The 53,604-nt window shown below is 61.1% G+C and carries 60 protein-coding genes (2 of these 60 cut by a window edge); 26 read left to right on the top strand and 34 right to left on the bottom strand.

What is annotated here, in order from left to right:
• From ACQ4WZ_RS21045 to ACQ4WZ_RS20955, 19 genes are all read right to left on the bottom strand, one after another.
• A protein-coding gene (locus tag ACQ4WZ_RS21045) for a WD40 repeat domain-containing protein (protein ID WP_436574445.1) crosses the window boundary here: on the bottom strand, positions 1-1,166 show its 5' portion. 865 nt of this gene lie to the left of the window's left edge; 1,166 of the gene's 2,031 nt are visible here — the first part of the coding sequence; its start codon is at positions 1,164-1,166; its stop codon lies beyond the left edge, outside the window.
• Complete coding sequence (locus tag ACQ4WZ_RS21040) at positions 1,167-2,309, bottom strand: hypothetical protein (protein ID WP_436574444.1); 1,143 nt, start codon at positions 2,307-2,309, stop codon at positions 1,167-1,169. It lies immediately after the preceding gene.
• Positions 2,306-2,935 carry a DUF4214 domain-containing protein gene (locus tag ACQ4WZ_RS21035; protein WP_436574443.1) on the bottom strand — a complete coding sequence of 210 codons (630 nt, stop codon included), beginning with the start codon at positions 2,933-2,935 and terminating at the stop codon, positions 2,306-2,308. The genes ACQ4WZ_RS21040 and ACQ4WZ_RS21035 overlap by 4 nt, the downstream gene beginning before the upstream one ends.
• A gap of 17 nt (positions 2,936-2,952) precedes the next feature.
• Positions 2,953-4,080, bottom strand: a complete 1,128-nt coding sequence (locus ACQ4WZ_RS21030; protein WP_436574442.1) for a hypothetical protein — start codon at positions 4,078-4,080, stop codon at positions 2,953-2,955.
• Between the two features lie 29 nt (positions 4,081-4,109).
• Positions 4,110-5,009 carry a hypothetical protein gene (locus ACQ4WZ_RS21025; protein ID WP_436574441.1) on the bottom strand — a complete coding sequence of 300 codons (900 nt, stop codon included), beginning with the start codon at positions 5,007-5,009 and terminating at the stop codon, positions 4,110-4,112.
• Between the two features lie 33 nt (positions 5,010-5,042).
• On the bottom strand, positions 5,043-5,246 hold the full coding sequence (locus ACQ4WZ_RS21020) for a DUF1799 domain-containing protein (protein WP_436574440.1): 204 nt from the start codon (positions 5,244-5,246) through the stop codon (positions 5,043-5,045).
• A gap of 79 nt (positions 5,247-5,325) precedes the next feature.
• Positions 5,326-5,838, bottom strand: coding sequence for a BRO family protein (locus ACQ4WZ_RS21015; protein WP_436574439.1), 513 nt, complete (start codon positions 5,836-5,838; stop codon positions 5,326-5,328).
• A 93-nt stretch (positions 5,839-5,931) separates the two neighbouring features.
• Complete coding sequence (locus ACQ4WZ_RS21010; RefSeq protein ID WP_436574438.1) at positions 5,932-6,573, bottom strand: phage tail tube protein; 642 nt, start codon at positions 6,571-6,573, stop codon at positions 5,932-5,934.
• 135 nt (positions 6,574-6,708) lie between these two features.
• Complete coding sequence (locus ACQ4WZ_RS21005; protein ID WP_436574437.1) at positions 6,709-7,143, bottom strand: hypothetical protein; 435 nt, start codon at positions 7,141-7,143, stop codon at positions 6,709-6,711.
• A 4-nt stretch (positions 7,144-7,147) separates the two neighbouring features.
• Positions 7,148-7,867, bottom strand: a complete 720-nt coding sequence (locus tag ACQ4WZ_RS21000; RefSeq protein ID WP_436574436.1) for a DUF3168 domain-containing protein — start codon at positions 7,865-7,867, stop codon at positions 7,148-7,150.
• The gene (locus ACQ4WZ_RS20995) at positions 7,864-8,067 is read right to left on the bottom strand and encodes a hypothetical protein (protein ID WP_436574435.1); all 204 of its coding nucleotides are present in this window, start codon (positions 8,065-8,067) and stop codon (positions 7,864-7,866) included. Before ACQ4WZ_RS20995 ends, ACQ4WZ_RS21000 begins: the two co-directional genes overlap by 4 nt.
• A 184-nt stretch (positions 8,068-8,251) precedes the next feature.
• Positions 8,252-8,806, bottom strand: coding sequence for a hypothetical protein (locus ACQ4WZ_RS20990; protein WP_436574434.1), 555 nt, complete (start codon positions 8,804-8,806; stop codon positions 8,252-8,254).
• A gap of 57 nt (positions 8,807-8,863) precedes the next feature.
• Positions 8,864-9,115, bottom strand: coding sequence for a DUF7220 family protein (locus ACQ4WZ_RS20985; RefSeq protein WP_314607347.1), 252 nt, complete (start codon positions 9,113-9,115; stop codon positions 8,864-8,866).
• Entirely contained in the window at positions 9,112-9,723 is a 612-nt protein-coding gene (locus ACQ4WZ_RS20980) for a dATP/dGTP diphosphohydrolase domain-containing protein (protein WP_436574433.1), read from the bottom strand. Before ACQ4WZ_RS20980 ends, ACQ4WZ_RS20985 begins: the two co-directional genes overlap by 4 nt.
• Complete coding sequence (locus ACQ4WZ_RS20975) at positions 9,720-9,962, bottom strand: hypothetical protein (protein WP_436574432.1); 243 nt, start codon at positions 9,960-9,962, stop codon at positions 9,720-9,722. Before ACQ4WZ_RS20975 ends, ACQ4WZ_RS20980 begins: the two co-directional genes overlap by 4 nt.
• A complete protein-coding gene (locus ACQ4WZ_RS20970; protein ID WP_436574431.1) occupies positions 9,959-10,342 on the bottom strand; it encodes a hypothetical protein in 384 nt (127 codons plus the stop codon). The genes ACQ4WZ_RS20975 and ACQ4WZ_RS20970 overlap by 4 nt, the downstream gene beginning before the upstream one ends.
• Positions 10,343-10,381: 39 nt before the next feature.
• Positions 10,382-11,539: a tyrosine-type recombinase/integrase gene (locus ACQ4WZ_RS20965; protein ID WP_436574430.1), complete on the bottom strand. Its 1,158-nt coding sequence runs from the start codon at positions 11,537-11,539 to the stop codon at positions 10,382-10,384.
• Positions 11,540-11,548: 9 nt separating this feature from the next.
• The gene (locus ACQ4WZ_RS20960; protein ID WP_436574429.1) at positions 11,549-12,316 is read right to left on the bottom strand and encodes a replication protein P; all 768 of its coding nucleotides are present in this window, start codon (positions 12,314-12,316) and stop codon (positions 11,549-11,551) included.
• Positions 12,313-13,227 (bottom strand): hypothetical protein, encoded by a 915-nt coding sequence (locus tag ACQ4WZ_RS20955; RefSeq protein ID WP_436574428.1) that lies wholly within the window; start codon positions 13,225-13,227, stop codon positions 12,313-12,315. Before ACQ4WZ_RS20955 ends, ACQ4WZ_RS20960 begins: the two co-directional genes overlap by 4 nt.
• Positions 13,228-13,431: 204 nt before the next feature.
• Here ACQ4WZ_RS20955 and ACQ4WZ_RS20950 point away from each other — a divergent pair, with 204 nt between their 5' ends.
• A complete protein-coding gene (locus tag ACQ4WZ_RS20950) occupies positions 13,432-13,665 on the top strand; it encodes a hypothetical protein (RefSeq protein WP_436574427.1) in 234 nt (77 codons plus the stop codon).
• On the opposite strand, the gene ACQ4WZ_RS20945 is transcribed toward ACQ4WZ_RS20950, so the two are convergent.
• From ACQ4WZ_RS20945 to ACQ4WZ_RS20935, 3 genes are all read right to left on the bottom strand, one after another.
• On the bottom strand, positions 13,643-14,005 hold the full coding sequence (locus ACQ4WZ_RS20945; protein ID WP_436574426.1) for a hypothetical protein: 363 nt from the start codon (positions 14,003-14,005) through the stop codon (positions 13,643-13,645). The genes ACQ4WZ_RS20950 and ACQ4WZ_RS20945 overlap by 23 nt on opposite strands.
• A 103-nt stretch (positions 14,006-14,108) precedes the next feature.
• Positions 14,109-14,315 (bottom strand): hypothetical protein, encoded by a 207-nt coding sequence (locus ACQ4WZ_RS20940; RefSeq protein ID WP_436574425.1) that lies wholly within the window; start codon positions 14,313-14,315, stop codon positions 14,109-14,111.
• Between the two features lie 389 nt (positions 14,316-14,704).
• The gene (locus tag ACQ4WZ_RS20935; protein ID WP_436574424.1) at positions 14,705-15,070 is read right to left on the bottom strand and encodes a YdaS family helix-turn-helix protein; all 366 of its coding nucleotides are present in this window, start codon (positions 15,068-15,070) and stop codon (positions 14,705-14,707) included.
• A gap of 80 nt (positions 15,071-15,150) precedes the next feature.
• Here ACQ4WZ_RS20935 and ACQ4WZ_RS20930 point away from each other — a divergent pair, with 80 nt between their 5' ends.
• The 11 genes from ACQ4WZ_RS20930 (at position 15,151) to xth (ending at position 22,267) form a co-directional block, all read left to right on the top strand.
• The gene (locus ACQ4WZ_RS20930; protein ID WP_436574423.1) at positions 15,151-15,861 is read left to right on the top strand and encodes a LexA family protein; all 711 of its coding nucleotides are present in this window, start codon (positions 15,151-15,153) and stop codon (positions 15,859-15,861) included.
• A gap of 88 nt (positions 15,862-15,949) precedes the next feature.
• A complete protein-coding gene (locus tag ACQ4WZ_RS20925; RefSeq protein WP_436574422.1) occupies positions 15,950-16,270 on the top strand; it encodes a toprim domain-containing protein in 321 nt (106 codons plus the stop codon).
• 594 nt (positions 16,271-16,864) lie between these two features.
• Positions 16,865-17,212 carry a hypothetical protein gene (locus ACQ4WZ_RS20920; RefSeq protein ID WP_436574421.1) on the top strand — a complete coding sequence of 116 codons (348 nt, stop codon included), beginning with the start codon at positions 16,865-16,867 and terminating at the stop codon, positions 17,210-17,212.
• Positions 17,209-17,499, top strand: a complete 291-nt coding sequence (locus tag ACQ4WZ_RS20915) for a hypothetical protein (RefSeq protein WP_436574420.1) — start codon at positions 17,209-17,211, stop codon at positions 17,497-17,499. The genes ACQ4WZ_RS20920 and ACQ4WZ_RS20915 overlap by 4 nt, the downstream gene beginning before the upstream one ends.
• Complete coding sequence (locus ACQ4WZ_RS20910) at positions 17,496-18,005, top strand: hypothetical protein (protein WP_436574419.1); 510 nt, start codon at positions 17,496-17,498, stop codon at positions 18,003-18,005. Before ACQ4WZ_RS20915 ends, ACQ4WZ_RS20910 begins: the two co-directional genes overlap by 4 nt.
• Positions 18,002-20,011, top strand: coding sequence for a DNA cytosine methyltransferase (locus ACQ4WZ_RS20905; RefSeq protein WP_436574418.1), 2,010 nt, complete (start codon positions 18,002-18,004; stop codon positions 20,009-20,011). Before ACQ4WZ_RS20910 ends, ACQ4WZ_RS20905 begins: the two co-directional genes overlap by 4 nt.
• Before the next feature lie 323 nt (positions 20,012-20,334).
• Complete coding sequence (locus tag ACQ4WZ_RS20900; protein WP_436574417.1) at positions 20,335-20,568, top strand: hypothetical protein; 234 nt, start codon at positions 20,335-20,337, stop codon at positions 20,566-20,568.
• Positions 20,565-20,885, top strand: a complete 321-nt coding sequence (locus ACQ4WZ_RS20895; protein WP_436574416.1) for a hypothetical protein — start codon at positions 20,565-20,567, stop codon at positions 20,883-20,885. The genes ACQ4WZ_RS20900 and ACQ4WZ_RS20895 overlap by 4 nt, the downstream gene beginning before the upstream one ends.
• Entirely contained in the window at positions 20,882-21,172 is a 291-nt protein-coding gene (locus tag ACQ4WZ_RS20890) for a hypothetical protein (RefSeq protein ID WP_436574415.1), read from the top strand. The genes ACQ4WZ_RS20895 and ACQ4WZ_RS20890 overlap by 4 nt, the downstream gene beginning before the upstream one ends.
• A complete protein-coding gene (locus ACQ4WZ_RS20885) occupies positions 21,169-21,369 on the top strand; it encodes a MerR family transcriptional regulator (RefSeq protein ID WP_151093320.1) in 201 nt (66 codons plus the stop codon). Before ACQ4WZ_RS20890 ends, ACQ4WZ_RS20885 begins: the two co-directional genes overlap by 4 nt.
• A 133-nt stretch (positions 21,370-21,502) precedes the next feature.
• The gene (gene xth / locus ACQ4WZ_RS20880; protein ID WP_101484382.1) at positions 21,503-22,267 is read left to right on the top strand and encodes an exodeoxyribonuclease III; all 765 of its coding nucleotides are present in this window, start codon (positions 21,503-21,505) and stop codon (positions 22,265-22,267) included.
• Positions 22,268-22,466: 199 nt separating this feature from the next.
• Here the strand turns inward: xth and ACQ4WZ_RS20875 are convergent, their stop codons facing one another.
• Complete coding sequence (locus tag ACQ4WZ_RS20875; protein WP_436574414.1) at positions 22,467-26,123, bottom strand: sensor domain-containing protein; 3,657 nt, start codon at positions 26,121-26,123, stop codon at positions 22,467-22,469.
• Positions 26,124-26,334: 211 nt separating this feature from the next.
• On the opposite strand from ACQ4WZ_RS20875, the gene prpR reads away from it, so the two are divergent.
• The 5 genes from prpR to ACQ4WZ_RS20850 all read left to right on the top strand — a co-directional run bounded on the left by prpR (position 26,335) and on the right by ACQ4WZ_RS20850 (position 31,653).
• Positions 26,335-27,960 carry a propionate catabolism operon regulatory protein PrpR gene (gene prpR / locus ACQ4WZ_RS20870; protein WP_436574413.1) on the top strand — a complete coding sequence of 542 codons (1,626 nt, stop codon included), beginning with the start codon at positions 26,335-26,337 and terminating at the stop codon, positions 27,958-27,960.
• 25 nt (positions 27,961-27,985) lie between these two features.
• Complete coding sequence (locus tag ACQ4WZ_RS20865; protein ID WP_436574412.1) at positions 27,986-28,912, top strand: phytanoyl-CoA dioxygenase family protein; 927 nt, start codon at positions 27,986-27,988, stop codon at positions 28,910-28,912.
• A 90-nt stretch (positions 28,913-29,002) separates the two neighbouring features.
• Entirely contained in the window at positions 29,003-29,875 is an 873-nt protein-coding gene (locus ACQ4WZ_RS20860; protein ID WP_436574411.1) for an alpha/beta fold hydrolase, read from the top strand.
• Positions 29,876-29,878: 3 nt separating this feature from the next.
• The gene (locus ACQ4WZ_RS20855) at positions 29,879-30,937 is read left to right on the top strand and encodes a sensor histidine kinase (RefSeq protein WP_436574410.1); all 1,059 of its coding nucleotides are present in this window, start codon (positions 29,879-29,881) and stop codon (positions 30,935-30,937) included.
• A complete protein-coding gene (locus tag ACQ4WZ_RS20850; protein ID WP_436574409.1) occupies positions 30,934-31,653 on the top strand; it encodes a LytR/AlgR family response regulator transcription factor in 720 nt (239 codons plus the stop codon). Before ACQ4WZ_RS20855 ends, ACQ4WZ_RS20850 begins: the two co-directional genes overlap by 4 nt.
• Positions 31,654-31,658: 5 nt before the next feature.
• On the opposite strand, the gene ACQ4WZ_RS20845 is transcribed toward ACQ4WZ_RS20850, so the two are convergent.
• The 3 genes from ACQ4WZ_RS20845 to clpS form a co-directional block, all read right to left on the bottom strand.
• Positions 31,659-35,021, bottom strand: coding sequence for a S41 family peptidase (locus tag ACQ4WZ_RS20845; protein ID WP_436574408.1), 3,363 nt, complete (start codon positions 35,019-35,021; stop codon positions 31,659-31,661).
• Between the two features lie 207 nt (positions 35,022-35,228).
• Complete coding sequence (gene clpA / locus ACQ4WZ_RS20840) at positions 35,229-37,529, bottom strand: ATP-dependent Clp protease ATP-binding subunit ClpA (RefSeq protein WP_101484376.1); 2,301 nt, start codon at positions 37,527-37,529, stop codon at positions 35,229-35,231.
• Complete coding sequence (gene clpS / locus ACQ4WZ_RS20835; RefSeq protein ID WP_034751577.1) at positions 37,526-37,828, bottom strand: ATP-dependent Clp protease adapter ClpS; 303 nt, start codon at positions 37,826-37,828, stop codon at positions 37,526-37,528. Before clpS ends, clpA begins: the two co-directional genes overlap by 4 nt.
• A 321-nt stretch (positions 37,829-38,149) precedes the next feature.
• On the opposite strand from clpS, the gene cspE reads away from it, so the two are divergent.
• A complete protein-coding gene (gene cspE, locus ACQ4WZ_RS20830) occupies positions 38,150-38,353 on the top strand; it encodes a transcription antiterminator/RNA stability regulator CspE (protein WP_010395943.1) in 204 nt (67 codons plus the stop codon).
• 92 nt (positions 38,354-38,445) lie between these two features.
• Here cspE and icd read toward each other — a convergent pair whose 3' ends face one another.
• A complete protein-coding gene (icd, locus tag ACQ4WZ_RS20825; RefSeq protein WP_436574407.1) occupies positions 38,446-39,699 on the bottom strand; it encodes an NADP-dependent isocitrate dehydrogenase in 1,254 nt (417 codons plus the stop codon).
• 309 nt (positions 39,700-40,008) lie between these two features.
• Here icd and ACQ4WZ_RS20820 point away from each other — a divergent pair, with 309 nt between their 5' ends.
• From ACQ4WZ_RS20820 to ACQ4WZ_RS20810, 3 genes are all read left to right on the top strand, one after another.
• Positions 40,009-40,572, top strand: a complete 564-nt coding sequence (locus ACQ4WZ_RS20820) for a pseudouridine synthase (RefSeq protein WP_101484374.1) — start codon at positions 40,009-40,011, stop codon at positions 40,570-40,572.
• Between the two features lie 107 nt (positions 40,573-40,679).
• Complete coding sequence (locus tag ACQ4WZ_RS20815; protein WP_436574406.1) at positions 40,680-40,985, top strand: hypothetical protein; 306 nt, start codon at positions 40,680-40,682, stop codon at positions 40,983-40,985.
• Positions 40,986-41,116: 131 nt separating this feature from the next.
• A complete protein-coding gene (locus ACQ4WZ_RS20810) occupies positions 41,117-41,569 on the top strand; it encodes a DUF192 domain-containing protein (protein WP_133993696.1) in 453 nt (150 codons plus the stop codon).
• A gap of 172 nt (positions 41,570-41,741) precedes the next feature.
• Here the strand turns inward: ACQ4WZ_RS20810 and rpsT are convergent, their stop codons facing one another.
• Positions 41,742-42,008 (bottom strand): 30S ribosomal protein S20, encoded by a 267-nt coding sequence (gene rpsT, locus ACQ4WZ_RS20805; protein ID WP_010395935.1) that lies wholly within the window; start codon positions 42,006-42,008, stop codon positions 41,742-41,744.
• Positions 42,009-42,305: 297 nt separating this feature from the next.
• Between rpsT and murJ the strand changes: the two genes are divergently transcribed.
• Positions 42,306-43,853 carry a murein biosynthesis integral membrane protein MurJ gene (murJ, locus tag ACQ4WZ_RS20800; RefSeq protein WP_133993698.1) on the top strand — a complete coding sequence of 516 codons (1,548 nt, stop codon included), beginning with the start codon at positions 42,306-42,308 and terminating at the stop codon, positions 43,851-43,853.
• Positions 43,854-43,944: 91 nt separating this feature from the next.
• Here murJ and ACQ4WZ_RS20795 read toward each other — a convergent pair whose 3' ends face one another.
• Entirely contained in the window at positions 43,945-44,442 is a 498-nt protein-coding gene (locus ACQ4WZ_RS20795) for an FxDxF family PEP-CTERM protein (RefSeq protein WP_101484371.1), read from the bottom strand.
• A gap of 495 nt (positions 44,443-44,937) precedes the next feature.
• Here ACQ4WZ_RS20795 and ACQ4WZ_RS20790 point away from each other — a divergent pair, with 495 nt between their 5' ends.
• Both ACQ4WZ_RS20790 and ACQ4WZ_RS20785 read left to right on the top strand, forming a co-directional pair.
• Entirely contained in the window at positions 44,938-45,108 is a 171-nt protein-coding gene (locus ACQ4WZ_RS20790; RefSeq protein ID WP_180338602.1) for a hypothetical protein, read from the top strand.
• Between the two features lie 441 nt (positions 45,109-45,549).
• Positions 45,550-46,293 (top strand): PEP-CTERM sorting domain-containing protein, encoded by a 744-nt coding sequence (locus ACQ4WZ_RS20785; RefSeq protein ID WP_436574405.1) that lies wholly within the window; start codon positions 45,550-45,552, stop codon positions 46,291-46,293.
• 58 nt (positions 46,294-46,351) lie between these two features.
• Here the strand turns inward: ACQ4WZ_RS20785 and ACQ4WZ_RS20780 are convergent, their stop codons facing one another.
• Positions 46,352-47,374: a TIGR03790 family protein gene (locus tag ACQ4WZ_RS20780; protein ID WP_436574404.1), complete on the bottom strand. Its 1,023-nt coding sequence runs from the start codon at positions 47,372-47,374 to the stop codon at positions 46,352-46,354.
• A 258-nt stretch (positions 47,375-47,632) separates the two neighbouring features.
• On the opposite strand from ACQ4WZ_RS20780, the gene ACQ4WZ_RS20775 reads away from it, so the two are divergent.
• Both ACQ4WZ_RS20775 and ACQ4WZ_RS20770 read left to right on the top strand, forming a co-directional pair.
• Entirely contained in the window at positions 47,633-48,091 is a 459-nt protein-coding gene (locus ACQ4WZ_RS20775; protein ID WP_436574403.1) for a hypothetical protein, read from the top strand.
• Complete coding sequence (locus ACQ4WZ_RS20770; protein WP_257562244.1) at positions 48,081-48,389, top strand: serine O-acetyltransferase; 309 nt, start codon at positions 48,081-48,083, stop codon at positions 48,387-48,389. Before ACQ4WZ_RS20775 ends, ACQ4WZ_RS20770 begins: the two co-directional genes overlap by 11 nt.
• 25 nt (positions 48,390-48,414) lie before the next feature.
• On the opposite strand, the gene ACQ4WZ_RS20765 is transcribed toward ACQ4WZ_RS20770, so the two are convergent.
• The 4 genes from ACQ4WZ_RS20765 to ACQ4WZ_RS20750 form a co-directional block, all read right to left on the bottom strand.
• Positions 48,415-49,875 carry a mannose-1-phosphate guanylyltransferase/mannose-6-phosphate isomerase gene (locus ACQ4WZ_RS20765; RefSeq protein WP_436574402.1) on the bottom strand — a complete coding sequence of 487 codons (1,461 nt, stop codon included), beginning with the start codon at positions 49,873-49,875 and terminating at the stop codon, positions 48,415-48,417.
• A 282-nt stretch (positions 49,876-50,157) separates the two neighbouring features.
• Positions 50,158-51,426 carry a glycosyltransferase family 4 protein gene (locus ACQ4WZ_RS20760; RefSeq protein WP_436574401.1) on the bottom strand — a complete coding sequence of 423 codons (1,269 nt, stop codon included), beginning with the start codon at positions 51,424-51,426 and terminating at the stop codon, positions 50,158-50,160.
• Positions 51,407-52,717: a nucleotide sugar dehydrogenase gene (locus ACQ4WZ_RS20755; protein ID WP_101484366.1), complete on the bottom strand. Its 1,311-nt coding sequence runs from the start codon at positions 52,715-52,717 to the stop codon at positions 51,407-51,409. Before ACQ4WZ_RS20755 ends, ACQ4WZ_RS20760 begins: the two co-directional genes overlap by 20 nt.
• Positions 52,714-53,604 carry the final stretch of a heparinase II/III family protein gene (locus ACQ4WZ_RS20750; RefSeq protein ID WP_436574400.1) on the bottom strand. The gene runs 1,125 nt beyond the window's last position, so only the last 891 of its 2,016 coding nucleotides appear in the window; its start codon lies off the right edge, out of view; the stop codon is at positions 52,714-52,716. Before ACQ4WZ_RS20750 ends, ACQ4WZ_RS20755 begins: the two co-directional genes overlap by 4 nt.

Here is a 53,604-nt window from a genome sequence, read left to right as displayed (position 1 = left end):
AATTTAGTCAAAGTAGCGCCGCTGCGGGTATATACCGTGAGAAATGGCGTCGCATCATGCCCAATTGCCAGCCGCGTACCGTCAGGCGAGTAAGCTGCAGCACGGCCCTGTCCTGTAGGCAGGGTTGCCGGTGCGGGTGTCGTCGTGAAATCCAGAAGTAACCCCACCACGGCCCGCAGGCCTGGGTAGGCGGATTGCAGATAAACTCCGCCGTCACATTTCAGCCAATCCGGAGCGGACAGCGCGCGAGCCGTGGTAAGTATGTCTCCTGTGAGGGCACCCGAACTGCTTGCCGAACGTCGTACCCATGCCTTGAAAAGGGTAGACGTATCGGCGGTGATGTCGATCTCGTCGCCAGGATTCAAGGTCGTACTGCCACCTGCGATGACCAGGTTCGCGCCGTTCGTGATCGAAAACGCCACGGTGGCCACCAGCGTGCGCTGGGCGCCTGCCTGGGGCGCCGCCGGGAAACCAGTGATCGTGGTGCCAAAGCTGATAGGCACCCGGTTTCCGCCGGCCGCCCAGATATCCGGTGTGGCGCTGGCTGCTGGGGCCGTGCCCTTGAGCAGGTTAATGGCGCCCGTAGCATTTCCTGTGAGTGCTGCGCTGCCTGCTGCGCCCGGGGCGCCGGTCACGCTGATGTTCCAGTCTGATTTTGTATCGCCATTGCCGCCGACCGCAGTCACGGCAATCGTCAGTGTCGTGCCCACATACGAGGTCACCGTGCCGGTCATGAAGCGGGTCGGGTCAGATGCGCTCACTGCGGTGATGAAAATGTTGGCGGCGTACTGTTTGCCGGCCTGGGTCGCCAGCGTCTTATTGCCCGTGCCGATAACCAGGGGCGTCGTGCTGGTGCCGGTCAGCACCGTCCCTGTCGCAGCTTCGTGGGCGTCGGAGGCGGCGGCCTGGGCGGCGTTACGCGCCTCAATAGCAGCATCGCGCGCCGCCTGCGCGGCAGTAGCCTGCGTCGTGGCTGCGTTGACCGATGCTGCAGCGCTGGCGGCCGACTCGTTTACCAGCACCTGTTTTGATTTCACGTCCGCCAACAGGGCGTTTTCCTCTGCGCCACGTAGGGGCAGCTCGGTCATGTATTTGGCTACCGCCTCGTCAAATGGCACCTGCGCCATCGACTGATTCGGCAGGCCATCCATCAATTTTGTGATCATTTACACTGTTCCTTCAATTTGCATAGCCATTTTTGAATGTGTGACGCTCGGGATAACGGTCTTGAGCGACGAAAACTTTCCGCAAACGACCGTAAAACCGCCATATATGGCGGCGCCGATGTAGACAATGGTTTTCTGCCGAAGCCCCTCCATACGCTCCTGCGCATACTCGATCTGGTCGTTATCGATGATCAGATCGAGCGACATGCGCTTGGAATAGCCGCGCTCCGTGGTCTCGCTGGTACCGTCGAAATTGAATTTCGTCGTCGACCAATCCTTTAAATCTCGGCCCAGGCCATATTCCGTGCCGCCGATTTCTTCGATAGGCCCGATGCAACACATGCCGCATTTGGCAATGCCGCCGGGGTTGTTGATGGCAATCGTCACCGCCGTGTTGTAATACAGGGGCAGATCGAGCGCCAGAAAACTCGTCCTGCGGCGCCGCCGGTTAAACAGCCAGCGATACATGCTGCTGCCGGAACTCGACACGATCAGGCTGAATGCCTGCTGGTAGACCACGCCCGCTGCCTGGTCGGTAGACGTAATGACCACCTCTGCCGCGTCCAGATTGCCCAGGTAGATGCCCTGCGCGATGGCCTGCGGTTTGAGTGTGAGCACGATAGATTCGGCGCGCTCGGTCTGCGTATTGTTGTAGGCGTCGACCATTTTCCAGCGATTTGTCGCACCTTTCGGCAGCCAATACGTCGCGTCGCTCAGTGGTTTGTTGACGTTCGGGCCCGCGCTGGCGGTGTGCACACCAGATTGGCTGCCCGTCAGCGCGATGGCAGCGCCGCCCACCGTCGCGCTGAGGCTGAAGGTGTTGATGGCCGGATTCAGCACGTAATAGGTGGCGCCAGCCACCAGGCCCGTCGGCAACGCGCCGGTCGTGGCAAACGACACCGGCGTGCCGGCTGCCTGCCCATGCGCCACCCATGTGACGATGCCGGGCGAGGCGATGGACAGGGTGACGGCGCTGCTCACGCCAACCTTCGATTCGGAAACCGTGTGCGTGGCAGGATCAATCACGCGCTCGCCAGCCGCATACACTTTCGTCAGGCTCTGCGCCGGATAGTCGTTCTCCGGCACGTTCGAGCTGACAAATACACCAGGGTCGGACACGGCAATCGGGTCCAGAATAATCATGCAGTCTCCTTTTCTTTCTTGGTGGTCAGCGGCATGTCGCCATTCGCGGCGCCTTCGAGCGAGTCGGCAGTGCTCTGGGCGTATTTGGCGATGGCGTACAGGTGAGATTCCAGCATCACGCGCATCTCCCTGTTCTCGCGGCGCAGCTCACGCACCTCATCAGCCGCCGCGTCGTTGTTCGACGGCGGGCTGCTCAGGCGCGCCATCAACTCGCGGTTGTCGGCGGCGGGAATGATGCGCTCGCCCTCGTGCACCAGGGCCAGTGTGTCGAATGGGAGACGGTTCGTGCCAACGTCGAACGAGTGCAATTTCTTGTACTCGGCGCTGCCCATCATCGCGGCGCGCACCTGGTCGATAGACGAGCCACCGGCAAGTACATTGGTCCAGTAATCGATGCCGGCCGCGTCGCCCGCGCGCCCCATCACCGATTTGTAGAGTGCCTGCGCCTGCGCCTCTGGCGAATTCTTGATGCCGGAAACGATATCGCCTATCGACGTGCCGCTGTTGGCCAGGCCGCCCCAGTAGTCCATGCCGGCCTTCTCGGGCGCACGGCCCAGCGCAGCCTGGTAGGCATTGTTGATGCCCGCCAATGCGCCCACGCTCGAATTGGCCTGCGCTGCCGCCATCGCACTGGCCAGGCCTGTTATCGCCTGCAGGATCGACAGCGAGGTGGTATCGATGCCTTGGCAACGTCAGTGCCGGCACTCAGACTCAAGCCCCGCGCCTGCTCAGCTCCCAGCGCACGCATGGCAGTCGCACTGGCGCGCAGAGCTGCCGCCTCAGATTCGCGACCGATGATCGTGTCAAGGATGCCTGCTTCAACCTCCTTGCGCGCCGCCGCCTCCTCGACTAGGCCCTGGTTGAACTTGATTGCCTCGACCGCACTGAGGCCGATCAGGGTATTGGCATCCCTTTGCGCTTGCAGTTGAGCTTGGAGCGCTTGCAAGTCTGTGGCACGCTTGTCAGCCAGGTCGGCGAGATTGTTCGCAGCCTGCTTGGTATCCTTGATGTCGAGGACGCGAATTTCTTCTTTCAGCTGCAGCGTACGGGACAGCGCTTGCGCATCTACCTCGGCAATCGCGCCGCTCAGGCCAGCCTGCTCTTTCTTGCTATTAGGCTTGGCGGCCGTGAGCGCAAGCTCTGCGACCAGCATCGCCCTTTTGCGCGCTAGTGCATCCTGATCGAGCTTCGCGACCGCATCCGCATACGCAAACTCGGCCAGCAGGCTGGTGGCAAGACCAGCAGCACGATCTGCGCCCAGCGTCGCCATGGAGCGCTTGGCCGCCTCTTCCTCTACCGCGCCGCGACGTTTCAGCAACTCGATTTGCGTGTCGATGGCGATATTGTAGGTATCGGCGTATTTGATTCTGATGGCGCCAAGACGGCCATCCAATTCGGATTGCTTTATGCTTCCTGCCGCGACCAAGGCGGCACCTTGGATGCGAGTCTTCTCTAACTCCTGCTCGCGCAACTGCACACGCGTGAGATATTTTTCCCTGTCCTGTTCCCATGCCCGGCCACTCTCACGCAATTTATTAGCGGCTTCTTTGGGCGCGATACCGGCTTGCTCAAGGGCGATTTGATTTTTCAGGCTCGCTTCAAGCGCAAGGTCTTCGGCCAGCCGTGCGGCGTAGGCAGCGCTGCGCGTGTCGGCGCCGGCAGTCAGGCCATTGGGCAACTTACCGCTTGCAGCCCCTGCCGATGTGGCCAGACGCTTTTGGACGGCGGCAAGTTGCTGTTCGAGCGTTTGCTCGCGGCCGATGTTCAGCATGGAATCCCACGCCTCCTTGGCGCCGTCGCTTACCCGTTTCCACGCCTTTTGCAAACTGCCGAGATTCTCTGTAACTTTGCGGTTGCCGCCTCCTGCGCTGCCTTCATGCGGATAATCGACTGGATCATCGGCTCCGCGTCGGCTGCGGCGCCGGCCAGCGCGGCGCGGTAGCGCAACACCTCTTCCGCAGACTTGCCGTGTAGCGCGACTTGCTCGCGCAGGGCCGACAGAAATCCATCCTTATTCGCCTGGGCCTGTGCGACTTGGCGCTGCGCCTGAGCCTCCAGGCGTGTCGATTCCGTAATAGCCTCATGCGCCGCGCGCATGTTTTGCAATTGCAGAATCAGCGGACCGGCCGCCTCAGCGGCGCCCGCTTGTGCAGCCCTGTAGCGCAACACTTCCTCTGTCGATTTACCATATAACGCGATTTGCTCACGCAGGCCGGCGACGTACGAATCCTTGCCAGCCTGGGCCTGCACAACTTCCCGCAGGGCCGCCGCTTGCGCGCGCGCCGCTTCCGCTGCTGCCTGCTGGGCTGCTGCGGCGGCCTCGGTTGATGCTTTTGCCCGCAGTTGGGCGGCCTCCGTCTCGCGCAATTGTGCAATCAACGGAGCCAGCTTCATCATGTCGGCGCCGCGACTGCGGCCCAGCTCTTCGAAATATTCAGCACCCGACTTTTTGCCGGAGATCAGGGCGGCATTCGCCCGCTCTACCGCTCCGGCAATATTCCGGGTTGCAGCATCAACACGATTAGCGGCCGCTGCCCCGCCGTTGCCGATGCTGTCGAGCGCGCCGCCGCCTTGGGTGCGCAGGCTGTCGAGCGTGCGGCCGGTGCGCTTGACGGCGCCATCCACGCGGTCGAGGCCGGACTCAACGCCACTGGAGTCAACCGCCAACTCAATGGTCGCGCCGCCAATCGTATTTGTCATAAGGTTCCAAATGCAAGAACCGCCCGAAGACGGTTATGTTTTCTGATGCATACACGCCAGGGCCGCGCTTTCCATTATCTGGATGTCGCGCTCCAATGCGTCGTATTCAGCGGGCGCCAACGAGAGGCGATCCATTTTTCGATACACAACGTTGTAATCAAGGCCAGTTGCGCCGCTCATGACCTTGGCTTTGAAGGTTGGGGATGCGGTCAGGCTGAATTTAGGTTTGGTTGCCATTTTGTACTTTCAAGGGAAGAAAAAGACCCGCAAGGTGCGACCAAGCGGGCGGTGCGCAGGATGCGCAAAAAAACAGCGGTTAAGCTGGTTCGGTTAAGGCGAGAAGTGATGGCTGGATCTGTCCGCTGATCTGATTCAACTTTTCCTTCAGCGGATGTTTCTTTTGCTTGTGCTCGCTCAGTCCTTTGCCGCAGAGGCTGGCGAACTTGTCTTGTGCGTCGACGGCGGCCTTGGCTTCGAACCATGCAAACATCAGCGACCTAGCCGGCGCGACTTGCGCCTCCAACTGGTCGAGAACCCACGTTCGGAACTCGGCGCCCTTCTTGGTCCGTGCAAACATGCCGATCAGGTGCGCGCCCCGAAGGCTGAAAACGCGCGCTTCGGCCGTAATCCCCGAGAACCCCGAAACGGGGGTCACGATGAGATCGGTCATTGATGGCCGGAACTCTTTGTCATGCAGTTGATAGAGACGAGAAACTTTATCGCTCCGGCTGTAGCCGAGCGCGGCGGCAATATCGGCAGCCGTGAGCCACGATTGCCCGTTGCGCTCGATGACGCGGAGCTTGTGTCCATCGAAAATCAATTCATTCATTTGAAGCCTTTCGCTTGGTGCCCATCGGGCGTAAAAAAATGCCGCTACGATTGCTCGGGGCGGCATTGGGAGAACAGCTGGTGCGGCGGTGGATCAGTAGCGGACCGGGCGCCCTTGCAGGCTGAAGGTCGATTTGACGGCCATGATCGAGTTCTTGGTCAGCGACGGCGTTTCGTCCAGGGAGACGATGCCGTTGTAGAGGATGATCGAGTTGTTCGGCAGGGTGACGACCAGTGCTCGCGGGCTGCGCGTTTCGGCGGCCGCTTTTACGGCAATGAAGCCGGCCAGCGTCGGATCATCGGCGATGGAAATGGCGATCGACTGCGCGCTTGCCTGGGTAGGCAACTGGGTCGAGAAGTCGTTTTCCAGCAGCGACACCTCGGTGAAGCCCATTTCACCGCCCGAGCTGGTGGTTTCCAGAATCTGCGTGATCTGGGTCAGCGTGTTGATCTTGCGCACCGAGCCGATGCCGCCGCCTGGCGTGTAGGTCGTGGTGTTGGACGAGTCCAGCCCCTCCAGCGCAAAGGTACCGGCCGCCGACAGGCTGACGCGGTAGATGCGATTGTTGATGCGGGACCAGCCAGAGGTAACCTCGACCAGGTCACCATTGGCCAGGCCGTGGGCGGCTGCGGTGAGAACGGCCGGGCTGGCATTGCTTGCCGCCGTGATGGAAATGGCCGGACCGTAGACGGTGGCCAATTTCAGCGTTGCGCCATTAGGCAGGGAGATCGACATATTTAAAGCCTTTCCGGTCGCTTGACCGAGAGTAGTAACCCTCACGGGCGTAAAAAAACCGCCCGAGTTTCCTGGGACGGCTCAAATGAAAAAGGCCAGCGGATTAGGCTGGCCTCTGTAAATTCTGCTGTTTGCTTAATCGACCTCGATGACCTTGCTCAGCACGGCCATATTGCATTTCTGCTCAGCGATCGATGTTGAGCTGAACCCGCCGTTCATCAGGGCGTTGACCTGCGCGGTGAAGTAAATTAGCGATCCGTCGGGCCGCGTCACGCGATAGCTGCATGCCGAATCGAGGCCGATGACGGCGCGCAGCACGTCCTGCCCAGCGTCAGCGATGCGGATTAGTTCGACTTGCAGCGACAGCTCAGCCAGGCCGGACATGGCCTGGTATGGCCGGATCAGGCCGATGTAATTTCGCGTGGATGTGGCGTACTGCGTGCCGAGATCGCCCACGACCTTGACGCCTTTGATCTGCGTGTAGCTCAGCGCGGCGAACCCGGCGGCGGTCACGTCGGTAGGCGTCGCCCGCGATACGGCAAGCGTGCTGCCAGCGAGGGGGGTAGGCATATCGTCAGATCCAGAGGGAAAAATCTTGCATGGTGCCGCGCAACTTCGTTTCGTCGTCGTAGGTTGCAATAGCGGCCCCCAAGACGGTCGGCTGCAGGGCGATCAGCGTGCGTAGAGCGTCCTCAACAGCGCCGCCCATGGCAGTCGCACGGGTGCGCGTATCGGCCCACACGTTGATCTGCATGCGGGCGTTCTTCTTCGCCGGAATGGTGCTCTCGACGAAATTGACAGCATCGCCCCCTACCTGCTGGTACGTGATGTACGGGCGGGCGGTGTTCTCTGGCGCCAGGTCGGGATAGACACGATCGGATATGCCACCCAGCAGCACCAGATTCATCATGGCCTGATGCGCAGCGTCGATACGGGCGCGCATCCAGGCATCGAAGCCGATCGCCTCAGCGGCATGCGCAACGCCGGCGCGGTGACATACCCATGCGTCATACGGCATGCCCTGTAGTAGCGGGGCCGTATCGCGCGCCCAGGCGGAGACGCTGAGATCATTCGCAGCGCATGGTGCGGCTGCTGACAGCGTCTCGCGCGGCACCAGCTCATACTCGGCCAGCACCAGGTCGACACCGTCAGCGTCTTCCGGGTGGTACTCGCACTTCACTGTGACGATCTCGCCAACAGCGCAGCGCAGCTCAAACGAAACGCAGTACTTCGGCAGACCGAGTAGCGCGATCAGCTGCGGGCCCAGCGTCCGGACTGTCATCAGGTTGTTCATGGGTTGCTTTCAATTGGTGGCGTCGGCGGCACCATCCACGCGGTGGCGCTGGCGGTGCACGCTGGGCAATGAGTCAGCGCCTGCAGCAGCCGGCGTGCCTCCTCTGCTTGCTCCAATTGCGCGGCCAGCTGGTCGATGCGGCGCATATCACCCGCCCGGCCGGCGCGAATGATCTCGTCACGCCAGTGCAGTGCTCGCATTTGCAACCTCAAATAAAAAGGCCGCTGTCGCAGGAATGCGGGCAGCGGCTAAGCCAGGGATGGCGGAGAAAGTGGAGTTCAAAACAAAGAAGCCCGCGACCGTAAGGTGGCAGGCTTCAATATTTTCAGGCGCACGAAGCCCCGATGAACGAATCTTACATGATCCGAAGGGCGAGCGCAACAGTCAGCATGCGACACGCGCCTTGAGGATTAAGTACAAGCTGTGGACCGCTTGGGCGAAGATGGTGTCGAACTGGGCGCGCCAGACGCCGCGGGTATTAAGGCCGAAATGGACCATTACCGCTTCTCGCTGCATCACCGACAACTCCCATACCGCCGTCTGCACTTCCCGCACCAGGCGTTTATTCACCTCGATCTCCATGTCTTCGAAGGAGTGGATGCGGGCATCGGGTGCGCCCACACATTGCCGGGGCGCGCCTTCAGCCAGCGGCTCACTGGTTCGCATCCAATCGGCCCAGCTGTCGAGCAGCAGCAGCACGTTATCGTGATGCTGTTCGAGCACCGTGCGGTGGATTGCCGGCGGCATCGACAGCGCGCGCGCTATGGGCGCTGGTTGCGGCGGCGCGGCCGCAGGCTCGACATAGTCGTCAAATATAATATCGGCCACTGGTGCGCTCTTGCCGGCCCATCCCAGCGTAATTTTTTCTCGTTGCATTTCAATCCCTGTTTGGCGTTGCTGGAAGTGTTCTAACCGATGATTCACAATAATCATGAACATGAGGAAATATGCGGCGTTGCGGGGTGGTCTTCGCCACTTTCCCGCCAACGATTTCGGTCAATTCCTCTTAATCGCCGTGGCAGCCGCTTGCGCCATCATGTGCAGCTTTGCATTGAACCAACGGCGAATGCAGTACGACCGCGCCACGCTGATCACCGTGTAGATCAGGCCCAGCAGCAGGTTATCGCGTGCGGTGATGTGAAAGCCAAACAGCGGGAAGATCAGCATGTTGGCGGTGAAGTTGATGGCGAAGCCGATCACCACATTGATGATGGCCTCGATCAGCGAACCGAGCCGGGTCTGGTTCATGGCTGCAGTTCCTTTGTCGGGCGATCATCACCCTCTTGATAGTTGGTCGCATAGAGCGTGAGCATGCGCAGATTGCACATGGCGTGCGCTAGGTGAGGCAAGCCCGATTCGGCGTCGCACTCCTCGCCGGCCTGCCATGCCGACATGTGGCGCATCAGGCAGGCAAACGGGATCGACCAGGCCATGCCCTTGGCCCAGTTCCAGGCCGCGTACTTTTCCTTGCCGTAGGCCCACACGCGCGCCTCGTCGGCCATGGTGGCCAGTGGGATCAGGGAGTAATCCGGCTTGCCGTAGTTGAAGCGCGCACCGCTTCCTCTTGCCTCACTGGTCACATCGCCGACTCCCTGGGATGCGCTCGTCACCTCGCCATGCGCTGCATCCGCACCCGCCCGATATTGGGCACCTGCACGCTCGGCGATAATGGAGAGGCATGCTGAAACTACGCTGCGGATGCCAGGAACATTGGTGGCAGATACTTGCAACTCAGGAAAGCCGTTCACGCTGGGGAAGGTGTCGATCGCGTTGGCATGCAACGCGCCTACGAGATCAGCGTCAGTCAACTCATCCAAAATCAGAAAGCTTGGGTTTGCGCCCAAAAGATGGCTCATTGCGCTTGCTCCATAAAAGTGATTTCGCCGGGCTGGCGCGGTGTCGCGTCGCCCATCAGGTAAATAATTGTCGAGATCCCGCCGCCCTGCACCTGGGGATACATGCTGTGCAGGTGGTGCTGCTTGCCGTCGACCAGCACGGGCTGGCAGGTATAGAGAGCGCGCAGCAAGGCACGGTCTCGCTTGTAGGCCGCCTCGGCCGGCGTTTCCGGCGCCGGCACTGGGTTGCGGGCGCTCAAGGCGTCACCCGCACAGCACGGCCGCCGCGCCACCGCCAGCCTGGTGCGATCTGGTTGCGATTGAACCGCTCGCGGCGCTGTTTGATGGTCAGGCTTGGCCATGGCTTATCAATGCCATCGCTGAAATAGCCTTCGGGCACGCATTCAGACCAGTAGTGGGTCTCAATCCACACGCTGCGGCAGCACTGCTCATCCCACTCGCGACCGTCTTGCGTGCTCGACCAGCCTCCGAACACCGGGCAGCCATCTATGCCGATCCCGTCTGCGCCGCCAGCCGGATGATCCCAGCGGTCAGACTTGTAGACCTTTTGCGTGTCGCCATGGCTGCGCAGCAGCTGCGCCGCGCGCTTCGCCTGCTTCTTGTAGATGCGCGGGTTCATGCTGCCACCTCGCGCAGGACGCGATCTTGAGGGTTCAATTTATTCTCCTGGGGTTGGTGCTGCTGGCGTCGATTCGGCGCCCGAACTGCCATCAACTGATGACTGATGATAATCATGGATGTCTGCATTCATGCGGGTTTGCGGGTTGGCGCTCGCCACTTTCTCGCCACGCCCGAAACCGATTTTCTCGGCGATTTCGTTCTGCGCCTGCGCCGCCGTCTCCCGGTTTTTCTCCAGGTAGGCCATGGTGGTCATCGGCGACTTGTGGCGCATCACCGCCTGGATGGTCTGGATCGGCACGCCCTGCTCCGACAACATCGTGGCAAACGTGCCGCGCAGCCTATGCGGGGTGATGCCCTTGATCTTGCAGCTCAGGTTGGCGGACTTCATGGCCTTGCGGGCGAAGCCCGGCGGATGCTGCTGGGCGCCGCCGCGCTTGCCGGCGATCAGGCCCTCCACCTGGCGGTGCGGCGCCAGCTGCTCGACCAGCCAGGCCGGGACAGGCACGGGCTCGGCCTCGCGGCCCTTGGTGATGCCGGGCGTATAGGTGGCCCGCTGCCAGTCCAGCCATTCCCAGCGCGCGCCGGCCGCCTCGGACTCGCGCAGGCCCAGGCCGAACATCAGGCGAATGGCCGTGGCCACCGATGGGTCCGCGCGCGTCACTTTATCGACAGCGGCGAACCACTCAGCCACGGCGGCTATAGGCAGGATCGAGCGTGGGCGCTTTTGCACCTTCAGCATGCGCACCTGCCATGGGATCGAGCGGATGATTTCGCGCTTCACTCCCCAGTTGGCGATCAGCTTGAGCACGCGCAGCCAGTGGTTCGCGCTGGCCGGCCTGTGGTCGACCATGTGCAGGTTGCGCGCCAGCTCGACGTGGCTGGTGGTGATCTGGTTCAGCGGCAGATCGCCCAGGTCGTAGAAGTGCAGCCGGGCGGTGGTCTCGACGCTGCGCTGGTGTGCGGCGCTGCTGATCGGGCCATTCACCTCCAGCCACTCCTTCGCCATGGCCGACAGCGTGGGCACTACTTTGCCGCCATTGGTCAGGATCAGCGCCTCGTCGTACGCGCGCTGCGCCACCGCGTTGGCTTTCGTCTTGCTGCTCTCGCGGGTGCTGCGCTGCACGCGCGCGCCAGCAATCTGGAAGCGGTAGTGGTAATTCTTGGCCTTGCCGGCCCGGAACAGGTGAAAACTCATTCGTGTCTTTCAAATAATGCCAAGGGCAGTCTTGGCGTTGGTGATCTGCATCGCGTGCAGCGACTTATCGCCTTTCGCCAGGCGCGCCATGATCTTTCGCGCCCACGTTTTGTGATCGAAATGCGTTGCCCGCGCCGACTTGGTGACGCCGCTGGCCTCCAGCTCGGCCAGCATGCGGGCCGCATCTTCGCGGGAGAGGCTGCCCTTGCCCGGCGCCGGCAGCGCTGGCGCAGGCGCCGGAATCTCGGCCCATTCGCCGCGCGCCAGCTGCGCGCTCAGCGTGGCCGCCCAGCGATCCTTGACCTGGCCGTACGACTGCGTCATCAAATCGCGTGAGAGGAGCGTGGCGGCCCAATAAACTGCTGGGTGCGACCACACCCCTACCTCCCCCTTTCGGCGGGCTTGTATACCCTCCACAGCCTCGTGGTAAGCCTGTGGCGCGTTGGAGGACGGCTTGCAAGCTTGGATAAACTCTGCACACGACGGTGGTTTCTGGTGATGCAGACGACACGCTTTCAGGCCGACAGCGACGTCCTTGGGGCTGATGCCTTCTTCCTCGAAGGCCTCGACCCATGATTCGGCCCAGTTCCGCAGGGCGACTTCGCTGGCGAAATTGGATGCCCACCAGTGCGGGTACGCACCGTCCAGGCGGTTGTACAGGTGTTCGATCATCGACACCTTGAGGGTCGGATGCACCTCGAACCAGCGCGAGTCCGGCGCCGTGCTTGACTGGCCCAGAAAGCAGCTTTGGCTGCCGGCAGTTGCAAGGGCGCTCATGCTGGACTCCCGGGAGCTGTCCGGCCGCGATTGACGAATGCGGTCGGGTCAAACTTGGCCGGGCGGCCACTGGCGACGCCGTGCGGCGCACCCAGCTTGGCCCAATCGTCGCGGATCGCGTTCTGCAGCGCCTGGTCCCAGTCTGCGTAGGTGTAGCCACTGGCACGCGCCTTGCCGACGAACGAATCGAAGTGCGCCTGCAGGTTCGCATGGCCCTTGGCCTCGGCCCAGGCCCTGACTGCAGCGGAGATCGTGAAGTCGGATGGCAGCGGCGTCTTGGTTGGCTTGCGGGCGTTTTTCGGCGCGGTAGCGGCGGCGGCCGGCACGGTCGCGTGCTCTTTCTCCTGCTCCTTCTCTTGTTCCTGTTCCTGCTCTTGTTCCTGCTCTTGGCTTGCAAGGGGCTTTAAAGGGGCTTGCAAGGCAGGCGATAAACTGTCGTCCGCGCCCCGCTGTTTCGTCATGCAAAAAGCCAGGGCGTAATGGCCGAAGAACCGCGCCAGGAATGGGTTTGCGGGCAATGCGTCGTACTCGTTCTGCACGCCCTTGATGCGCAAATCCTTACCGCTCAGCGCATCAGCGATCTGGTACTTTGCCATTTCGATGACCCATACCATCTCCGACGCCTCGTCATATTCACAAAACCCGGCTTCGACGGCTCTTGCAAGCCCCTTCGCAGCCCCTTCCAAGCCCAATCCCGTTTCATGCGCGATGAACATTTGAGGAGCGTAGTACAGCCCCAACATGTTGGCGTGCGGCGACGTCATCAGGTACAGGGCGACAATCTGCGCTTCTGGACCCGCCGCGCGCAGCTTTTTGCCGGTGGCACCGATCCAGAACTTGGGGCCGACCTTTCCGTAGTCACGCATCGGCTTTGCGGCCAGGTGTAACTGGCGCCTCCATTGATGTGCCATGTTTCAGCATGTGATCTCCAACCTTCCATCCAGCCATGAATGGGGACGGGGCGTGACCGGCGGGCTGGATTCGCCAGGTCGCAGCTGCGCAGCCGCTGCCCCGTTTGAAACTTGCTCCGGCACGAAGTCCGGGAAATGGGTGGGCAATTCCTGCCGCGTGTTAAATTGCCAATTCCACTCAACAATTTACGTAAGGAACTACCCATGGACTACAACAAACTCTTATTTGCAAACGTGATGCGTGAACGTGCAACTCAATTTCGCAACCAAGCCTCGAAACGTAGGCGCCACGAATTGGAGACCTCGGGGTTAAATGCTTTGACCGTCGAGGAAGAAATGATCAAATGGCAAAATGAAACGCCTGGTGATGAATTTATCGAAATGGCATTGAAAGAAGTTCAGGGCGTAGCAGCAGTCATTGATCGCATCGCGAAGTAGATAAAAAAGCAGAAGTAGCAAGCAATTGGGTTTGCTCCTGCAACTCCGTCCGCATCAGCGCCAAGATCGCGACCACATCCGATGTGCTGTCGACGACAGGCGCTGGCGTCGATATGGCCAGCTCTTCACATAAATCGGCCGGATAGGGAAAGCGCTTCAGCTTGCCCATTAGCCGGCGGCATGCTTCTTTCACCTGCTCGTCGGTGTATGGGTCGAGCTGGTCAGACCAGGTCTTTACCAGCGCCAGGTAATCCTCGCGGCCATCAATACGGCCAGGCATTGGAAAGACCCTGGCGAAATGCTGCAAAATTTCATCCATCAACGGAGTAGTAATTGCCATGACACACCCTTTAAAAAAAATTTCAGCAGTTGATTTTCAAACCGCACACAAAAAGAACTGCTCAGGATGAAACTTGTGCCAGCCAAAGCTGGCATTTATGGTCCTATGGTGGTTTGTCCGACTTCGCCATCACTACATCGACAGCGAAGCGTAGGCTCACCAGGTTCTGGTGGTTGCGCTTACCGGCTCCCCGCCTGGCCGGATCGCCCGGCGGACCCCGCTGCGCCATCAGCGCGCGGTCGCTCTGGCGCCACACGCAGGCCGCCTGGATCATGTGCTCTTCCGGCGTCAGCTTCTTCACTTCGCTCACGTGCTGCCTCCTCATTCGGTACCGGCACGGGCCGGCTTCTTGGTCTGATTTCGTACATTGGTCTTGCCTCTATTCCGTTAAACCCGCATGTGCATCTTGGGGACAACGCCGTAGTTCGGACGGCATGGCAGCAACTGGGTCCTGCGCCGCCCGTCACTGGGCCCTTCGCGGTGACCAGCAGGACGGCTACCATGAGGTTGCTGTCGCGCCCAATGCAACAAGCTCTTGCGGGCCTGGTCGCTGCGCGTGACTCCAGCTGCGGCGCATGCCTGCAAGATCGTTTTCTCTTCCTCTGGGTCAAGGTAGGTCTTCAACAGCTTCGTGCGAGTGATGCTCATGGGGGTTTCCTTTAAAAAGTGAATCGGACTTACGGGGTAAAAATGGTCGTGTTACGGCTTTGAATCGGGCGGCTGGTAACTGGTCGGCAGCACGACGGAGTGATCCGGTACCGAGTCAAAGATGTTGTTGGTGGATGGGGGTTGGCGGCCGGAGCGGCCTAGCGGTGGTATCGGATCGGTAGCGCGACTTGCTTGACGGCGCTTTTGCTCCCCAAATGTCGGCGGCAGCAACTCAAAGCGCGTAACGGCGCCACCAACGGCAGCTTCAACGCTTGCGCATCGCTCTGTAGGGGGGTGGCCCCTCTTAATCCACTTGTATACAGCCTGAAAGCTAACACCACAGGCGTCAGCTAAAGGGATTGCGCCGCCAGCTATCTGCACTGCGCGCTCAATTGGGGTGGGTTTTTTAGCATCCATGCACAATTAAACCACAGGTTGAAATTTATTTCAACCCTAGGTTGGTTGATTTTCAACCATATTCAACCGATGATTGAAAAATGAATGCATTAGGACAAACAATAAAATCAAGGCTCTCCGCGCTGAGAAAAACGCAAGGGTGGCTTGCCGAGCGGGCCGACGTTTCCCATAACGCGGTCTCGAAATGGATCAAGACGGGAAAAATTTCGCGCGAAAATGCAGTGCTGGTCGCACAGGCCTTGTCTTGCAGTGTTGATGATCTACTTCTTGGCGAGGGTGAGGACTTAATTCCGACGAGAAGCGCTGAGGGGCAACCGCGCTCACTCCTGGAAAATGAAAATGAATTCGACCAGAACGTCAAGCCCGCCCCGCTTGGTACTCGCGCGATCCCTGTGATTTCAGCTATCCAAGCCGGGGCCATGAGGGAGATTACAATGCCCTACGCTGCCGGAGCTGGCTATGCGACGATCTATGTTGATGACACCTATTCTCAGTGGGCCTTTGGTCTTGAGATTGAGGGCGACTCAATGCTGCCAAAATTTGAGCCTGGCGATATTGTTATCATCGAGCCAGAATGGACGCCAAGGCCAGGGGAATACGTAGCCGCAAAAAATGGCAAGCAAGAAGCTACGTTTAAAAAATACCGCCAGCGTGGGACGGATGCTGCTGGCAATGATATCTTTGAACTTGTTCCGTTAAATGAAAATTATCCCATTGTGCGCAGCGATGAAACCCCTCTTGCCATCATTGGTGTGATGGCCGAATATCGACAGAAGGCTCGAAAGCGGTAGTGATAGTTGGCGAGTTTACCTGTTATTAACTTGAAATACACTCGTGCTGCGAAATGGCACGCATTTTTGCCTAATATGATTGGAAATCATGGCCTTGATTGCCTGCCGGGAATGCTCAAAACAATATAGTGACTCTGCCAGCGCCTGCCCACAATGCGGCGCAAGGGTTAAAAAACGAAGGCTTTGGATATGGATTCCGCTTTCCATTCCTATTGCTTTTATATTATTCGCCGTTCTCCGCACACGCGCCCCGGACGAAGACGAGAAGATTCGCGCTCGCGATGCTATTGATTTGTGCTGGAGCAAGCAAAAAACCAAATCTTTCGATCCGTCGACCGCCCAATTCGTAGCGCGCGCTTGCGAAACGATGGAAGAAGATTTTAAAACGAAATATCACGTAGCCCCGTGAAGTCGTTACTAGAAATGAAGCCACTCACGCCAGCCAAGAGACCGCCCAGCGACAAATCCACCCATGCCCCCGCCAGCCCGCCGCGCGCGGGCTTTTTTTACACCCTCTAGACCCGCCTCCACCACAGGCCAATGCTCAGCATTTATGCGATCCTGCGGGCGATTCGAGCCAGATCGACCGCCACCTTAATCCGCCCCATACCCACTCTCACGGCAGCCGGTTAGCAGCCCCAAGAACCGCGCCAGCGCGCCTATCTCGCAGCATGAATCCAAGTAACTGACGCGCTCTACGCGGCGTCGGTTATGACCTGACGCATAGCGCCGCAGTCGTCACATCGACCACGCATACCTGGGCCACTCAACGCCTTCTTACCTCCCTGCTCACCTTACTCTTCGTTGGTTTCCCCTTAGATACTACGTAGCGTTTGCCAGCTCCGACTATGTGGACTCGCGCTGCCCGGCGTGATTTTGTCCGAGCGTCCGGGCGCTTTTGATGCGACCGGAGAATGATCTGACAACAATTCAACTTTAGGTTGACTAGTAAATTCAACCCGTGGTTTAATATGATCATCAAAAGCAAATACAGGAGTACAAAATGTCCCCAGTAAAACTTCAAAAGTCCCTCGCCAGCACGCACGCAGCACCAACAACGTCCTCCCATAGCGCCACCGTCAAAATCCCCTTCCTCACCTGCGCTGAATGCAACGCAATTATCCAGGCCAATGCCAGCGATCGGCCCGGCGCCGCGCCAGCTTTGGAAATCGACCTGATCGCTGACAACCTGCTCGACGCCGAACTGTGGCCCGAAGACAGCGAGCTCGTCGCCGAGATCCGCGCCATGTTCATGCACAACTGGGGCATGGATCAGGCCCAAGCCGACGCGCGCATGTCTCGCTTCAACTTCAAGGCCGCCCTCACCGCATTGGAAGGCGGTGCAGCATGAAATTCAACTCCTACATCATCATTGCCGTAGCCATCATCAGCGGCATCACCACCAGTCTGGCCATGAGCCTGGGCGATATCGAGCCTGCGCTGAGCGCCGCCATCGTGCTGTTCTCGGTGCTGGTCCTGGGATGGGGTGCTGGCCGCATGTCCGGGCGCGCCGAGATCGACCGCCTCACCTCTATCGAAACCGGTCGCCGCATACAGGCGAACTGCCATGTCATCACACGCAACCGTCTGGAAGCTGACCTTGAGCAGATGCAAGGCGCGAAAGGCGGTGCGGCATGATCACCAGCAGCCAACTCGATATCCTGCACCACACGCTGGGCGTGGACGTGCACCGGCGCGAACCATTTCGCAACCATTACGTGGCAGGCGCTGGCCACTATGCTCAGCAAGACATCGAAACGCTGGTGGGCGCCGGCATGATGGCCGAGGGCCGCCGCCCTGCCTTTCTGCATCCGGCCGACCAAGTGTATTTCGTGACCGACACCGGGCGCGAGGCGGCGCTCGATCTACTGCCGCTGCCGCCAAAGCGCACCCGCTACCAGGAGTACCTAGATTCCGAAGTATGCGAATCCTTTGCCGAGTGGCTTGGAATCGAGGTTCCGTGCGTGCAATACCGCTATGGCCTCGGCAATGAAAAAACACAGATGCGCTACTACCGCATCTTTCGCGACTGGCGTCCCACGGTCTACGGCGACTGGGCGCCAACGAAAAAAGCGGCAAAGGCCAGCTACAAGCAAGCGTTGAACCAAGCGCGCGCCAGGCTCTCGGGTGAGGTGCGCGCATGAAACGCGATCTCTTCTCAATGAGCCTCGACTTGGGCAACGAACTGATCATCGACAACTTCGCCGGCGGCGGCGGGACCAGCACCGGCCTGGAGCAGGCATTCGGTCGCCCGGTCGATATCGCCATCAATCACGACCCGGAAGCGCTGGCCATGCACGCGGCGAACCACCCGCACACCACGCACCTGTGCGAGAGCGTATGGGACGTCGACCCGATCAAGGTCACGAACAATCGCCCCGTCGGCCTTGTCTGGCTGTCTCCGGACTGCAAGCATTTCAGCAAGGCCAAGGGCGGCAAGCCTGTCGAGAAGCGCATCCGTGGCCTGGCCTGGGTAACACTGCGTTGGGCGGCCAAGTGCAAGCCGCGCGTGATCATGCTGGAAAACGTCGAGGAGTTCAAAACGTGGGGTCCGCTGCTGGTCGAGGCCGACGGCAGCGCCAAACCGGACCCGGCGAAGAAGGGCAAGACCTTCGATTCGTTCATCCGCCAGCTGCGCGCGCACGGCTACACCGTCGACTATCGCGAAATGCGCGGCTGCGACCACGATACGCCTACGATCCGCAAGCGCTTCTTCCTGGTGGCGCGCCGCGACGCCATCGCCATCAAGTGGCCAGAGCCGACGCATGGCGCGCCCGACAGCATCGGCGTGCGCGCGGGCAAGCTGCTGCCGTACCGCACGGCAGCCGAGTGTATCGACTTCAGCCTGCCGTGCCCATCGATCTTCGAGCGCGACAAGCCGCTGGCACCTGCCACGCTGCGCCGCATCGCCAAGGGCATCATGCGCTACGTGGTCAACGCGGCCGATCCGTTCATCGTCGGCGCCGGCGGACCGGCCCGTGCCGGCGAGCCGCGCCCGACTGCGCGCCCGTTCGGCACGCTCCTGGCGCGCAACGACAGCTATTTCTGCGCACCCACTATCGTCCCGGTCACTCACCAGGGCGGCGACCGCACCGAATCCATCGGCGAGCCGTTTCGCACCATCACTGGCGCGCACCGCGGTGAGAAGGCGCTGGGCGTGGCCACTCTGGTGCAGGTGGGCTACGGGGAGCGCGAGGGCCAGGCGCCGCGCGCGCTGGACATCGAGAAGCCACTGGGCACGGTGGTGGGCGCGGCCGCGAAGCATGCGCTGGTCGAGGCTGAGCTTGCGCCATTCGTCATGACCAACACTACCGGCCACCCTGGCGCAGGCGCCAACATGCCGGTGCCGACTATCACCGCCGCGGGCAATCAAGCGGTGGCCACGGCATTCCTGGCCAAGCATTACACGGGCGTCGTCGGCTCCGACTTGACCGATCCTATCGGCACAGTCACCGCATGCGACCACCACAGCCTGGTGACGGCCTTCTTGACCGAGCATGCCAACGCGAGCAATCAGCGCGTGATGCCTGCCGACGAGCCGTTGCGCACCATCTGCGCCCAGGTCAAGGGCGGCCATTTCAGCATGGTGTCGGCGCACATCACGAAGTTCCGCACCGGCGCCACCGGCAGCGCGATGACGGAGCCGCTGCCGACGATCACCGCCGGGCCGAAGGAAAAGCCCGCCGGCGCGCCGCATGCGCTGGGCATCGTCACCAGCAACCTGGTCAAGCTGCGCGGAACAAGCACGGCGGCCGGTACCGACGAGCCGCTGGGCACGGTCAGCGCCGGCGGCCAGCACCATGCCGAGGTGCGTGCGTTCCTGCTGAGTTATTACGGTACCGACCAGGCGCCGGAGATCGACGGGCCGCTGGCCACCGTCACGAGCCGGGACCGCTTCGGCCTGGTGACGATCCACGGCCAGGACTACCAGATCGTGGATATCGGACTGCGCATGCTGCAACCGCGTGAACTGTTCCGTGCCCAGGGCTTCCCCGACGACTACATCATCGGTGACGACCCGGCGCAGGGCCTGAAACTGACGAAGAGCGCCCAGGTGCGCATGTGCGGAAATTCAGTCTGCCCGCCTATGGCCAAGGCGCTGATCCTCGCCAACTTCGCGCACGAGCGCGAGATTGCGAGGGTCGCATGATGTACGACCTCGCCCGCGTCGAACGCCAGCACCAGGCAAACAACAAGGGACCAGTGTATTCGTTGATCCGCAAGCGCTGCGCCTGCGGCAAGGCCAGCACCGCGCGCCAGCTGCGCCAATACGGCCGCTGCATAGTCTGTGAGCGCAAATCTACAACATCACCCGGGAGATAACATGGGAGCATTTTGTGTATATGGAATCAGCCGCGGCGTCTGTAAAGCAGCGGCATCGAAGAAGCAGCCGTTTGGCGAAGGTGAAGGCGCGAACCGCCGCAATTACTCGCCTGCAGAATGGGGGGCAAGCGGGACGCCCTGGCGGAAAAAATGTTTAAGGATGCTACCCGCCGCGTGAAGGTAAGCCCTGAGCTGGACACGCCACAGTTTTGCGCTGACTGGCTGGCGATCAGTCCCGGCGAAGTTCGGGAGGCGGTAGTCATGGTGCGCGGCCCAAAGGTCGACAAGAACGGCGCCATCGTGAAGCGTGGCGGGGCAGTGGTCGAGACGTGGCTTGAATATGCCGCCGAGTGCGTGCGCCGCAATATCACGGCGGCCATATGACCCAGCTTGCGCTATTTGAGGTAGAGCGCCGCGATGGTCGCATCGTGCGCTGGGAGGCGGCATTTTCCAGTGTGGTCGAGGCCGCCGTAATGGCGGCCTTCGAAGACCGCCCGAATGAATGGCTGCGCTTCAGTGACTGCAGAAAAATAACTGAAAAATACCAGATCAGCTTTTGCTTTGGCCATGTTCTCGGTCAACTCAGCCGGCGAGGCAAGATTAATGCGAAAAACATTTATTGCGGCTCTGATCATCCAGGCAAAGCCAATTATCTCGGCTTCAACACCGTGTATATGCTTGAAAAAGGATCTGCATCATGACGAAGCGCATCACCAACGACCACTGGTGCGGCGACCGGGGCGAACCGCTCAACCCGTCAACTGTGCGCTTCAAAGCGAAGGAAGCGCATGCGCCAAGCTGCGAAGGCTGCCTGTTCGAGCGCTCCGTGGGCGTGTGCTCGAGCGCAACGGCGCTGGCAGTGGCCAACGACCAGCCGAACTGCGAAGACCGTTCGCCAGGCGGCATGACCTACATCTACGTGCTTGACCGCAGTGACCCGCGCCAGCTCGACCTTATTAAGACCCTGCAAATGGAGAACGCATCATGAACACTACGCCACAACCTGTCGAACAACGCCTGTACAAAATCAGCAGCGCCATGGAGCGCCTGGAGGTATCCCGCGCCACACTGTACCGCATGGTGTCGCGCGGCCAGCTGGTCCTGGTCAAGATCAGCATCGGCGCCAGCCGAATCACGTCGGAAAGCCTGGCTTTGGCCATGAGGGGAAGAAAGCCGGGCGAATAAAGGCCGTGTATGATGCGGCAAGAAGCACCCCAAAGTGGCTCATCAACGATTTGTAGCTAGAATTGTAGCTAGATCGTTTTCCACAAGATACGAAGCCTTGAAACCCGCATAAAACATGACTGTAAATCAAATAATGAAAATTGCCACCTGGAACGTCAACTCGCTCAAAGTGCGCCTGCCGCAAGTGCTGCAGTGGCTGACAGACAACCCGGTCGACATACTCTGCTTGCAAGAGACCAAGCTCACGGATGACAAGTTCCCCGTCGCCGAGATCGAGGCGGCCGGTTACCAGGTGGTCTTCAGCGGCCAGAAAACCTACAACGGCGTGGCCATCCTGTCGAAGTTGCCTATCACCGACGTGGTGAAGAACAATCCCCTCTATGAAGATGCGCAGCAGCGCATCCTGGCCGCGACTATCGGTGGCGTGCGCGTCGTCTGCGCCTATGTGCCGAACGGCCAGAGCGTCGATTCGGACAAATACGAGTACAAGCTGGGCTGGCTGTCCGCCCTGCACGACTGGCTGGCCGAAGAAGCGCTGCAGCACCCGCAGCTGGCCGTCGTGGGCGACTACAATATCGCACCCGATGACCGCGACGTGCACGACCCCGTCGCCTGGGCCGGCCAGGTGCTGGTCTCGGACAAGGAACGCGCCGCCCTGCAGCGCCTGTTCGACATCGGCCTGACGGACGCCTTCCGCCTGTTCGAGCAGGCGGAAAAAACGTTCAGCTGGTGGGATTACCGCCAACTGGGTTTTCGCCTGAACAAGGGCTTGCGCATCGACCATATCCTGCTCTCGCCAGCCCTGGCGGGCCGCTGTACCGCCTGCGTGATCGACCGCGTGCCCCGCAAGTGGGAACAGCCGTCCGACCATGCACCGGTTGTGGCCACCATCGATTAAGCGAGGCGGGCATCATCGAAGGTGGACCAACGCAAATGGGAACAGCCGTCCGACCATGCGCCCGTCATCGCCACCATCGACTAATCATTCAAGAACGCCTGACAGAAGCGTCGCGAGCGGAAGGGAGAGGTGGCCGAGAGGTGCAGCCGTGCTCGAGCACGGTGAGCATCGCAGGCTACCTATACCGACGCGCAGCAGCTTATGTTCCGCGTTCCAATAGTACCTGCGCATTGACTGCCGGTACCGGCGCAGAAAACAGATAGCCCTGCGCATAGCGGCAGCCGTTCGCCTGCAGCAGGGCGAACTGCTCTTCCGTCTCCACGCCCTCGGCCACGGTCGACAATTGCAGGCTGTCGGCCAGCGCGATGATGGCCGCCACGATGGCGCGGTCTTCCGCGCTGTGTTCCAGGTCCTTGATGAAGGCACGGTCGATCTTGACCTTTTTCACGGGGAAGCGCTTCAGGTAGGCCAGGCTGGAATAGCCGGTGCCGAAATCGTCGATCGACAGGCGCAGGCCCATGCCATTGATCTGCCGTAAAATCTCCAGGGTATGCTCGCCGTGCTGCATCAGCGCCGTCTCGGTGATCTCGAATTCCAGCAGAGCCGGATCGATTCCCGTTTCCCGCACCACGGCGCCGATGGCCGCCACCAGGCCCTTGTGCATGAACTGGCGCGGCGACAGGTTTACCGCCAGGGGTACGGGCTGCAAGCCTTGACGCTGCCAGGCCATGCTTTGCTCGCATGCCTGGCGCATGACCCATTCGCCCACCGGCACGATCAAGCCATTTTCCTCCATGATGGGAATGAAGCGGTCAGGCAGCACCAGGCCATGACCGGGACGGCGCCAGCGCAGCAGTACTTCCATACCATGCAGGCGGCGCGTGGCGATATCGATAATGGGCTGGTAAAACAGTTCGAACTGCTGCAGTGCCAGCGCCGTGCGCAAGCTGCTTTCCAGGTCGAAGTGCAGGGCCGCCGCCTGGTTCATCGTCTGCGTGAAGAACTGGTAATTATTGCGGCCATTGCCCTTGGCGTGGTACATGGCAGCATCGGCATGGCGCATCAGGGCGTCGACATCGCCGCCATCGTCCGGATACAAGCAGATGCCAATCGACGGCGTCACATGCAGCACATGGCCGTCGAGCGGAAAAGCGGGCGTCAGCGCCTCGATGATCTTCTCGGCCACGCGCGCCGCCTCGTCGTTGTCGCGGATGCCAGGCGCCAGCACGACGAATTCGTCGCCGCCCAAACGCGCCACCGTATCGCTGGCGCGCACCGCGCGGCACAGCCGGGCAGCCACTTCCTTGAGGAGCAAATCGCCCGTCATGTGGCCCAGCGAATCGTTGATGGTCTTGAAGCGGTCCAGGTCGATGAACATCACGGCCAGCTTGCGCCCGGAGCGCTGCGAGGCCAGCATGGCCCGCTCCAGGCGGTCCGACAACAGCGCGCGGTTCGGTAAACCCGTCAGGTTGTCGTGGTAGGCCATGTGATGCACGCGCGCCTCGGCCTGGCGCCGCTCGACGATCTCGCCCTGCAGCAGCAAATTGGCGCCGGCCAGTTCGGCCGTGCGTTCGTGCACGCGCAGCTCCAGTTCGTCGCGCGCGTGGCGCACCGCCTCGGCCGCCTCGCGGCGCGCCGTCACATCGTCGACCAGCCACACCGAGCGACCGTGCGCATGCGCCAGGTCAAACGGCCGGCCGGACAGCCGCGCCCAGAAACGGCTTCCATCCTTGCGCACCAGCTGGTATTCCGACATGTGCACCCTGCCAGCCGCAAAGTCGCGCGCCGTCTCGCCGCGTGCCGTCTTCCACGCGGCCACGTCCGGATACAGGGCCTGCACCGACAGGCCGTTGATCTCGCCGGGACCATAGCCGAAAAGCTCTTCCATCTTGCTGTTGGCGCGCAAATTGTAGCCGCCCTCCACCACCGAGATGCCCAGCACGGCGCTGTCGAGGATGGCCTGGTTTTCCAGCAGCGCATTGCGCAAGGATTCTTCGGCGCGCTTGGCTTCCGTGCGGTCCTCGATGATCCAGATGGTGCCGGCGGCGGGATCGTCCGGATTGACGACGTAGGCGATCAGCTGCGCCCACAAGGTGCTGCCGTCGCGGCGTATCATTTCCACTTCCGTCTGGAACGGCTTGGCCACCGACAGGAAGGGAAAGGCCGCCGCGCCCAGCAAGTCGTAGGACTGCTGCGACACGTACAGCGCGCGTCCGGGCAAACCCAGCGCCTCGTCGCCGCTGTAGCCGAACATCGCGGCAAAGCCCAGGTTGTAGCGCGTGATCAGGCGGTTCTTGGTATACAGGATGCTCACCGAGGCATTCGTCATGATGGCCGCCACCTCCATCTGCGCCTGGCGGCTGTCCGTGACGTCTTCGAGTATCCAGATCGTGCCCTTCTCGCTGTGCGCCTGGTCGACGGCCTTGGCGCGGATGCGGCACCAGAACAGCTTGCCATCGCGGCGGCGGAACAGCGCTTCATCCCGTTCGTACGGCAAGCCCTGCCCCAGCAGCGGCGTGGCTTGCGCGCCAAACTCCTCGTAGGCGGCAGGCGAGGGAAACAGCGCGGCAGCGGGCAAGCCCGTCATCTCCTCTTGCGCGTAGCCGAACATTTCGGCGAAGCGGGGATTGCAGCGCAGGACCAGGCGCGAACGCGAAAACAGGATGCCGACGGAGGCATTGTCGAGGATGGCCTGCTGCTCCAGCATCAGCTGGCGCGTGGCCTCCTCGGCAGCCTTCTGCGCACTGCGGTCGTCGAACAGCCAGATCGTGTCGCGCAAGCCGCGGTCGGTCTGGCTCTCGGGGTTCAGTACATAGCCATACGCCAGCGCCCAGAATGTGGAGCCGTCGCGGCGGCGCATTTCCATCTCGCCCTGGAACGGCTGGCCGCGCCGCAGCAGGGGCGACGCTTGCCGCACCACGTTCTCGTAAGCCGCGCGCGACGGGTAAAGGTCGGCGACGGCCAGGCCCACGCCGCTGTCGCCATCAAAGCCGAAGCATTCGGCAAAGCGCCGGTTGTAGCGCAGCACGCCTTTCTCGCGCTGAAAACCGATGGCCAGCGGCGCGTTATCCATCACGGCCTGCATTTCCAGCATGGCGCGGCGCAACTGGTCTTCATCACGCCGATGGTCGCTGATGTCCTCGATAATCCATACGGTACCGTCATGCGTATTCAAGGGATCGACGGCGCGCCCGTGCAGACGGCTCCAGAACAGCGAGCCATCCTGGCGCCGCAATTCCAGTTCCGTGCGGTAGGGCTTGCCCTTGGAGAGCAGCGGCGCCGCTTCCAGCCCCAGGATGCGGCAATGCTCGGCGGAGCGGTACAGCACCGCGCCCGGCATGCCCGTCAACTGGTGGCGCGCATAGCCGAGCATCTCGGCGGCGCGGATATTGCACTCCTCGATGAAGCCGCCCCTGGAAAACACGATGCCGACGGCCGCGCTTTCCAGGATGGCCTGTTGCTCCAGCAAGGTCTTGCGCAAGGCTTGCTGGTCACGCTGCTGCACGCTGATGTCGGCAAACACCAGAGTCGCGCCCGGCAAGCCATCGCCCACCGGCAACGGCTTGGCCCATACCTGCACGGCGATGGCGGCACCCATTCCCTCCAGGCTGCTGTCCCAGTGACGCTCGCGCCCGGCCGCACCCAGCGCGCCACGCAGCATGCTGGTGCTCGACGCGCGGTAGGCGTCCGTAAAACAGTCGGCCAGCAGCCGGCCCGACACATCCTTGCCCAGCAAGGCATTCAAGGCGCCATTCACCGCGACCACCATGCCGCAGGCATCGCAGGCGCAGGCGGGCAAGGCGATGAGTTGCAAGGCATCGGCGATGATATCGGGACTGGTCGGCACTCGGTTCATGGACGCCATGGATGGTTAAAGGCAAAGTGAACATACGCCTGGGTAAAACAATCTTCCAAGCATCATGGTGCTGTTAGATCATAAACCAGTTTCCGGCGGTTTTTTCATATTCCTTATTGGCAATATCTGAAACGCCACAGACCACTTGCAACACGCCCGTTGCAAAGCCGTTGCAAGGCAAGAAAATGAAACAAATCGTTTAGAATAAAGCATGCGCCGCCCTCCCCAACCTCCGCTCGACCACCGCGACAAACCCGTCATCTGGACCGTCTCCGTCTCGCGTTTGTTCGACCTGTTCCGCGACATCACGCTCGAATACGACGACCTGGCGACGATTGAGCCGATCAACCTGGGCTTCGACGACGCCGTGCGCCACATCCGCGAACGCATGGCCACCGAGCGCTGCGACGCCGTCATCGCGGCCGGTTCGAACGGTGCCTACCTGAAAGGCCGGCTGTCGGTACCCGTCATCATCGCCAAGGCCAGCGGCTACGACGTGATGCAGGCGCTGGCGCGCGCGCGGCGCATCTCGCCGGACATCGGCGTGGTCACCTACCAGGATCCGATGCCGGAACTGGCCGAATTTGCCGCCACCTTCGGCTTCCAGATTGCCCAGCGCACCTATGCCACCGAGGAAGATGCGCGCGCGCAGATCAACGAACTGAAGGCAGCCGGCGTCAAGGCCGTCGTCGGCGCGGGCCTCGTCACCGACCTGGCCGAGGAGGCGGGACTGGCCGCCGTCTTCGTGTATTCGGCCACGGCCATCCGCCGCGCCTTCGACGACGCGCTGGAACTGGCGCGCCTGACCCAGATCGAATCGAACCGCGGGAGGCGCCCTGTGGTGGCCGACACTTTGCGCGCGCGGCACGGCCTGCACGATTTGCGCGGCGAATCGGAAGCGATGGAAACGCTGCGCCAGTCGGTGGTACTGTACGCCCGCTCGCCGGCGACGGTGCTGATCCAGGGCGAAACGGGCAGCGGCAAGGAACTGGTGGCGCAGGCCATCCACCGCGAAAGCCCGCGCAGCCTGGGCGCGAACCGGCCCTTCATCGCCATCAATTGCGGCGCCATCGCCGAGTCCTTGCTCGAATCGGAGCTGTTCGGCCACGAGGATGGGGCCTTTACGGGCGCACGCCGGGGCGGCCATGCGGGCCTGTTCGAGGCGGCCAACCATGGCACGCTCTTCCTCGATGAAATCGGCGAAATGCCGCTCCCCCTGCAAACGCGCTTGCTGCGTGTGCTGGAAGAGCGCGAAGTGGTGCGCGTTGGCGGCACGCGGCCCATCGCCATCAATGTGCGCATCATCAGCGCCACCCACTGCGACCTGGAGCAGCGCATTCGCGAAGGACGCTTCCGCGCCGACCTGTTCTACCGCCTGGCCGTGCTGCGCCTGCATTTGCCCGCCTTGCGCGAACGTGCCAGCGATATTCCGGGCCTGGCCGAGTGGTCGCTGAAGAACGCGCTGGCCGCGCTGGGCGCCCGCCCGCACCCCAACCTGCACGCGGAAATCGTCGCCTGCGCGCCGCTGCTGCGCCGCTACGACTGGCCCGGCAACGTGCGCGAACTGCGCAACCTGGCCGAGCGCCTGGCGCTGTTCCTGGCCGCCGAACCGCTGCAGGCGCTCACGCCCGCCTTTGTGCTGGGTGTGGCGCCGGAGTTGGCGCAAGGCGCCGGCCCGGCCACGGCTTTGCCGGCGCCGGCTGCCGCCATTGCGCAGCAGCGCGAGGAGGAAAGCGCCAGCGCCGTGCTGGCGCGCTTCGGCGGGCGCCGCGATGCGGCCGCAAGCTACCTGGGCATCAGCCGCACCACCCTGTGGCGCCGGCTGCGCGCCGGCTGATTTTTTCAACCCTACCCAAAACACCATGGACGACTGGCCTCACCTGCACGATTTATGGCAGCGCTGCACGGGACACGGCGGCGCCACCGGCAGCGGCGCACTGGCGCGCGACCACCTGGATATCAAGGCCCTGTACGCACGCGGCATTTCGATGGAAGACACGCTGCACTTCCTGTATCAGCAACGACCGACCCTGCAGGCCTACACAGACTGGATCGCCGCGCGCACGCGCCCACGCCCGGCACACGCCGCCAGTCCCCATCAGGACGTGCTGTCCGCCGCCGAGCTGCGCCATTTCGAGGAGCACGGCTATCTGGTGCTGCGCGGCGTCGTGCCGCGCGCGCACTGCGCCGCCGCCCAGGCGGCCATCTGGGACTATCTGGGCGCCAGCCCGGATGATGCGGCATCGTGGTACCAGCCGCACCCGGGCAAACGGGGCCTGATGCTGCAGTTTTCCGACCATCCTGCCCTCGAGGAAAACCGCCACAGCGCGCACATACGCCACGCCTATCAGCAGCTATACGGCACCGGCGCCGGCATCTACGCCAGCATCGACAAGGTGAGCTTCAATCCGCCGGAAACACCGCAGCACCGCTTCGTTGGCAGCGCCCTGCACTGGGACGTCAGCCTGCAACAGCCGATTCCCTTCAAGCTGCAAGGCATGCTGTACCTGAGCGACTGTCCCGCGCAGCACGGCGCCTTTCACTGCGTGCCCGGCTTCCAGCGGCACATGGCCAACTGGCTGCGGCAAGTGCCGCCGGGGCGCCAGCCGCGCGAATGGGCCATCGAAGACTTGCGGCCCGTGCCCGTCGAAGGCATGGCCGGTGATTTCATCATCTGGCACCAGGCCCTGCCCCATTGCGCCACGCCCAACCGCGGCCCGGCGCCGCGCATGGTTCAGTACCTGACCTATCTTCCGGATCACCGCCAGGATCAGGATGTGTGGCTCTGAACCACTCATCCCTCCCTGCTGCCGCTCATCCCGCGGCACTGGCGGCCGCTTGCCTGCGCCGCTAGCATGGCCGTCAAGGAGGAGTACCCCATGAAACGAACACTGCAAACATGCATCTTGCTCACCACCGTGCTGCTGGCGGGTGCCAGCCAGGCCGCCGCACCCAATGCCTTCACGGTCGACGTCACCGGACAAGGCCGCCCCCTCATCCTCATTCCCGGCCTGGCGTCCTCGGGCGAAGTCTGGCAAGGTACGGTGGCGCGCCTGTGCGGCCCGCAAGCCGCACGCCAATGCCACGTGCTGACACTGGCCGGCTTTGCCGGCGTGGCGCCCATCGCAGGCGACTTGCTGGCGCAGGCCGAGCAACAACTGGCCGACTACATCGGCACCCAAAAACTGGGCCAGCCGGCCATCATCGGGCATAGCCTGGGCGGCTTCCTGGCCCTGAAAATGGCTATCGACCATCCGGCACAAACAGGCAAGCTGGTGATCGTCGACTCGCTGCCGGCGCTGGGAGCGACGCAACTGCCGTCCATCACGCCGCAGCAATTGCAAGCCATGTCAACACAGATGCAAGCGGCCATGCGCGCGCAGGATGCGGCCAGTTCCAGCGCCAGCCAGCGCCGCACCGTCACAGGCATGGCCAGCGCGCCGGCCGACGTGGAACGCATCTTCGGCTGGGGCCAGCGTTCGGACCGCGAAACGGTGATCAAGGCCATGGGCACCCTGCTGGCCAGCGACCTGCGCCAGGACGTGGCGCGTATTTCCTCGCCCACGCTGGTGCTGGGCACCTGGATCGCCTACAAGGACTATGCGCCGCGCGCCGCCATCGAAGCGACCTTCCAGCAACAGTATGCTCAGCTGCCTGGCGTAAAAGTCACGCTCGCCGACACGGCGCGCCACTTCATCATGTACGACCAGCCGGACTGGATGTATGCGCGCATCGAACAGTTCCTGGACTAGGCCGTGAACGCGCCCTTGCACCGGCCGCCACTGCTGGCCAGGATCAACTGGTACTGGACCTTCCAGCTGGCCGGCTGGGGCGCACTCACCTTGTTCAATAGCGTGTATGGCGGCTCCACGCTGCTACGCATCGTCGTGACGATTGCCAGCTGGGGTTCCCTGGGCGGGTTGCTGCTGTCGCACCTGTGGCATGGCGTGCTGCGCCGGCACGGCTGGGCGGCGAACGGCTTGCGCTGGAAACGCATCGTGCCGTCGCTGATCGTGCTGGCCGCCATCCAGACGGCCAGCGTGACGGCCGCCTTCCACGTCATGTATCCGCCGGACACCATCCGCGGCATCGCCTGGCTGCCCGGCGCGTTGCTGTTCTGGTTCGGGGTATTCCTGACCTGGACGGTGTTTTACTTCACCGCGCTGTCGCTGCGCCGCGCCAGCCGCTTCGAGGCCGAGGCGCTGCGCCTGGAAGTACTGGCCAAGGATGCCCAGTTGCGCGCCCTGCAGGCGCAAATCAATCCGCATTTTTTCTTCAACAGCCTCAATAGCGTGCGCGCGCTGATGTTCGAAGACCGCGAGGCAGCCGCGCGCATGATCGACCAGTTGGCCAACCTGATGCGCCACGCGCTGCAGTCCAGCCAGCACGCGACCGTGCCGCTGGCGGCCGAACTGGACGCCGTGCGCGCCTACCTGGCGATCGAACAGAGTCGCTTCGAGGAACGCCTGCGCGTCAGCTTCGACATCGCCCCCGGCATCGATCACGTGCGCGTGCCGCCCATGGCCCTGCAAACACTGGTGGAAAACGCCGTCAAGTATGGCGTCGAAACAAGCGCCGATGGCGGCGACATCCGCATAGCAGCGCGGCGTTCCAGTCCTGCCGACGGCACCACCATGCTGCAGATCGATGTGGCCAACACGGGCGCCTTGCGCGAGCCAGGCAACTCCACCTGCGTCGGCTTGCGCAATGCGCGACAGCGCTTGCAGCTGGCCTGCGGCGAGTGCTCCAGCCTGGAACTGCGCGAACAGGCGGGCTGGGTATACGCCACCATCCACCTGCCGGAGCAAGCATGAACGGTCAACCACTCAAGGTACTGCTGGTCGATGACGAGCGCCTGGCGCGCGCCGAACTGCGTCGCCTGCTCGCGCCGCATGTTCAGCAAAGTGCTGTGGAGATCATCGGCGAGGCGGCCAGCGCGGCCGACGCCGTCGCGCAGTTCGACAAGCTGCGGCCCGACCTGCTGCTGCTCGACGTGCAAATGCCGGGCGGCTCCGGTTTCGACCTGCTGGCCGCGTTGGATGATGCTCCCGACGTCATCTTTTGCACGGCCTTCGACCAGTACGCGCTGCAGGCGTTTGAAGTGAGCGCCCTCGACTACCTGCAAAAACCCGTGCAGGCGGCGCGCCTGGCGACGGCGCTGGCGAAGGTCGGCGCGAGGGTGCGGGCGGCACCGTCGCCCGCGCCGCGCAAGGTATTCATCAAGGATGGGGAACGCTGCTGGTTTGTGGCGTTTGACGATATCCGCCTGCTGGAATCGGAAGGTAACTACACGCGCGTGCATTTCGGCACGCAGCAGCCGCTGATGCTGCGCTCCCTGAACCAGCTGGAAGAGAAGCTCGATTCCACCCTGTTCTTGCGCGCCAACCGGCGCCAGATCGTCAACCTGGCGCAGGTCGCACAACTCGCGCAGAATGCGGCCGATGGTCTCGAGCTGCGCCTGCTGGACGGCAGCCTGATCGAAGTGTCGCGCCGCCGCGCGCAGCAGTTCAAGGCTGTCACCGGCCTGTAGCCCCCTTACTTCAGCGCGGGTATCGGCTGCGCCTGGAAGGCGGGACGCGGCTGTTCCTTGAGCTTTTTCGCCAGCATGTCGAGCGCCACTTCCAGCTGGCGGTCGGCACCATGAAAGGTGGCGTGCGGCGGGTTCTCCACCTCCACATCCGGCACCACGCCCACGCCTTCGATCAGCCACTGGCCATCGATGCCGAACTGGCCATTTTCCGCCACGCGCGCCATGCCGTTATCCAGCAGGCGCGCATTGTCGCTGAGCCAGACGCCCGCGCCGGCCGTGCGCTTGCCCACCAGCGGCGCCAGGCCCAGGGACTTGATGCCGGCGGCGAAGGTCTCGCCATCCGAGTAGGTCAGTTCATCAACCAGCACCACCAGGTGGCCGCGGAAGGTATTCTGCATGTTCGACGACGGCTGCACGCCCGGCGGTGCCCAGTAAGCCCAGGCCTTGCGCAGCAGTTTTTCGATGATCCAGCTATCGATATTGCCGCCGTTATTGCGCCGCACGTCGATGATCAGGCCTTCGCGGTTGATGTTGGCGTAAAAATCGCGCGCGAACGAGGCGATGTCACTGGGTCCCATAGCACGCAGGTGCAGGTAGCCGATGCGTCCCTGCGAGGCAGCAGCGACCTGCTCGGCGCGGCTCAATTCCCAGTCGCCATAGCGCAGCGCCGTCTGTTTCGCCATGTTCACGGGCGTGACGATGACGGCGCGCGGCGTGCCCCCCTTGCCATTGCCACGCTTGACCTGCAACAGCACCTGTTTATCGGCCTGGTTCAGCAGCAGGTCGCTGATGTCGCGCGCGGCCAGCACATCCTTGCCATTGACGGACGTGATCACGTCGCCCGCCTTCACATCCACGTCGGGCCGCGACAGGGGCGCGCGGGCCGAAGGCAGTTCCGCTTCGCTGCGGTAGACATGCTCGACTAGGTAGCCGTCGCTGGTACGCGTCAGCACGGCGCCCAGGCCCGCCGGCGTGCCTTCCTGTTCCGTGCGGCGCAATTCGCCGGGACGGATCTGCGAATGCAGGGCGCCCACTTCGGCCACCATCATGCCCAGCACGTCATTGAGCTCGGCCCGGTCCGTTACCCGTTCGACCAGCGGTGCATACTTGTCGCGCGCGGCCTTCCAGTTCACGCCGCGCATCTTCGCGTCGTACAGGAAGTCGCGGTGCAAGCGCCAGGCGTCGTTGAACATCTGCTTCCACTCCAGGCGCGGATTCGACACAAACGTCCAGTCGTCGACTTTGACTTTTGCCTTCGACAGGTCGGCCGGCAGCTTGGCGCCCGCCTCGATCACCAGCATCTCGCCCGGGCCGGTGGCGGCCGCCGTCCTGTAATACAGGTGTTTCTTATCCGTCGCCAGGTCGAATTCACGCACATTGGCCACCAGCAGTTCCGGCTTGGAGCCGGTATTGCCGATGGCGAGGGTCTTCAGGCTGGACTTGTTCTCGCCGCTGTCGCGCTCAAGGAAATACAGGCGCTTGTCATCGGCGGCCAGCGCGCTGTAGTTGCCCGCCGCCAGCGGCACTTCATACAGGCGCTCGGCCAGACCCTGGCTGACGATGGCCGGCAGCGCGATTGGAGCTTTCTTCACGGCCGTCTTGCCACCCGCCTTCTCCAGGGCCTTTTCTGCCGCCTGTTCGGCCGCCTTTTCATCGTCCGTCTCGGCCGGCTTGACGCCCGGGCGACTCAGCTCATCGTCGGGCTGGAACGGGAACCGGTTGCCCGGCTGCAGCGCCAGCGCATACACGCCGATGCGCTTGTCGAACACGGGGCCCATGTTGCGGTCGCCCCATGGCGAACCGTTGGCCAGCTGGAAATTACGCGCCGACAGGAAATACAGCCAGCGCCCATCGGGCGAAAACACGGGCGAACCGGACGTATAGCGGTCGCTGGTGACGAATTGCAGCTGCTTCGATGCCAGGTTGTACAAGCCGATCTGCTCGCGCTGCTCGTTGCTGGCCACGCGCACGATGGCCAGATTGCGGCTGTCGGGTGACCATTGCACTTCGTCGTGCTTGTCCACGCCCGCCTTGCCTGCGTCATCGATCAACTGGTTGCCCTTCGTTGCCAGGTCCAGCAGCCAGAAGCGGCCTTTTTTATCCGTGTGCGCCAGCCAGCGTCCGTCCGGTGACGGATACAGTTTCCAACGGTGATTATCGCCCTGCGTCGTCAGCTGCTCGCCCTTGCCCGAGCCATCGGCGGCGTACTTCCAGATTTCGTTTTCCCCGCTCGTGTCGACGATGGCGAAGACGGATTTCTCGTCGCTGGAAAAGACGGCATCGCGCGCCCTCGCCCCTTCGGGAATGGCGATATCGACGCGGCGCAGGCTGCCCGTGCCGGCGATGCTGACGCGGCCCCTTGCAGTGAGAATGATGCGCTCATCCTTGCCCGACACCTGGACATTGCTCAAGGTATCGAGTGGCGAGCGGATCTGGCGCGCGCGCTGCTGATCGAAATCGGACACGAGGCTGATGGCCAGCGGCTGCGAAGCGCCTGTTGCAGGAACGTTCAGGTCCAGCACGTGCAAATCGGCGCCCAGCTGGTAGACGACCTTGCCATCGCCCAGCGCGGCATTGCGCACGTCCCACTGCGTGTGGCTAGTCAGGGCGCGGCGGTCGGAGCCGTCGGGCAGCATGCTCCATAAATTGTCGCTGCCGCCCGCGTCGCTAATATAGTAGACACGGCCCTGCCACCACATGGGGCGCTTGTTGTTACCCGCCAACACGGCAGGCTCCGTATGCATGCGCACGGCTTCGCCCTTGCCGCCCAGATCATAGCGCCACAGTGTGGCGTGCGCGCCGCCCCGGTAGTTGCGCACATTGTCGTTGGTCATGGCCAGGCCGAAACGCGTGAAGAACAGCATCTTGCCCGCGTCGTCGAGCACGGCGTCGTTGGCGTCAGCCACGGGAAACACGCGCCGCGTCTGTTTCACGGGGTCGATGGCGGCGACGATGCGGCGCGAGGCGGGACCATCCGTGTTTTGCGTGCTGACCAGCACCTCGCCCTGCGCCGTCCAGCCCAGCACCAGCACGCCGCCATTGTCAAAGGAAATGCGGCGCGGCAAGCCGCCGGCCAGCGGCATCACATACGCTTCCTGTGCCCCTTCATAGGCGGCGGAAAACGCCAGCCACAGGCCGTCGCGCGAAATAGCCGCGTTCGTTTCATAACCAGGATGCGTGGTCAAACGCTGCGCTGCGCCACCACGCACACTGCTTTTCCACACATCTCCTTCAGCCGTGAAGACGACAGTGTCGCCGCGCACGGCGGGGAAGCGGAAATAGCTGCCGGCAGGAGCGGCGGCAGCGGCGGCGTTGCCCAGCAGGCCGGCGGAAAACAGGAGGGAAACGAGAGTGCGGGAAATTTTCATTGAGCAATCTTTCAAGAGCCAGGGACACGAAACGATGCGGGGCATGGCCGACACCGGGATCCCGATTCTTGCATAGCTTGTGCAAAAGCAATACCTATTTTTAAACAAGGTTATTTTAACAACACTTTCCTTGACTGATGGTATGCACGTAAAAAAACCCGCGCCACTTGCGTGGGCGGGTTCTTTTTGAAAGCAGCCAGGCTGCGCTTATTCCACTTCCACCGTTTCCGGTGCAGCTGTCGGCGCCGCGTCTGGCGGTTCCGGGAATTCCAACAAGACCTGGTCCTTGTCGTCGAGGTCGACCGTGACCCGTCCGCCCGTGACCAGGCGGCCGAACAACAGTTCGTCAGCCAGGGCCTTGCGGATCAGATCCTGGATCAGGCGTGCCATCGGCCGCGCGCCCATCAAAGGATCGAAGCCTTTCTTGCCAAGGAAAGCACGCAGCTTCTCGGTAAACACGGCTTCAACCTTTTTCTCGTGCAACTGTTCTTCCAGCTGCATCAGGAACTTGTCGACCACGCGCAGGATGATTTCCTGGTCCAGCGCGCGGAAGCTGATGGTCGCGTCAATACGGTTGCGGAATTCCGGCGTGAACATGCGCTTGATGTCGGCCATCTCGTCGCCTGCCTGCTTGGAATTGGTGAAACCGATCGAGGCTTTCTGCAAGCTTTCCGCACCCGCATTCGTCGTCATGATGATGATCACGTTACGGAAATCGGCTTTGCGGCCATTGTTATCCGTCAAGGTGCCATGATCCATCACTTGCAGCAGGATATTGAAAATGTCCGGATGGGCTTTTTCAATTTCATCGAGCAGCAAGACCGCATGCGGCTTCTTGGTGATCGCTTCCGTCAGCAAACCGCCCTGGTCGAAACCAACATAGCCCGGTGGCGCGCCGATCAAACGGCTGACCGCGTGGCGTTCCATGTATTCCGACATGTCGAAACGGATCAGCTCGATGCCGAGGATGAAGGCCAGTTGCTTGGCCACCTCGGTCTTGCCGACACCGGTAGGACCGGAGAACAGGAAGGAGCCGATCGGCTTGTCCGTCTTGCCCAGGCCAGCACGCGCCATCTTGATGGCGGACGCCAGCGCGTCGATGGCTGGATCTTGCCCAAACACCACATTGCGCAAATCGCGGTCGATCGTCTGCAGCTTGCTGCGGTCGTCCTGGTTGACCGTTTGCGGCGGAATGCGCGCGATCTTGGCAATGATGTCCTCGATCTCGGCCTTGCCGATGGTTTTCTTTTGCTTCGACTTCGGCAGAATGCGCTGTGCCGCGCCCGCTTCATCGATGACGTCGATCGCCTTGTCGGGCAGATGGCGATCGTTGATGAAACGCGCCGCCAGTTCGGCCGCCGTCGACAGGGCCGAGGCCGAGTATTTCACGCCATGGTGCTCTTCGAAGCGCGATTTCAAGCCGCGCAGGATCTGCACGGTTTGCTCGACGGTCGGCTCGTTGACGTCCACCTTCTGGAAACGGCGGCTCAAGGCATGATCTTTCTCAAACACGCCGCGGAATTCCGTGTACGTTGTCGCGCCGATGCATTTCAGCTGGCCATTCGCCAATGCCGGTTTCAGCAGATTGGAGGCGTCCAGCGTGCCGCCCGAAGCCGAGCCCGCACCGATGATGGTGTGGATTTCGTCGATGAACAGGATGCCGTTCGGATTGTCCTTCAATTGCTTCAGCACGGCTTTCAGGCGCTGTTCGAAGTCACCGCGATATTTGGTACCTGCCAGCAAGGCGCCCATATCCAGCGAATACACGACGGCATTCTGCAGGATTTCCGGCACATCGCTTTGCGTGATGCGATAAGCCAGCCCTTCGGCGATGGCCGTCTTGCCCACGCCCGCCTCGCCGACCAGCAAGGGATTGTTCTTGCGGCGGCGGCACAGGATCTGGATCACGCGGTCGACTTCTTCCTCGCGCCCGATCAGGGGGTCGATCTTGCCTTCGGCAGCGGCCTTGTTCAGGTTTTGCGTGAACTGGTCGAGCGGGCTTTCCTTCGGCTGGCCATCGACGGGCGCTTCTTCCACGCCTTCGGAGGCTTTCGCGCTTTCCGTCGACTGGTCCTTGCGCACGCCGTGCGAAATGAAATTGACCACATCCAGGCGCGTCACGCCCTGCTGGTGCAGGTAGTAGACGGCATGCGAATCCTTTTCGCCGAAGATGGCCACCAGCACATTGGCGCCCGTGACCTCCTTCTTGCCATTCGAAGCGGACTGGACGTGCATGATGGCGCGCTGGATCACGCGCTGGAAACCAAGCGTCGGCTGGGTGTCGACTTCGCCCGTGCCAGGCACGGTCGGCGTGTTATCGCCGATGAAATTGGTGAGGGTCTTGCGCAGGTCCTCTATATTGACCGCGCAGGCACGCAACACCTCTGCAGCGGAGGGATTGTCCAGCAGTGCCAGCAGTAAATGCTCAACCGTGATGAATTCGTGCCGTGCCTGCCGAGCTTCGACAAACGCCATGTGCAAACTTACTTCTAATTCCTGCGCAATCATACTTCCTCCATCACGCACTGCAGGGGGTGCCCCGCCTTGCGCGCATGCGTTAAAACGAACTCCACTTTGGTACACGCTATATCTTTAGAGAACACGCCGCACACTCCTTTGCCGTAGCGATGAACACTGAGCATGATTTGCGTCGCCGTTTCACGGTCCTTGTTGAAATACTCCTGAATGATGGCCACCACAAATTCCATCGGTGTGTAGTCGTCATTGAGCAAGGCCACCTGGTAGAGCGGTGGCGGCTTCAGCACCTGCCGCTCCAGCAGGGTTTCTGTGTCGTGCTTGGTTGCCATACGCTTATTCTAATGCTTTCACAGTGGTTGTCATGCGCAATATCTACGCCTTTCCAATTGTTTTCAATCTTACGCGTTTTCTTAATAGTGCGCAGATGGCGACCTTGCTGTCAAAATCAAGAGTTGCTTTTTTGGTTGCCGTGAAGAATTTGGCAATATCGATGGAAAAGCGCTTGACTTCATTATTTATTCCGCCAACAATGCTGTATCGACTGTTGCAGTAATGTACAGCTTGATAAGAAGTGAGACGTCGAGGAGGGGGCAAGAAGCTTCTTGCTTTTATGGCTCGTGTGATTTGTTTTAATTTTGAAAGTTCTTTTTATGGCAACAGGTACAGTTAAGTGGTTCAATGATTCCAAAGGTTTTGGCTTCATCACTCCAGATGACGGCGGCGAAGATTTGTTTGCTCACTTCTCCGCAATCAACATGAACGGTTTCAAGACCCTCAAAGAAGGTCAAAAAGTTCAATTCGAAGTCACGCAAGGCCCTAAAGGCAAGCAAGCTTCCAACATCCAAGCAGCCTAAGCATCGCCGGCCCTCAGATGTGAAAAACCCCGTCTCCTGACGGGGTTTTTTTTCGTCCGCAGGGTGCGCTGCACCCTGCCCCGCCCCTCCAGTTACATATGCTCGATCATCACCTGGCCGAAACCGGAGCACGATACTTGCGTCGCGCCTTCCATCAGGCGGGCGAAATCGTAGGTGACGCGCTTCGAGGCGATCGACTTTTGCATCGACGAAATGATCAGGTCGGCCGCTTCCAGCCAGCCCATGTGACGTAGCATCATTTCCGCCGACAGGATCAGGGAACCGGGGTTCACGTAATCCTTGCCCGCATACTTTGGCGCCGTGCCATGCGTCGCTTCAAACATGGCGACGGAGTCGGACAGGTTGGCGCCCGGCGCGATGCCAATGCCGCCCACTTGCGCCGCCAGCGCGTCGGAAATGTAATCGCCGTTCAAATTCAAGGTGGCGATGACGCTGTATTCGGCCGGACGCAGCAGGATTTGTTGCAGGAACGCGTCAGCGATGGAATCCTTGACGATGATATCGCGGCCCGTCTTCGGATTCTTGAACTTGCACCATGGACCACCATCGATCAGTTCGGCGCCGAATTCCTTTTGCGCCAGCGCATACGCCCAGTCGCGGAAGCCGCCTTCCGTGTACTTCATGATGTTGCCTTTGTGCACGATCGTCACGGATGGCTTGTCATTGTCGATTGCGTACTGGATGGCCTTGCGCACCAGGCGCTCCGTGCCTTCAATGGACACGGGCTTGATGCCCAGGCCCGACGTGACCGGGAAGCGGATCTTGGTCACGCCCATTTCATTGATCAGGAAATCCATCAATTTCTTGGCTTCGGGCGAGCCTTGCTGGTATTCGATGCCCGCGTAGATGTCTTCCGAGTTTTCGCGGAAAATCACCATGTCCGTCTTTTCCGGCTCTTTCACGGGCGATGGCACGCCCGTGAAGTAACGCACGGGACGCAGGCAGACGTACAAATCGAGCTGCTGGCGCAGGGCCACGTTCAGCGAGCGGATGCCGCCACCGACGGGCGTGGTCAGCGGCCCCTTGATGGAGACGACGTAATCTTTCAGTACGGCCAACGTTTCTTCCGGCAGCCACACATCGGGACCGTACACATTCGTCGATTTCTCGCCCGCATAGATTTCCATCCAGCTGATCTTGCGCACGCCGCCATAGGCCTTGGCCACGGCAGCGTCGATCACCTTGATCATGACCGGGCTGATATCGATGCCCGTGCCATCGCCTTCAATGAAGGGAACGATGGGATTATCTGGTACATTCAGCGAAAAATCGGCGTTGACGGTGATTTTTTGGCCGTCAGCAGGTACAGTGATATGTTGATACATCGTGATCTCCGAAGTGGGACACACCGCTGGCGGGCAACACAGGCCGGCGACGCGCTCTGCGGTTGCAGAGTTTACAAAAACAAGTCCGAACATGGCGGCAACAACGCACTTTAGCAGGGAAGGAACAGCCGGGCCATCCGCATCGCCATGCAGAATGCTGCGCCAAAGAACCTTATCGCCACACTGACTCAAGTCTTCTATAAGACATAAGACTAGCGTTTCACATTATGCACCAGTATCTTACAGGGCGCCACGCTTTTGCGGCGCCAATCAGCGGACACCATCGTTTGCATCAATTCATCTATCAGCATGCCACTCATCCTCTTCAATAAACCATTCCAGGTCTTGTGCCAGTTTTCGCCGCAGGACGGCCGCCTCACCCTGGCCGACCATTTGACCATTCCCGGCATCTACCCGGCCGGCAGGCTCGACGCCGACAGCGAAGGCTTGCTGCTGCTGACGGACGACGGCCGACTGCAACACGAGATCAGCCATCCCGACCGCAAGGAAGCGAAAACCTACCTGGTGCAGGTCGATGGTGTGCCCGACGCCGCCAGCCTGGCGCGCCTGCAGGCGCCACTGGACCTGGGCGATTTCACTACCAAGCCTTGCAAGGCCGTGCGTATCGCCGAGCCGGACTGGCTGTGGCCGCGCAACCCGCCCATCCGCGCGCGCGCCGACAAGCCGACCTCATGGCTGGCGATAACTTTAAAGGAAGGAAAAAACCGGCAAGTGCGGCGCATGACGGCTGCCGTCGGCCTGCCCACCCTGCGCCTGGTGCGCAGCGCCATCGGCCCGTTCTCGCTGGCCAGCCACCCTCTGCTACCCGGCGAATGGTGTGAAGTGCCGGCCGAGAACATTGGAAAAACGTGAGCTGGACAAGAAAAAACGGCGTCAGCACTGAATTTTGCCAATAAGCACTATTTATTTTTAGATAATGCATTAAAATCATCTCACCTTCACATGACGAAAAAGGAAAGATGATGACAAAAGCAATACTGGCACTGACCGCCTCCCTGCTTGCCGGCGCCGCACTGGCCCAATCGGGCGCCCAGGTGCACGCTTCCGCTGCTACCGATGCCGTCAAGCCGCCACCTGCATCGGCTGCCAGCCATGCCTCGGCCGCCACCGATGCCCTCAAGCCGGCAGCAGCCTCGATCAACGCATCGGCGGCGACAGATGCGGCGCGGACCAAGGCCTCGGCCGCAACCGATGCACCGCGCCTGATTCCCCAGCCGCGCAAGACGAAGCAGCCTGCCGCTGAAGCAGGCAAGCCCGTGAAATAGGCGCAGTCCCCGGGATAAGGGCAGCAACCATGTTGCTGTAACGCCACGCTTTCGGCGCCGCCAGGCAGCATGCTTGACCAGGCGGCCGCCAGCATGGCTTAATCGCCGCTTCGCTGCCACCGTCCCGCGCCATGAAAACATCCCTTCGCCGCCTCAGCCTTTCCACCGCCCTGATGGCTTGCGCCAGCATTGCGCAAGCACAAGCGCCACAAGGCAAGAGCTTGCAGCTCTCGGCCGGCATGCATTTGATCCAGGCGGAAGTGGCCGCCACGGAAGAGCAACGCGAACAAGGCTTGATGTACCGCGAAAAGTTGCCAGCCAATGCGGGCATGCTGTTCGTCTTCGGTAACCCATCGACGCAATGCATGTGGATGAAAAACACGCCGCTGCCCCTGTCCGTGGCCTTTATCGATGCCGGTGGCAAGATCGTCAACATCGAAGACATGCAAGCGCACACGCTCGACAGCCATTGTTCGACCAGGACCGTGCCCGTACGCTATGCGCTGGAAATGCATTTGGGCTGGTTCAAGCAAAAGAACATCAAGCCGGGCATGAGCATCGGCAACCTGCCCGCAGCGCGCTAGACCGTGGCGGCCGGCCGCTGTCCAGCGCGGACAGGGCCGCAAAAACAAGCGAATAAAAAATGAAAAACGCGAAAAAACCCGCCAGAATAAATCTGCGGGTTTTTGCTTTTCAACCAGTGCCAGCGTGCCGGCACAGGCAAGGCCACCGTGGTGGCTTGCCTGCTGGTGAATATTAAGCGGACAGTGCTTTCAAAGCAGCTGCCAGACGGCTCTTATGGCGAGCTGCCTTGTTTTTGTGGATGATCTTCTTGTCAGCGATACGGTCGATGGTCGACACGGATGCTTGGAAGATTGCAGCAGCTGCTGCCTTGTCGCCGCCCTGGATCGCTTTGCGAGCAGCTTTGATAGCCGTGCGCAAGGTCGAACGTTGGGACGAATTGTGTGCGTTTTGCTTAACTGCTTGACGAGCGCGTTTGCGCGCTTGTGCGGTATTTGCCATGGAATTTCCTAAAACAGGGTCAAAGTGCGTTTGCAAACATTAGTGTTTGCCAACCGGTGCGTTCTGTGCGTCTGCCGAACCATGTGTGCCAAACCAGTGCCTGTCAAACATTAGTGTCTGCGTAACAGAATTCTGTACAGCCTTCGATTATAGCGATATTTTCAAGCGGGGGCAAATCAAAAAACCGTGTGTGACGCCAAAAACACCTGGAAATGGGCCTGACAAGGGCGAATCCGCAGCGTTTGTTACCATATTTTAAGCGTTTAACGGTACAGCGGGCGGCTATAATCTGCCCCCATGAACTTGCTTAAAACCCTCGCCGCCATCTCCAGCATGACCATGCTGTCCCGTGTAACCGGATTATTACGTGAAAGCCTGTTCGCGCGCGCCTTTGGCGCCGGCGCCTACACGGACGCCTTCATTGTTGCCTTCCGCATCCCCAACCTGTTGCGCCGCTTGTTTGCCGAGGGTGCGTTCTCGCAAGCTTTCGTGCCAATCTTGTCGGAATACAAGAACCAGCATGGCCAGGAAGCGAGCAAGCAATTGGCCGACCATGTAGCCACCACCCTCGTCTGGGCAACCCTGCTCGTATCCCTCATCGGCATCGTCGGCGCGCCGTGGTTCGTGTATGCGATCGCCACGGGCCTGACCAAGGACCCCGGCGCCTTCGACGCGGCCGTGTGGATGACGCGGCTGATGTTCCCTTATATTACTTGTATGTCCTTCGTAGCCCTGGCTGGCGGCATTTTGAATACCTGGCGCGAATTCAAGATTCCTGCCTTCACACCAGTGTTGCTCAATTTATCATTCATCGCCGCCTCGCTCTTCCTCGCCCCTTACCTGAAACAGCCGATCTACGCCATGGCAATTGCCGTGTTCGCCGGCGGCTTGCTGCAGGTGGCCATCCAGATTCCTGCCCTGATCAAGATCGGCATGCTGCCGCGCCTGTCGATCAATCCCGCCATCGGCCTGTCCGACGGCGGCGTGCGCCGCGTGCTGAAAAAGATGGGGCCGGCCGTGTTCGCCGTCTCGGCAGCGCAGATCAGCCTGATGATCAATACCAGCATCGCGTCGCGACTGGCCGAAGGCAGCATTTCCTGGCTGTCGTATGCGGACCGCTTGATGGAGTTTCCAACAGCCATGCTGGGCGTGGCCCTGGGCACCATCTTGCTGCCCAGCCTGTCGAAGGCGAACGTGGATGGCGACAAGACGGAATACTCGGCCCTGCTGGACTGGGGCTTGCGCCTGACTTTCCTGTTGGCATTGCCGGCCGCCGTCGGCATGGCAACCCTGGCCACGCCGCTGATCGCCACCCTCTTCCACTACGGTAAATTTACGGCCGAATCCGTGACCATGTCGACGGAACCGCTGGTGGCCTACAGCCTGGGCCTGATCGGCATCATCCTCGTGAAAACCCTGGCGCCCGCATTCTATGCGCGCCAGGACATCCGCACGCCCGTGAAAATCGCCATCGGCGTGCTGATCGCCACGCAGCTGATGAATTTGCTGTTCGTGCCCTACATCGCGGTGGCCGGCCTGGCACTGTCGATCGGCCTGGGCGCCTGCCTGAACGCCACTTTTCTCTATTGGGGCTTGCGCAAGCGCGGCATCTACACGCCCAAGCCTGGTTGGACCAAGTTCTTCCTGCGCCTGCTGCCGGCGCTCATCGTCATGGGCGGCGTGGCCGCCTTCGGCGCACTGCGCATCGACTGGATCGCTATGCAAGCCCATCCACTGTTACGGGCCGGTGCCCTGGCCTTGCTGGTGAGCCTGTGCGGCGTGGCCTACTTTGCCACCCTGTTCCTCGTCGGATTCCGCTTCCGCGACTTCAAGCGCCACGCCTGACAACATGCCTGGGACGTTGTCACCATCACGCATGTTGTAGAAACAAAAAAAACCCGCCTCGGCGGGTTTTGTCATGCTAGCCGGGGAAAAATCAGACGGCTTTGCGGGCGCGGCGGCGTGCCGCAAAACCGACCAGCGCCAGGCCACCCAGCAGCATGCCGTAGGTTTCCGGTTCCGGTACGGGCAAGGCGGACACCGTGCCCACATATTGGCCGTTCTGCAAACCGGTCAAGCCCGAAACACGCACCTCATAGCTGCCAGCCGCCAACGGCCCCGCCCAGCTCAGGCTTTGAATGCCGGCTACCGATGCCCAGGTCAGGTCGCCATAGCCCACCAGTGTTGCGGCGAAGTTGCTGATCGCGCCTTCGGGAACGGAAAACGTTTGCAATGCACCGAAAGACGCCGACGATGGCGTCAGCAGTTTAAAGGTCCACAAATCGTCGATCACCGTATTGGCAGCGAAATTGGTGGTGATGGATGCCCGGGTATCAAAACCGCTTGGATCCAGGATACCCAGATTGTAGGTGGCCGCCGACGCGCTGAACGATGCTGCAGCCAGAATGCCTGCCGCGATAAATTTCAATTTCATAATTTAGCCCTTAAAAGTAATTTATGGCCGCCAAGTGGTGCCAGCCATCGTTTTAGTACCGAAAGTACCAAGCGGAATAGTAGCATAAAAGCATTAGATTAATTGCAAATATTTTATCTTAATTTCATTTAAAATAAGTATTTCCCATGCGAAATGGTTGCGGGCATATAGGGATTTCCCAAAGAAAATAGTTCTCTCCGTATCGCTCCACATTGACTTATAGTTACAGCAGATCGGGGGGGGCCTGCTGCGCGCCAGCCTCTTCCTGCGGCCCCCGCCACCTCGGGCGACGCGGGTTCAGGCGCTGGCGCTACAGGCATAGGCGCCGGAAGTCTTGCTGGAAAAGGAAGCTGCGCTGTCTCCCCGCAGCGGGCTCGCGCGCCTGTTAAAGGGCTTGCGCGAAGGCAGGCCCTTTTCCGCCGCACCGGAAGAGCATGGCGAACTGTTTCCCCGTCATACAGCGGCATCGTCACGGAGGCCGAGGGCAGCAGTGCCTTGTCGCGCCACCTCGACTACCAGCAGCGCATCGACACGGTGCGCGGAAAAATCGTCAGCGCCTTCATGGTCAGCCATGTGGTGTCCCGTTTTGCCGAAGCCTGCCAGGGCACCGGGTCCAAGCTGCGCCTGCCTGGTTCGTGGCAAGCGCGCGCACCTCATACCGCATGATGACGTGTCCGTGGCGAAACACTGGTCGCGCTGGCCCTACTGCGATGATCTGTGCCTTGCCCCTCGTCGCGCGAGTCTCGCCCGATATAGAAGAACATGTCAGCGATAGCATTTCAACAAGCCCAACGCAGCTGTGATCAAACAGAATCCAGGCAGGCGGCTGCTTTCCGACAGTATCATTTCAGCAACGCCATACTTTACAAAGCAATCCCGGCGCGTGCACGGCAGGACAACATGATATAATTCAAACAAATAAGTTTAGTTACTGACAAGACATTAAGCGGCACTAGCAGACCCAGTGGTGCAGGCCCCATCCATGCCTGACCTTGAAACGCACTCCCAACCTTGCTCGCAACAGTAGCCTGGAAGGGAGAGGCAACAATCGCATGTGGATACACGCGTCAAACGACGCACCCTTCCATGCTTTTTGAGAGATCGATCATGCCAACACCAATTTTCACGCCAGCCTCTTCCCGCCCCTTGCTGCTGGCCGCAGCCTTGATGCTGTTCGGCGCCAGCGCCCAGGCGCAGACGGCCGCGCCTGCGCAAAAGAATGAAAAAAATTGCCAGGCCAGCACGCAATCGGCGAATGGCAAGGCGAAAGATGCCAATCTGGACGGCACTTACAGCGCCTGCAGCCTGGCCAACGGCTTCATTGGCTTCGGCAATCGCATCAGCGACGGCCTCAACAAGACACCGGAATTTGAAGGCGGCATGTCCGACCAGGAATTCCGCAAAGTTCAATCGACCGACAAAACGCACGGCCTGGCTACGCGCCAGTTGCCCGCCGATGCTGACGTCAGCGAGCCGCGCCTGGCGCTCGCCAGCAGTGACCGTAACTATCGTGTTGCCACGCGCGATTTCGTCGCCGCCGAAGAAAACCGTCCCGTCGATGACGCCGCCGGATACCGCGGCCCGGGCCGTTCGTACAACCCGGCCCGCAGTGTCGACGACACTCCACTGATCTTCTCGTCGTCGCTCGGCGAAGGCTTGCCTGTCACTGGCGGTGGTGTTGGTAGTGGCGGCTCCGGTGGCGGCTTCACGGGCGGCAGCGTCATTCCCGTGACGCCGAACATTCCTGCCGTGACGCCGGACATTCCAGCCGTGCCGGAACCGGAAACCTATGCCATGCTGCTGGCAGGACTGGGCCTCGTCGCCCTGGCGCGCCGCCGCAAGAGCAAATAACGCAGCAAGATGAAAGAGGCCCGCAAGGGCCTTTTTTATTGCCTGAAAGAATCAGGCTTCAACGCCGGAAGCGCGCATACGGGGCGGCGAGCGGGTCGCCGATGAACAGGCCCTGGGCTGGCCACAGCACGCTGCCCCAGTACGCTTCCAGTGCCGTGCTGCCGGACAGGTAGCGGCGCAACAGCACGGTCGGATTGGGAAACTTCTGCCAATAGTTGCACGGTTCGCTGACGGTGCCATAGCTGGCCGTCGCACCCGCCTCCAGCCAGCGCTGGCTGCTCATCTGGCTACTGCCTTGCAAGTCACCGCCATACGAGGTCAGGTGGTCGGCCAGGGCGCCGGGCAGGAAATGCAGGGTCTCCAGCTTGGCCACCTTGGCCATCCCCGTCTGGTACACCATGATGTCTTTCGCCCCTTCCAGGCTGTCCGCCTTGAGGTTCTTGATGGTCAGCTTGCGCTGGAGCACGACGCCGGCCGGCGGAAAGAAAGCGGCACGGCTGTTGCGTGCCGCATCGCTGGTCGTCAGGTAATAGGCGCTGGCGGCCGGCACGGAAAAGCCGATGACCTTGCCGCGATCCACCACGGCCTTGGCTTCGTCCACGAAATCGACAGGCAAGAGCATCGACAAGCGCATGCCCAGCTGCTTGTAGGGCTGGCCCACCTCGCTGTTGAAATACGCGCTGGGCTTGCCCGGGCCGCAGGTCTTCGCACATTGATCCCCGTCATAGCCCAAGGTGAAGGCGGACGTGATGGCATTGCATTCGACGGCATATGGGGCGCTCCACACCATCAGCACGGCCTGGATCTCGGGTTTCAGCTGCGCGTCGATGCGCTCCTTCAATTGCGCGAACTGATCTACGCTGAGATTGCGCGGACGGTTGGGGATATTCACATGCACAACGTTCGCCACAGGGATGGTATGGGCCTGGCGGTAATATTCCCCCACTTCGATACTATTCGGCTCGGCATCGTTGATGACGATGGCCAGTTGCGACGGCTGCAATCGTGGCGCCGCAGGCGGCGCATCGGCGTACGCGATACCGGCGACCAGCGCCAGCGAAAAACAGAAAAAGTTACGCAATGGTGAATCTCGCCCGATGAGGTAGTATCGAAGCCGCCATGTGGCAGCCGCCAGCTGTGCCAAATGATTATAGTCCCATGCAATCGACAGGCGAAACAAAGCGCTGTCCACGTCAAGACGGGTAACCCCAGGTTTTTTCCCTATGCCCCCGTTGTCTGACTGTGCATGTATCGATCAAGTATGTTTCTTCATGAGATCCCAGCAAATGGGATTGCGGATAACAACGCCCCCACCTAAATTCATCTTATCAAATCAGACATGGGAATGCATAAATCAATTTTTTATGCTGCATTATTCTTAATTATCAATTTCCTTGTGGCATCATTTCTTGATAAGTTAGAAATACTATTCGTTGAGCACAACAATATGGATACGGTTATAATTGCTAAAATTATATCAAGCAATCTTTTATTATACTGGGGCGCACATGTCAGCATGGATGGAATTAAGGGCAGATACCTATCGTCAATTTGGCCGCAGCAGCGCGCTATTGACGCTGCAGGCTGCGATACGCAGTCGCACATTCCGCGTGGTGGCAACGGCCCGGCTATGCCAGGCAGCGCGCAATGCCAAAGGCCCGGGGAAGTTGCTGCTGCCAGCATGCAAGCTGCTGCATCGATGCGCTTCCTCGATGGCTGGCGTGGATTTCCCTTGGCAAACAAAAATTGGGGCCGGTTTTGCCCTGACGCATGGCTGGGGAATGGTCATGAGTCCTGACGCAGTCATTGGCCGAAATGTGACATTATTTCATGGCGTAACGCTGGGGCGGCGTGACCGCATCAGCGCAGATGGACAGCGCATTACGGGCTACCCCACACTGGAAGATGAAGTATGGGTCGGTCCGCATGCGATCATAACGGGCGGCATCACTATAGGGCGCGGCAGCCGCATTGCGGGCGGCGCCGTCGTCAGCGAGAACATCCCCCCGTACTCCATCGTTGCAGGAAACCCTGGGGCAATCATCAAGAGCGACTGCATTCCCGACGTCATGCATCCGGCTCCACTTGACGAGTAGTGCACCGCACAGCCCCAGGCGCCCATCAGACACGCCGATACACATCCTCCAGGCGCACGATATCGTCCTCTCCCAGGTAACTGCCCGACTGCACCTCGATCAGGTGCAAGGGCAGCTTGCCCGGGTTTTCCAGCCTGTGCGTCATGCCAATGGGGATATACGTCGATTCGTTTTCCGTCAACAAGGTCACCTTCTCGCCGCACGTGACTTGCGCCGTGCCGCTGACCACCACCCAGTGTTCGGCACGGTGATGGTGCATCTGCAGCGACAGCTTGCCGCCAGGACTGACCGTGATGCGCTTGACCTGGAAGCGTTCGCCGATATCGATGCCTTCATAGCTGCCCCACGGGCGGTACACCTTGCGGTGCTGCACATGCTCGCTGCGCCCTGCCTGCTTCAAGTGATCGACCACCTGTTTCACGCGCTGCACCTGGTCCTTGTGCGCCACCAGGACGGCGTCGTCCGTTTCCACCACAATCAAGTCCTGCACGCCGAGCACGGCCACCATGCGGCGCTCGGCGCGCACCAGGCAATTGCTGACGCCATCGAGATATACGTCGCCGCGCACCACGTTGCCGTTGGCGTCACTCTGCTTCTGCTGCACTTCCCACAGGGCCGACCAGGAACCGACATCACTCCAGCCGATGGCGGCCGGCAGCACCACGGCATGCGCCGTATGCTCCATGACGGCATAGTCGATCGAATCGGATGGGCAGGCGGCGAAGGCCTTCTCTTCCAGGCGGCAGAAATCGAGGTCGCGATAGCCATCGCGCACGGCCGCCTCGCTGGCGGCCAGCATGGTCGGCTGGAACTGCCCCAGCTCGCCCAGATAGCGTTCGGCGCGGAACATGAACATGCCGCTATTCCAGAAATAATTACCGGCGGCAAGGAACGACTGCGCCGTGGCCAGGTCCGGCTTTTCCACGAAGCGCTCGACCTTGCAGCCCACGGCCCCCGGGCTCACGGGCGCGCCGCTACGGATGTAGCCATAGCCCGTTTCCGGCGCCGTCGGCACGATGCCAAAGGTGGCCAGTGCGCCATCGGCCGCCAGCAGAGCCGCCTGGGCGATGGCCTGGTGAAACGCGGCAACATCGGTAATGACATGGTCGGCCGGCAAGACCAGCATCAGCGCCTGTGGGTCGATGGCCAGCAGAAAGTGCGCAGCCACGGCGACGGCTGGCGCCGTGTTGCGCCCCACGGGCTCAAGCAGGATGCCCAGCGGCGGCAAGCCGATCTCGCGCAGCTGCTCGGCCACCATGAAGCGGTGCTCATTGCCGCACACCACCAGCGGCGGCATGACGTCGATATCGGCCAGTCCGCTATCACCGGCACGGCGGTTGGGCAGGCCGAGCACGCGCAGCGCCGTTTCCTGCAACATGGTCTTGTCCGTAACCAGCGGCAACAACTGCTTGGGCAGCACGGCGCGCGACAGCGGCCAGAGACGTGTGCCCGAACCGCCGGACAGGATGACTGGATAAATTTTCATGGTGTCATTTCAAAAACAGTTTATTGGGCAGCATACAGGGCCGGCGGGGTTGCAGCGCAGCGCAAGCTACGGCGGTCGCGTGCATTACCCCAGGCCTCAGTCTCATACTGGGAAACATGCAGCATCTGGCCGGCACGGTCGACACTATAATCCTTGAAGGCGATCCTTTCATCAAATACCACGCCAGGCTGCACGCGCGTGCCCTGGCCTGCCGCCAATATCATTGCTGTCACGGTCGAACATGCTCCATCAGGGTTGCGCCTGGCTGGCCAGGCGACACACTCAGCGGCCGTCCTTGCTCAAGGTCACGGAAGCGGCAGGCGCGGCAGCGGGAAACAGGCGCGCATACGCGGCCAGCAGCTTGGGCGCTTCGTATTCCCACTCCAGCTCGTTGACCACGCGATGGCGGCCGAACGCCCCCATCTGCTCGCGGCGGGCGGGGTCGTCCAGCAATTCGACGATCTTGCGCGCCATGTCGACAGGATCGTTTTTCACTGCATACAAGGATGCCTGCTGTGCGGAAACCTTGCCTTCGACCAGATCAAACTGCACAATCGGTTTGCCCAGGGCCATGTATTCCATGATCTTGTTCATGGTCGACTTATCGTTCATGTCGTTGGCAACGTCCGGGTTCACGCACACGTCCGAGGTGTTGAGCATTTCCAGCAATTGCTGGTCCGGCACGCGCCCCGTAAACGTCACGTAGTCGGCAATGCCCAGGTCCTGCGCCATCTGCTTCATCTGTTCCAGCGAGGTGCCGCCGCCCACCAGGCCGAACTGCACATCCTCGCGCTTCAAGGTCTGCACGATGTATTGTGCCGCCTGCAGCAGCAGATCGATGCCTTCCTGCGCGCCCATCACGCCCACGTAGCCGACCAGGTAGCTGCGGCCCTTCTTCAGTGCTGGCACGGGCGGCAGCACGCGCAAGCGGTCCAGCTTGGGTCCGCTGCGCACCACGTAGACATCCTCGGGCTTCATACCGCCCCGCTCGATGGCTATCTTCTTGTACGACTCGTTGGTGGCGATCGACACGTCGGCGCTCTGGAACGACCAGCGCTCGAACAGCACCATCAGCTTGTAAAAGAAATCGCGCCGGCCGAACTTGGCTTCGTACAGCTCGGGGTTGATGTCATGGTGGTCGAACAGGAAACGCTTGCCCATCGTCAACTTGAAGAAGCCGCCGATGAGGAACAGCAAATCAGGCGGATTACAGGCGTGAACCACGTCGAAACCACGGGCAAAATGGACTTTCCATGCCAGGCGGAAGGTATGAAACAGGGCCAGTGAATATTCCACCAGGTAACCCTTGGCCCCTTCCGCCTCCAGCGGCAGGTTGTAGCGGTAGATATGGATGCCGTCGATGGCTTCGTAGCGCGCTTCATAGCCCTTGCCCGTCGGGCAGATAATCGACACTTCATAGCCGTTCGCATGCAGGGTGGTCGCCTCCTGCCACACGCGCCGGTCGAATGGCGAAGGCAGGTTTTCCACCAGGATCAGCACCCGCCTGGGCTGGGCTCCCATGCCCACGGTTTTACCAGCAGATGCCGTCATACTGTTCTCCACTTTGTTCTTTGCTGATACGCACCAGGTCGACGATGTGCTGGTGCGGCCGCAGGCTGTTTGGTACGGTCTTGAATTCGGCCGCGCCATTGCCGATGACGATGGTGTCGGCAAAATCGAGCACGTCCTGCATGTTGTCCACCATCAGCTTGGAAATGTGCGGGATCATGTTCAGGATGTAATCCTGGTTGGCGCCCGTCAAGGCGGCCAGGTTGACATTCTTGTCGTACAGCTTCAGCTCGTAGCCCTTGCCCAGCAGATACTCGATGACATCGACCAGCGGCGACTCGCGCAAGTCGTCCGTACCGGCCTTGAACGAAAAGCCCAGGATACCCACTTTGCGCGCGCCCTTGTCGACGATCATCTTGATGCCCTTTTCCACTTGCTTCTGGTTCGATGGCAGGATGGAATTGAGCAAGGGCAAATCGAGGTCCAGGCTGCGCGCCTTGTAGGTCAGTGCGCGCACGTCTTTGGGCAGGCACGAGCCGCCGAAGGCAAAGCCCGGCTTCATGTAGTACGGCGACAGGTTCAGCTTGGTATCCTGGCAGAAGATTTCCATCACCGTGTGGCCATCGATGCCGACAGCCTTGCAGATATTGCCGATTTCATTGGCGAACGCCACTTTGACGGCGTGCCAGGTGTTGTCCGTGTACTTGACCATCTCGGCCGTTTCCACATCTGTGCGCACCAGCGGCGCGTCCATCTTTTCATACAGCTGCACCAGCAGCGCGCCGGCCTTTTCATCGGACTCGCCGATAACCGTCTTCGGCGGATTGTAGTAATCGTAGACGGCCGTGCCTTCACGCAGGAATTCCGGATTGTTGCACACGCCGAAATCGACGCCAGCCACCTTGCCGGAGGCCGCTTCCAGGGTCGGGATCACCAGCGAGCGCATGGAGCCGGGCAACATGGTCGAGCGCGCCACAACGACGTGGAAGCTGTCTTTTTCACGGATGGCGGCGCCGATTTCCTGGCACACCTTGCGCACGTGGCTCAGGTCCAGGTTGCCATTGAGCTGCGACGGCGTGCCCACGCAGATGAGCGACATGTCCGAGCCGAAGACGGCGTCGCGCACGTCGAAGGTGGCCCGTAAATGGCCGCTCTTCACGGTGGCGGCGATCATCTCGCCGATGTCTTTTTCAATGATGGGCGTGGTGCCCTGGTTAATCAGCTCCACCTTGGTCCTGTTCGGATCAACGCCGATCACTTCGTGTCCATCCGTTGCCAGACAACCAGCCGAGACGGCACCCACATAACCCAAACCAAATATGCTAATTTTCATGTTTTCCTCGTATTTTCTGACAGATCAGGGGTAGCCAAACTCAGGTGAAACTCCGTGCGCAAGGTGGCCGTGCCTTGCAGCCGCCCGCGCCAGACCAGCACAGGTGCAGCCTGCTTTTCATCAAAACGGCGCGAAATCCAGCCCAGCGGCGGATCGTCGCGGCCACACACCAGTTGCACGGAGGCATCCGGCAAGGGCGGCAAATGCATTTCCAGCGAGAAAGCGTCACCCGCCACGCGCAGCACATGGCCGTCCAGCTGCAAGCGGCAGCGGGGATCGAAGTGCCAGAACTGCTCCACCTCATGCGCCCCCTGGCATTCGAGCACGTCATCGACCACGATCAGCGCGGCGCCGGGCGCCACGCGTACCTCGCGCCGATGCAGCACAGCATCTTTCAAGCCCAGGTAGCCGTCATGGCTGGCGCTCCAGAATTGCCCGTCGGCATCCTCACGCCACGCCAGGCACTGGGCCTGGGCCTTGCGCAGCCACAGGAAGTTGCCGCCCGACTCGGACTGGTCGCGGCCATCGATGCGCACGGTGTTGTGCGCGCTGGTGCCGCGGAAATAGTCGCGCCACTGTTTTTGCGTGTGATAGGCATAGGTGCCCGGGTCGACCAGCACCGTCTGGCCCGCCACAGATAAGGTCAGCGCCAGCGCATCGGCGTGGCCGTGTGCGGCAATGCCCAGGTAACCCAGCGGACCGGCATCAGCGGTCAGGCGCACCTCACCTGGCGTATCGAAACGCGCACCCATCACGTAATAACCGCCATCGGGGAAAGCGCGCGGCAAGGTTTCGGGCGCAATGTCCGGCAAGGCGTCAAACGCCTGGCTGCCTGCCGCACCCAGCAGCCAGGCGCTTTTCTCGTCGAAGGTGCGTGCCTTGGCCTT

Origin of the sequence: Janthinobacterium darwini (assembly GCF_051380905.1) — a bacterium.
In the GTDB taxonomy this organism is placed as follows: domain Bacteria; phylum Pseudomonadota; class Gammaproteobacteria; order Burkholderiales; family Burkholderiaceae_D; genus Janthinobacterium.
Note: the sequence above shows the minus strand (reverse complement) of the source record. Positions and strands in the feature narration are given on the sequence as shown.

Coding starts and splice junctions, on each gene's coding strand:
- ACQ4WZ_RS21040 (WP_436574444.1), bottom strand. CDS start 2,309: ATGATTATTCTGGACCCGATTGCCGTGTCCGACCCTGGTGTATTTGTC.
- ACQ4WZ_RS21035 (WP_436574443.1), bottom strand. CDS start 2,935: ATGGCGGCAGCGCAGGCCAATTCGAGCGTGGGCGCATTGGCGGGCATC.
- ACQ4WZ_RS21030 (WP_436574442.1), bottom strand. CDS start 4,080: ATGCTGAACATCGGCCGCGAGCAAACGCTCGAACAGCAACTTGCCGCC.
- ACQ4WZ_RS21025 (WP_436574441.1), bottom strand. CDS start 5,009: ATGACAAATACGATTGGCGGCGCGACCATTGAGTTGGCGGTTGACTCC.
- ACQ4WZ_RS21020 (WP_436574440.1), bottom strand. CDS start 5,246: ATGGCAACCAAACCTAAATTCAGCCTGACCGCATCCCCAACCTTCAAA.
- ACQ4WZ_RS21015 (WP_436574439.1), bottom strand. CDS start 5,838: ATGAATGAATTGATTTTCGATGGACACAAGCTCCGCGTCATCGAGCGC.
- ACQ4WZ_RS21010 (WP_436574438.1), bottom strand. CDS start 6,573: ATGTCGATCTCCCTGCCTAATGGCGCAACGCTGAAATTGGCCACCGTC.
- ACQ4WZ_RS21005 (WP_436574437.1), bottom strand. CDS start 7,143: ATGCCTACCCCCCTCGCTGGCAGCACGCTTGCCGTATCGCGGGCGACG.
- ACQ4WZ_RS21000 (WP_436574436.1), bottom strand. CDS start 7,867: ATGAACAACCTGATGACAGTCCGGACGCTGGGCCCGCAGCTGATCGCG.
- ACQ4WZ_RS20995 (WP_436574435.1), bottom strand. CDS start 8,067: ATGCGAGCACTGCACTGGCGTGACGAGATCATTCGCGCCGGCCGGGCG.
- ACQ4WZ_RS20990 (WP_436574434.1), bottom strand. CDS start 8,806: ATGTTCATGATTATTGTGAATCATCGGTTAGAACACTTCCAGCAACGC.
- ACQ4WZ_RS20985 (WP_314607347.1), bottom strand. CDS start 9,115: ATGAACCAGACCCGGCTCGGTTCGCTGATCGAGGCCATCATCAATGTG.
- ACQ4WZ_RS20980 (WP_436574433.1), bottom strand. CDS start 9,723: ATGAGCCATCTTTTGGGCGCAAACCCAAGCTTTCTGATTTTGGATGAG.
- ACQ4WZ_RS20970 (WP_436574431.1), bottom strand. CDS start 10,342: ATGAACCCGCGCATCTACAAGAAGCAGGCGAAGCGCGCGGCGCAGCTG.
- ACQ4WZ_RS20965 (WP_436574430.1), bottom strand. CDS start 11,539: ATGAGTTTTCACCTGTTCCGGGCCGGCAAGGCCAAGAATTACCACTAC.
- ACQ4WZ_RS20960 (WP_436574429.1), bottom strand. CDS start 12,316: ATGAGCGCCCTTGCAACTGCCGGCAGCCAAAGCTGCTTTCTGGGCCAG.
- ACQ4WZ_RS20955 (WP_436574428.1), bottom strand. CDS start 13,227: ATGGCACATCAATGGAGGCGCCAGTTACACCTGGCCGCAAAGCCGATG.
- ACQ4WZ_RS20950 (WP_436574427.1), top strand. CDS start 13,432: ATGGACTACAACAAACTCTTATTTGCAAACGTGATGCGTGAACGTGCA.
- ACQ4WZ_RS20945 (WP_436574426.1), bottom strand. CDS start 14,005: ATGGCAATTACTACTCCGTTGATGGATGAAATTTTGCAGCATTTCGCC.
- ACQ4WZ_RS20935 (WP_436574424.1), bottom strand. CDS start 15,070: ATGGATGCTAAAAAACCCACCCCAATTGAGCGCGCAGTGCAGATAGCT.
- ACQ4WZ_RS20930 (WP_436574423.1), top strand. CDS start 15,151: ATGAATGCATTAGGACAAACAATAAAATCAAGGCTCTCCGCGCTGAGA.
- ACQ4WZ_RS20925 (WP_436574422.1), top strand. CDS start 15,950: ATGGCCTTGATTGCCTGCCGGGAATGCTCAAAACAATATAGTGACTCT.
- ACQ4WZ_RS20920 (WP_436574421.1), top strand. CDS start 16,865: ATGTCCCCAGTAAAACTTCAAAAGTCCCTCGCCAGCACGCACGCAGCA.
- ACQ4WZ_RS20915 (WP_436574420.1), top strand. CDS start 17,209: ATGAAATTCAACTCCTACATCATCATTGCCGTAGCCATCATCAGCGGC.
- ACQ4WZ_RS20910 (WP_436574419.1), top strand. CDS start 17,496: ATGATCACCAGCAGCCAACTCGATATCCTGCACCACACGCTGGGCGTG.
- ACQ4WZ_RS20905 (WP_436574418.1), top strand. CDS start 18,002: ATGAAACGCGATCTCTTCTCAATGAGCCTCGACTTGGGCAACGAACTG.
- ACQ4WZ_RS20900 (WP_436574417.1), top strand. CDS start 20,335: ATGTTTAAGGATGCTACCCGCCGCGTGAAGGTAAGCCCTGAGCTGGAC.
- ACQ4WZ_RS20895 (WP_436574416.1), top strand. CDS start 20,565: ATGACCCAGCTTGCGCTATTTGAGGTAGAGCGCCGCGATGGTCGCATC.
- ACQ4WZ_RS20890 (WP_436574415.1), top strand. CDS start 20,882: ATGACGAAGCGCATCACCAACGACCACTGGTGCGGCGACCGGGGCGAA.
- ACQ4WZ_RS20885 (WP_151093320.1), top strand. CDS start 21,169: ATGAACACTACGCCACAACCTGTCGAACAACGCCTGTACAAAATCAGC.
- xth (WP_101484382.1), top strand. CDS start 21,503: ATGAAAATTGCCACCTGGAACGTCAACTCGCTCAAAGTGCGCCTGCCG.
- ACQ4WZ_RS20875 (WP_436574414.1), bottom strand. CDS start 26,123: ATGAACCGAGTGCCGACCAGTCCCGATATCATCGCCGATGCCTTGCAA.
- prpR (WP_436574413.1), top strand. CDS start 26,335: ATGCGCCGCCCTCCCCAACCTCCGCTCGACCACCGCGACAAACCCGTC.
- ACQ4WZ_RS20865 (WP_436574412.1), top strand. CDS start 27,986: ATGGACGACTGGCCTCACCTGCACGATTTATGGCAGCGCTGCACGGGA.
- ACQ4WZ_RS20860 (WP_436574411.1), top strand. CDS start 29,003: ATGAAACGAACACTGCAAACATGCATCTTGCTCACCACCGTGCTGCTG.
- ACQ4WZ_RS20850 (WP_436574409.1), top strand. CDS start 30,934: ATGAACGGTCAACCACTCAAGGTACTGCTGGTCGATGACGAGCGCCTG.
- ACQ4WZ_RS20845 (WP_436574408.1), bottom strand. CDS start 35,021: ATGAAAATTTCCCGCACTCTCGTTTCCCTCCTGTTTTCCGCCGGCCTG.
- clpA (WP_101484376.1), bottom strand. CDS start 37,529: ATGATTGCGCAGGAATTAGAAGTAAGTTTGCACATGGCGTTTGTCGAA.
- clpS (WP_034751577.1), bottom strand. CDS start 37,828: ATGGCAACCAAGCACGACACAGAAACCCTGCTGGAGCGGCAGGTGCTG.
- cspE (WP_010395943.1), top strand. CDS start 38,150: ATGGCAACAGGTACAGTTAAGTGGTTCAATGATTCCAAAGGTTTTGGC.
- icd (WP_436574407.1), bottom strand. CDS start 39,699: ATGTATCAACATATCACTGTACCTGCTGACGGCCAAAAAATCACCGTC.
- ACQ4WZ_RS20820 (WP_101484374.1), top strand. CDS start 40,009: ATGCCACTCATCCTCTTCAATAAACCATTCCAGGTCTTGTGCCAGTTT.
- ACQ4WZ_RS20815 (WP_436574406.1), top strand. CDS start 40,680: ATGATGACAAAAGCAATACTGGCACTGACCGCCTCCCTGCTTGCCGGC.
- ACQ4WZ_RS20810 (WP_133993696.1), top strand. CDS start 41,117: ATGAAAACATCCCTTCGCCGCCTCAGCCTTTCCACCGCCCTGATGGCT.
- rpsT (WP_010395935.1), bottom strand. CDS start 42,008: ATGGCAAATACCGCACAAGCGCGCAAACGCGCTCGTCAAGCAGTTAAG.
- murJ (WP_133993698.1), top strand. CDS start 42,306: ATGAACTTGCTTAAAACCCTCGCCGCCATCTCCAGCATGACCATGCTG.
- ACQ4WZ_RS20795 (WP_101484371.1), bottom strand. CDS start 44,442: ATGAAATTGAAATTTATCGCGGCAGGCATTCTGGCTGCAGCATCGTTC.
- ACQ4WZ_RS20785 (WP_436574405.1), top strand. CDS start 45,550: ATGCCAACACCAATTTTCACGCCAGCCTCTTCCCGCCCCTTGCTGCTG.
- ACQ4WZ_RS20775 (WP_436574403.1), top strand. CDS start 47,633: ATGGGAATGCATAAATCAATTTTTTATGCTGCATTATTCTTAATTATC.
- ACQ4WZ_RS20770 (WP_257562244.1), top strand. CDS start 48,081: ATGAGTCCTGACGCAGTCATTGGCCGAAATGTGACATTATTTCATGGC.
- ACQ4WZ_RS20765 (WP_436574402.1), bottom strand. CDS start 49,875: ATGAAAATTTATCCAGTCATCCTGTCCGGCGGTTCGGGCACACGTCTC.
- ACQ4WZ_RS20760 (WP_436574401.1), bottom strand. CDS start 51,426: ATGACGGCATCTGCTGGTAAAACCGTGGGCATGGGAGCCCAGCCCAGG.
- ACQ4WZ_RS20755 (WP_101484366.1), bottom strand. CDS start 52,717: ATGAAAATTAGCATATTTGGTTTGGGTTATGTGGGTGCCGTCTCGGCT.